This window comes from Profundicola chukchiensis (assembly GCF_029664245.1).
Taxonomy (GTDB): Bacteria; Bacteroidota; Bacteroidia; order Flavobacteriales; family Weeksellaceae; genus Profundicola; species Profundicola chukchiensis.
On sequence record NZ_JANAIE010000007.1, the window covers coordinates 115,344 to 158,408 of the forward strand.

43 protein-coding genes and 1 tRNA gene (1 of these 44 cut by a window edge) are annotated in these 43,065 nt (G+C 32.8%); 33 read left to right on the forward strand and 11 right to left on the reverse strand.

Annotated features, from left to right (window positions below; all coding sequences use genetic code 11):
• From NLM59_RS09940 to NLM59_RS09955, 4 genes are all read left to right on the forward strand, one after another.
• Positions 1-1,061, forward strand: partial view of a sigma-54-dependent transcriptional regulator gene (locus NLM59_RS09940; protein WP_304417630.1) — the 3' portion only. 124 nt of this gene lie to the left of the window's left edge; the window shows 1,061 of its 1,185 coding nt (coding positions 125-1,185); its start codon lies off the left edge, out of view; the stop codon is at positions 1,059-1,061.
• A 186-nt stretch (positions 1,062-1,247) separates the two neighbouring features.
• Entirely contained in the window at positions 1,248-2,645 is a 1,398-nt protein-coding gene (locus NLM59_RS09945) for an MATE family efflux transporter (RefSeq protein WP_304417631.1), read from the forward strand.
• Between the two features lie 170 nt (positions 2,646-2,815).
• Positions 2,816-3,052: a hypothetical protein gene (locus NLM59_RS09950; protein WP_304417632.1), complete on the forward strand. Its 237-nt coding sequence runs from the start codon at positions 2,816-2,818 to the stop codon at positions 3,050-3,052.
• 416 nt (positions 3,053-3,468) lie between these two features.
• The gene (locus tag NLM59_RS09955; RefSeq protein ID WP_304417633.1) at positions 3,469-6,069 is read left to right on the forward strand and encodes an adenosylcobalamin-dependent ribonucleoside-diphosphate reductase; all 2,601 of its coding nucleotides are present in this window, start codon (positions 3,469-3,471) and stop codon (positions 6,067-6,069) included.
• A 112-nt stretch (positions 6,070-6,181) separates the two neighbouring features.
• Here the strand turns inward: NLM59_RS09955 and NLM59_RS09960 are convergent, their stop codons facing one another.
• From NLM59_RS09960 to NLM59_RS09990, 7 genes are all read right to left on the reverse strand, one after another.
• Complete coding sequence (locus tag NLM59_RS09960) at positions 6,182-6,520, reverse strand: hypothetical protein (RefSeq protein ID WP_304417634.1); 339 nt, start codon at positions 6,518-6,520, stop codon at positions 6,182-6,184.
• 30 nt (positions 6,521-6,550) lie between these two features.
• Positions 6,551-7,090: an RNA polymerase sigma factor gene (locus NLM59_RS09965; protein ID WP_304417635.1), complete on the reverse strand. Its 540-nt coding sequence runs from the start codon at positions 7,088-7,090 to the stop codon at positions 6,551-6,553.
• A gap of 147 nt (positions 7,091-7,237) precedes the next feature.
• Complete coding sequence (locus tag NLM59_RS09970; RefSeq protein ID WP_304417636.1) at positions 7,238-8,371, reverse strand: efflux RND transporter periplasmic adaptor subunit; 1,134 nt, start codon at positions 8,369-8,371, stop codon at positions 7,238-7,240.
• 21 nt (positions 8,372-8,392) lie between these two features.
• Positions 8,393-9,637: an ABC transporter permease gene (locus NLM59_RS09975; RefSeq protein WP_304417637.1), complete on the reverse strand. Its 1,245-nt coding sequence runs from the start codon at positions 9,635-9,637 to the stop codon at positions 8,393-8,395.
• Positions 9,638-9,676: 39 nt separating this feature from the next.
• Complete coding sequence (locus tag NLM59_RS09980) at positions 9,677-10,909, reverse strand: ABC transporter permease (RefSeq protein ID WP_304417638.1); 1,233 nt, start codon at positions 10,907-10,909, stop codon at positions 9,677-9,679.
• Positions 10,910-11,599 (reverse strand): ABC transporter ATP-binding protein, encoded by a 690-nt coding sequence (locus NLM59_RS09985; protein ID WP_304417639.1) that lies wholly within the window; start codon positions 11,597-11,599, stop codon positions 10,910-10,912.
• The gene (locus NLM59_RS09990) at positions 11,596-11,781 is read right to left on the reverse strand and encodes a hypothetical protein (protein WP_304417640.1); all 186 of its coding nucleotides are present in this window, start codon (positions 11,779-11,781) and stop codon (positions 11,596-11,598) included. The genes NLM59_RS09985 and NLM59_RS09990 overlap by 4 nt, the downstream gene beginning before the upstream one ends.
• 226 nt (positions 11,782-12,007) lie before the next feature.
• On the opposite strand from NLM59_RS09990, the gene tpx reads away from it, so the two are divergent.
• From tpx to NLM59_RS10005, 3 genes are all read left to right on the forward strand, one after another.
• Positions 12,008-12,508, forward strand: coding sequence for a thiol peroxidase (gene tpx / locus NLM59_RS09995; RefSeq protein ID WP_304417641.1), 501 nt, complete (start codon positions 12,008-12,010; stop codon positions 12,506-12,508).
• Between the two features lie 149 nt (positions 12,509-12,657).
• The gene (locus NLM59_RS10000) at positions 12,658-14,022 is read left to right on the forward strand and encodes an exonuclease domain-containing protein (protein ID WP_304417642.1); all 1,365 of its coding nucleotides are present in this window, start codon (positions 12,658-12,660) and stop codon (positions 14,020-14,022) included.
• A gap of 189 nt (positions 14,023-14,211) precedes the next feature.
• Positions 14,212-14,841 carry an L-threonylcarbamoyladenylate synthase gene (locus tag NLM59_RS10005; protein ID WP_304417643.1) on the forward strand — a complete coding sequence of 210 codons (630 nt, stop codon included), beginning with the start codon at positions 14,212-14,214 and terminating at the stop codon, positions 14,839-14,841.
• A gap of 80 nt (positions 14,842-14,921) precedes the next feature.
• Here the strand turns inward: NLM59_RS10005 and NLM59_RS10010 are convergent, their stop codons facing one another.
• Positions 14,922-17,048: a S9 family peptidase gene (locus tag NLM59_RS10010; protein ID WP_304417644.1), complete on the reverse strand. Its 2,127-nt coding sequence runs from the start codon at positions 17,046-17,048 to the stop codon at positions 14,922-14,924.
• A gap of 69 nt (positions 17,049-17,117) precedes the next feature.
• Here NLM59_RS10010 and arsC point away from each other — a divergent pair, with 69 nt between their 5' ends.
• On the forward strand, positions 17,118-17,459 hold the full coding sequence (arsC, locus tag NLM59_RS10015) for an arsenate reductase (glutaredoxin) (RefSeq protein ID WP_304417645.1): 342 nt from the start codon (positions 17,118-17,120) through the stop codon (positions 17,457-17,459).
• On the opposite strand, the gene NLM59_RS10020 is transcribed toward arsC, so the two are convergent.
• Positions 17,456-17,650 carry a PspC domain-containing protein gene (locus NLM59_RS10020; RefSeq protein WP_304417646.1) on the reverse strand — a complete coding sequence of 65 codons (195 nt, stop codon included), beginning with the start codon at positions 17,648-17,650 and terminating at the stop codon, positions 17,456-17,458. The two genes, arsC and NLM59_RS10020, sit on opposite strands and share 4 nt — an antisense overlap.
• A 108-nt stretch (positions 17,651-17,758) precedes the next feature.
• Positions 17,759-18,463 carry a dipeptidase PepE gene (gene pepE, locus NLM59_RS10025; protein ID WP_304417647.1) on the reverse strand — a complete coding sequence of 235 codons (705 nt, stop codon included), beginning with the start codon at positions 18,461-18,463 and terminating at the stop codon, positions 17,759-17,761.
• Positions 18,464-18,539: 76 nt separating this feature from the next.
• Between pepE and pncB the strand changes: the two genes are divergently transcribed.
• The 4 genes from pncB to NLM59_RS10045 all read left to right on the forward strand — a co-directional run bounded on the left by pncB (position 18,540) and on the right by NLM59_RS10045 (position 20,893).
• Positions 18,540-19,724, forward strand: coding sequence for a nicotinate phosphoribosyltransferase (gene pncB, locus NLM59_RS10030; RefSeq protein WP_304417648.1), 1,185 nt, complete (start codon positions 18,540-18,542; stop codon positions 19,722-19,724).
• 56 nt (positions 19,725-19,780) lie between these two features.
• Positions 19,781-19,854, forward strand: a tRNA-Met gene (locus NLM59_RS10035).
• Positions 19,855-20,138: 284 nt separating this feature from the next.
• Positions 20,139-20,615, forward strand: a complete 477-nt coding sequence (tnpA, locus tag NLM59_RS10040) for an IS200/IS605 family transposase (protein WP_304417649.1) — start codon at positions 20,139-20,141, stop codon at positions 20,613-20,615.
• A 110-nt stretch (positions 20,616-20,725) separates the two neighbouring features.
• Positions 20,726-20,893, forward strand: a complete 168-nt coding sequence (locus NLM59_RS10045; RefSeq protein WP_304417650.1) for a hypothetical protein — start codon at positions 20,726-20,728, stop codon at positions 20,891-20,893.
• A gap of 2,375 nt (positions 20,894-23,268) precedes the next feature.
• Here NLM59_RS10045 and NLM59_RS10050 read toward each other — a convergent pair.
• Positions 23,269-23,670, reverse strand: coding sequence for an HU family DNA-binding protein (locus tag NLM59_RS10050; protein WP_304417651.1), 402 nt, complete (start codon positions 23,668-23,670; stop codon positions 23,269-23,271).
• A gap of 796 nt (positions 23,671-24,466) precedes the next feature.
• Here NLM59_RS10050 and NLM59_RS10055 point away from each other — a divergent pair.
• The 21 genes from NLM59_RS10055 to NLM59_RS10155 all read left to right on the forward strand — a co-directional run bounded on the left by NLM59_RS10055 (position 24,467) and on the right by NLM59_RS10155 (position 43,000).
• On the forward strand, positions 24,467-25,201 hold the full coding sequence (locus NLM59_RS10055; RefSeq protein WP_304417652.1) for a leucine-rich repeat domain-containing protein: 735 nt from the start codon (positions 24,467-24,469) through the stop codon (positions 25,199-25,201).
• Between the two features lie 423 nt (positions 25,202-25,624).
• On the forward strand, positions 25,625-26,248 hold the full coding sequence (locus NLM59_RS10060; protein WP_304417653.1) for a class I SAM-dependent DNA methyltransferase: 624 nt from the start codon (positions 25,625-25,627) through the stop codon (positions 26,246-26,248).
• Between the two features lie 158 nt (positions 26,249-26,406).
• On the forward strand, positions 26,407-27,252 hold the full coding sequence (locus tag NLM59_RS10065; RefSeq protein ID WP_304417654.1) for a TlpA family protein disulfide reductase: 846 nt from the start codon (positions 26,407-26,409) through the stop codon (positions 27,250-27,252).
• A gap of 20 nt (positions 27,253-27,272) precedes the next feature.
• Positions 27,273-27,476, forward strand: coding sequence for an AraC family ligand binding domain-containing protein (locus NLM59_RS10070; protein WP_304417655.1), 204 nt, complete (start codon positions 27,273-27,275; stop codon positions 27,474-27,476).
• Between the two features lie 51 nt (positions 27,477-27,527).
• On the forward strand, positions 27,528-27,956 hold the full coding sequence (locus NLM59_RS10075; protein ID WP_304417656.1) for a DoxX family protein: 429 nt from the start codon (positions 27,528-27,530) through the stop codon (positions 27,954-27,956).
• Between the two features lie 144 nt (positions 27,957-28,100).
• On the forward strand, positions 28,101-28,850 hold the full coding sequence (locus NLM59_RS10080; protein ID WP_304417657.1) for an AAA family ATPase: 750 nt from the start codon (positions 28,101-28,103) through the stop codon (positions 28,848-28,850).
• A 190-nt stretch (positions 28,851-29,040) separates the two neighbouring features.
• On the forward strand, positions 29,041-29,760 hold the full coding sequence (locus tag NLM59_RS10085; RefSeq protein WP_304417658.1) for a glycoside hydrolase family 25 protein: 720 nt from the start codon (positions 29,041-29,043) through the stop codon (positions 29,758-29,760).
• Positions 29,761-29,838: 78 nt separating this feature from the next.
• Positions 29,839-30,288 (forward strand): hypothetical protein, encoded by a 450-nt coding sequence (locus NLM59_RS10090; protein WP_304417659.1) that lies wholly within the window; start codon positions 29,839-29,841, stop codon positions 30,286-30,288.
• Positions 30,289-30,537: 249 nt separating this feature from the next.
• Entirely contained in the window at positions 30,538-31,524 is a 987-nt protein-coding gene (locus NLM59_RS10095; protein ID WP_304417660.1) for a hypothetical protein, read from the forward strand.
• A 287-nt stretch (positions 31,525-31,811) separates the two neighbouring features.
• Positions 31,812-32,057, forward strand: coding sequence for a PLD nuclease N-terminal domain-containing protein (locus NLM59_RS10100; RefSeq protein ID WP_304417661.1), 246 nt, complete (start codon positions 31,812-31,814; stop codon positions 32,055-32,057).
• A gap of 971 nt (positions 32,058-33,028) precedes the next feature.
• Positions 33,029-34,162: a tyrosine-type recombinase/integrase gene (locus tag NLM59_RS10105; RefSeq protein ID WP_304417662.1), complete on the forward strand. Its 1,134-nt coding sequence runs from the start codon at positions 33,029-33,031 to the stop codon at positions 34,160-34,162.
• Between the two features lie 699 nt (positions 34,163-34,861).
• Complete coding sequence (locus NLM59_RS10110; protein WP_304417663.1) at positions 34,862-35,644, forward strand: hypothetical protein; 783 nt, start codon at positions 34,862-34,864, stop codon at positions 35,642-35,644.
• 220 nt (positions 35,645-35,864) lie between these two features.
• Positions 35,865-36,290 carry a hypothetical protein gene (locus NLM59_RS10115; protein WP_304417664.1) on the forward strand — a complete coding sequence of 142 codons (426 nt, stop codon included), beginning with the start codon at positions 35,865-35,867 and terminating at the stop codon, positions 36,288-36,290.
• A gap of 176 nt (positions 36,291-36,466) precedes the next feature.
• The gene (locus NLM59_RS10120) at positions 36,467-36,640 is read left to right on the forward strand and encodes a hypothetical protein (RefSeq protein ID WP_155949966.1); all 174 of its coding nucleotides are present in this window, start codon (positions 36,467-36,469) and stop codon (positions 36,638-36,640) included.
• A gap of 403 nt (positions 36,641-37,043) precedes the next feature.
• Positions 37,044-37,526, forward strand: coding sequence for a PH domain-containing protein (locus NLM59_RS10125; RefSeq protein WP_304417665.1), 483 nt, complete (start codon positions 37,044-37,046; stop codon positions 37,524-37,526).
• 134 nt (positions 37,527-37,660) lie between these two features.
• Positions 37,661-38,191: a hypothetical protein gene (locus tag NLM59_RS10130; RefSeq protein WP_304417666.1), complete on the forward strand. Its 531-nt coding sequence runs from the start codon at positions 37,661-37,663 to the stop codon at positions 38,189-38,191.
• 149 nt (positions 38,192-38,340) lie between these two features.
• A complete protein-coding gene (locus tag NLM59_RS10135; protein ID WP_304417667.1) occupies positions 38,341-38,742 on the forward strand; it encodes a hypothetical protein in 402 nt (133 codons plus the stop codon).
• A 394-nt stretch (positions 38,743-39,136) separates the two neighbouring features.
• Complete coding sequence (locus NLM59_RS10140; RefSeq protein WP_304417668.1) at positions 39,137-40,351, forward strand: porin family protein; 1,215 nt, start codon at positions 39,137-39,139, stop codon at positions 40,349-40,351.
• 199 nt (positions 40,352-40,550) lie between these two features.
• The gene (locus tag NLM59_RS10145) at positions 40,551-41,177 is read left to right on the forward strand and encodes an FEKKY domain-containing protein (protein ID WP_304417669.1); all 627 of its coding nucleotides are present in this window, start codon (positions 40,551-40,553) and stop codon (positions 41,175-41,177) included.
• Positions 41,178-41,810: 633 nt separating this feature from the next.
• A complete protein-coding gene (locus NLM59_RS10150) occupies positions 41,811-42,233 on the forward strand; it encodes a PH domain-containing protein (RefSeq protein ID WP_304417670.1) in 423 nt (140 codons plus the stop codon).
• A 623-nt stretch (positions 42,234-42,856) separates the two neighbouring features.
• A complete protein-coding gene (locus NLM59_RS10155; RefSeq protein WP_304417671.1) occupies positions 42,857-43,000 on the forward strand; it encodes a hypothetical protein in 144 nt (47 codons plus the stop codon).
• Positions 43,001-43,065: the final 65 nt, after the last annotated feature.

Below are 43,065 nucleotides of genomic sequence, written 5' to 3' on the forward strand. Positions count from 1 at the left end.
TAATTAAAAAGAAAGATTACGATTTAGTTATTTGTGATATTAAAATGCCTAAAAAAGATGGTTTAGAAGTATTACAATTAGCATTAAATATAAATCCAGATTTACCTTTTTTAATGATTTCTGGTCATGGTGATATAGAAACAGCAGTGGATTGTATTAAAAAAGGTGCCTACGACTACATTTCTAAGCCACCAGATTTAAATAGACTACTGAATAGTGTAAGAATTGCTTTAGATAGAAAATCTTTAATCAAACAAAATCGCACGCTTAAAGACGAAAACAAAGCCCTTAAGCGAAAAGTAAGCGAGAAATATGAAATGATTGGTAATTCTGATGCGCTTAATGAGATCAGAGAAATGATCAATAAAGTAGCTTCAACAGAAGCACGTGTTTTGATTACAGGACCTAACGGTACTGGTAAAGAGCTAGTGGCACATCATATTCACGAGAAAAGTGATCGCAACAAGATGCCGATGATTGAGGTGAACTGTGCAGCGATTCCATCTGAATTAATTGAAAGTGAGCTGTTTGGACACATGAAAGGTTCATTTACCGGAGCTCACAAAGACAAAGCTGGTAAATTTGAATTAGCTAATAAGGGAACTATTTTCTTAGATGAGATTGGTGATATGAGTCTATCTGCGCAAGCTAAAGTTTTAAGAGCTTTACAAGAGGGTAAAATTACTCGCGTGGGTGGAGATAAAGAAATCAATGTAGATGTTAGGGTATTAGCCGCTACCAATAAAGATTTAGCCAAAGAAATTGAAGAAGGTAACTTTAGAGAAGACCTTTACCACAGATTGGCTGTTATCTTAATCAAGGTTCCGGGATTGGATGAAAGAAAAGAAGACATCGAAAGTCTAGTAGAATATTTTGCTGAAAAGATTGCCATAGGTCATGGTGAGGCGAAGAAAGAATTCAGTAAAGATGCTATCGAAGCGCTTAAGGCTCAGTCTTGGACTGGTAACATTAGAGAACTACGTAACGTGGTAGAGAGGTTAATCATCTTAGGAGAAAATCCTGTTACAAAGAAAGATGTAGCCTCATTCGTTATAAAATAATTTCACATTATGAAATTGCATTCAATGATTTATTGAATGCAATTTTATTTTTTCATTAAATTTATTTCTTATTAAGATTTGATATTCAATGATATAAGCTACGACTCATGATTTAGTCGTAGGAGATATTAAGTTTATCTATTATTGAAATCATCTTAAATTTTTAAAACTAATTAATTTCGCGCCATGACGATAAAGGAACACTTGCGTAAAAATTTCATACTTGCATGGCCCGTAATGCTAACGCAAGCTGGGCAAATTCTTGTGAATGTTGCAGATAATGTGATGGTTGGAGCTTTAGGTGGAAAGCATGATCATATACAAAATCCAGAAATTGGTAAGGTTGCCTTGGGAGCGGTTTCTTTAGGAAACGCTTTGTTTTTTATGATTATGGTTGCGGCCATGGGATTTTCTTTCGCGATGTCTCCTTTGATTGCGCAAGCAGATGCTAAAAATAATTTAAAAAGAGGTTCAGCTATTTTGTCGCATGGATTGGTTTTAAACATGATTATTACCGTTCTTCTTATAACGGTTTTACTGCTGGTTTCGCCTTTAATGTATCAAATGGGGCAACCCACAGATGTTGTAGACGCTGCATTGCCGTATTTAGAAATTGTTGGCTATTCCATGATTCCGTTAATGATATTTCAGTCGTTTAGACAGTTATCCGAAGGTTTATCTTTAACTTTAGTAGTAGCTGTAGCAACGATTATAGCCAATTTATTGAACATTTTCTTTAACTATGGGTTGATTTTCGGAAACTTCGGGATGCCAAGGTTAGAAGTAGAAGGTGCTGCTTATGGAACTTTAATTTCACGAATTTTGATGGTGTTTACCTTGTTATCAGCAATGTGGTTCCACCCGAAATCAAGAACTTACTTAAGCATGATAAAGTTTAAGAATTTCCAAAAGGTGATTTTCAGAAAACTAATTCAATTGGGGATTCCAACCTCGTTACAAATGTTTTTTGAAGTGGGAGCCTTTGCAGGAGCAGCTTTTATAGTAGGAATGGCAGGTAAAGACGATTTGGCAGCTCACCAAATTGCTTTAAACTTGGCTTCTATATCCTTTATGTTATGTACTGGTATTGCGATTGCTGCCACCGTAAGAGTAGGGAATCAGCTAGGTTTAAGAGATTTTCATACGATGAAAAGAGCGGGATGGTCTGCCTTTATGATGGTAGCCGCCTTTATGACTCTTGCTGGTATTATTTTAATCTTATTCCGTCATCAGCTTCCTACCTTATATATAGATAACGCGGATGTGATTGTGATTGCAGCTCAATTATTGATTGTGGCGGCATTATTTCAATTATCTGATGGAATTCAAGTTGTTTTATTAGGGGCGCTAAGAGGTATGCAAGACGTGAATATTCCAACCGTGATTACCATGTTTGCGTATTTTTTGATCGCTATGCCATTAGGTTATTATTTAACCATTGAAAGAGATATGGGCGCTATGGGAATGTGGATTGCTTTAGGGATTGGGCTGACCATTTCGGCAGTCTTGTTAGTCCTGAGATATATTTATAAAACTAACTTCCTGATTAGAGCAAAAGAAGAGAAACTTAAGCTAGATTTATAAATCTGTTTTTAAATTAATCTATGTGTTTAATTATTTGAAATACAATTAATTAATAGGTTTCTTATTTCTTAGTTACTCATTATTAGGCTTAAGTATATTTTAACTAATATTAAGTTGTTAATTTGAACCTAAGGTCTTAAATTTGATTTAAATCACATAAAATATTAAACATGGAATTACCAAGATTCTTATTAGCCGATAATTCTGACGTAGATGATGCATTTGTATTGCACACAGAATTTCCACGCTTCTTGTTAAACGTAAACACCGACGAAGTTGAATGGTTTGACGACGTTGAGGATGAGGAAGATTTAGAAAACACAGTTAAAAACTTAATGGAAGAAGCTTTTGATTTCTTTGAAAAAGAAATTGAAGCTTATGAAGGAGATGATGAATATGGTGTTTAATATTGATTGATTTCATATTAAAAATTAAATAAGTTCGTTCGATTTAAATCAAACGACATCGAATAAAAAGAAAAATATTTTCAGTAATGGAAATATTTTTTCTTTTTTAAAACAAAAATAAAAATGGACTTCTGATTTTTTTATTTTTAAAGAAGGCCGCTCTTGCTTTTTCAATTTGTTAAATATCCAAATCGGATTTCTTAAATACACTTAAAGTAAACATAGCTTTGGCATAATTTAAATCACTGTTAATCAATTAAAAACCTATTGGTAAAAATTGACTTAAATTTTGTTTCTAACAAGTCTATGTTTATAAGTATAAGTCGTTTCTCTTGAATATCATTTTCTATTTAGGTAGTTTTGGAGACGATTAAAAAAAAATAAAAATTTAATTAACTCAAAAAAAATATTTTTCAATGACACCGTCCCTGACCCTCGAAAAAAACAAGACCTATAAGTACGAACAAGTACTTAGAAAAGCATTAAAGTATTTTAATGGTGATGAAATGGCTGCTACAACTTGGATGAAAAAGTATGCCGTTAAAAACGAGGATGGTTTATACGAAGAAACTACACCCGAAGACATGCACCATAGAATGGCGCGTGAATTTGCTGAAATAGAAGATAAGTTTGGTAATGATACTTCACATGAAAACTTATCTGAATATGGTAAAACCAGAAGCAAATTAACAGAGGAGGATATTTTCGGTTTATTTAAAGATTTCAAATATGTAATCCCACAAGGTAGTGTAATGTCTGCTTTGGGACATCCACATATGATTGCATCTTTATCTAACTGTGTTGTGGTACCATCTACATATGATTCATATGGTGGAATTATGCACACAGATCAACAATTGGTACAGTTGTTCAAAAGAAGATGTGGCGTTGGGGTAGATATTTCAGGATTAAGACCAGCAAACGCAAAGGTTTCTAATGCGGCGGGTAGTACTACAGGTGCAGTTTCTTTTATGCACCGTTTCTCTGATACTACAAGAGAAGTTGCACAGAACGGTAGAAGAGGAGCTTTAATGTTAACTATTGACATTGCTCACCCAGATGTAGAAGATTTTGTAACTATTAAACAAGATTTATCTAAAGTTACGGGAGCTAACATATCTGTACGTCTTTCAGATGAGTTTATGAAGGCGGTAGTAGAAGATAAAGAATATACACACCGTTGGCCAATCGATGCTCCAATTGACGAGGCTAAGTACGTTAAAACGATTAAAGCAAAAGATCTTTGGGAAACCATTATTTCTTGTGCACACAAAACTGCCGAGCCAGGTTTAATTTTCTGGGATAGACAACATTGGTATTCAACCTCATCAGTTTATCCAGGATTCGAGAATGCTTCTACCAATCCATGTTCGGAGATTGCAATGCAAGGTGGAGACAGCTGTCGATTAATTGCACTTAACTTATATAGTTTTGTTGACAATCCATTCACGGATAAAGCTACATTCAATAAAAAGAAATTTTACGAGGTTGCTTATGAATCTCAAAGATTGATGGATGACTTGGTTGAGCTAGAATTAGGTCATATCGAGCGCATCATGGATAAAATTAAAAGCGATCCAGAGCCAGACCATATTAAAGCAAGCGAATTAGCTACTTGGGAATTATTATATAATACAGGAAAAATTGGTCGTAGAACTGGATTAGGATTTACTGCATTGGCAGACTGTGTTGCAGCTCTTGGTCATGCAATTGATTCTACAGAAGCATTAAATGCAGTAGATGAGATTATGCGCACGAAATTCGAGGCAGAATTTGATTCTTCTATCGATATGGCGATTCAAAGAGGAGCTTTCGGAAACTTCGATCCTGAAGTAGAAAAAACTTCTGAGTTCGTACAAATGATGGAGAAAGAATTCCCAGCTATCTACAAGAGAATGATGGAAAACGGAAGAAGAAATATCTCTATTTCTACGGTTGCTCCAACAGGAACTTTGAGTATGTTAGCACAAACTTCTTCTGGAATTGAGCCTGTATTTATGCTAGGATACAAGCGTCGTAGAAAGATTAATAGTGCAGCAGATGATGCAAAAGTTACTTTCGTTGATGATATGGGAGATTCTTGGGAAGAATTCGACGTATTCCATCCAAAATTAAACGAATGGATGAAAGTAACAGGTGAAACTGATATTAATTTAAGTCCATACGCAGGTTCAACAGCTCCAGAAATCGATTGGATTAAGAGAGTTGAATTACAAGCTTTGGTTCAAAAATATGTAACTCATAGTATTAGTTCAACTATCAACTTGCCAGAAGATATTGAGGTTGACAAAGTAGCTCAAATCTATATTGAATCTTGGAAGAAAGGATTAAAAGGAATCACTGTTTACCGCGACGGAAGTAGAAGTGGAGTTTTAGTTTCTTCTGATGATAAGAAAGAAAAGACAGAAGCAGAAATGCAAGAAGCTGACGAAAAAGCATTATCTAACTTCTCTAAGAGCTTTGGTGTAACTAGCGCTCCTAAGCGTCCTAAGAAATTACAAGCAGACGTGATTCGTTTCCAAAATGATTACGAGAAATGGATGGCAGTTGTTGGTAAGATAGACGGAAGACCTTATGAAATCTTTACCGGTAGATTAGAGGATTCATTCAATTTACCGCCATTCGTAGAGGAAGGTTGGGTAATTAAGAATAAAATCGAAAACGGAGAGAATAGATATGATTTCCAGTTTATTGACAAAGAAGGATATCGCACTACGATTGAAGGTTTAAGTCGTTCATTTAACAAAGAATTCTGGAACTATGCTAAATTGATTTCAGGAGTATTAAGACACGGAATGCCTATCAACTATATTGTTGACCTTGTATCAGATTTAAGTCTATACGATGATAATATCAATACTTGGAAGAACGGTGTAGCAAGAGCCTTAAAGAGATATATCCCAGACGGAACTGTTGCGGCAGACAAAAAATGTCCAAGCTGTGGTGATCCAAACGGATTGATCTACGAAGAAGGTTGCTTAAATTGCAAAAGCTGTGGACACAGCAAGTGTGGATAATTTAGAACACATTAGGATTTAACTATAAATAAGAAGTCGCATTCATGGATCATGAATGCGACTTTCTATATAAACAAAAAAAAATAATTATTATGACCAATAATAATGTTTATTAGGGATTGCTGAGTCCAACGAACTCAACTAATACGGGTTCTTCTTCTAATATATATGTTTCGTCTAAATCATCTTCAAAGTAAACCTCATAAACCGTTTCTTGTGCATAAATTTGATCTTCTGCACTAACATTAGGAGATTGACTCATAAACCAAAATCCAACAATCAACAACACCGCTGCGGCTGTAGAAACAGCAACTTTAAACCAATTCTTCTGATAGATCGGAATAACTTTAGTAGAATTAGCCTCAATGGTTTCAGCTAAAATCTTATTCTCTAAATCCTCAAAATAATTTTCAGGAGTTTTAAATTTATTATGTGGTAAACTTGGTCTCATACTAATTAGATGCTTTAAATACTAAAAGGTTTAATCGGGTAACAGAAATTCTTCTACTTTTTTAACTGCATGATGATAAGAAGCCTTCAATGATCCTACTGAAGTATTTGTGATTTCTGCAATATCTTGATACTTCATTTCCTCAAAATACTTCATTTGGAAAACCAATCTTTGCTTCTCTGGCAACTGCGCTACTGCTTTTTCTAATTTAAGCATAATTTCATCGCCATCATAATGTACATCAGCTTCTAGGTTTTGGCTCATTTCATAAGCCACATCCTCATATGGAATATTATTCTTTCTAGCTTTTTGTTGTAGGAAATTCAACGCCTCGTTCGTGGCAATTCTATAAATCCAGGTAAATAACTTAGACTCACCTTTGAAGTTAGCGATGTTCTTATAGACTTTAATAAAAACATTTTGAGTTACATCATCGGCGTCGTCGTGGTTATAAAGCATTTGACGGATATGGAAATAAACAGGTTGCTGATATTGTTTCAGTAACAACTTAAAACCCGCGTTTGCATCAGTCTTGATTAATTCTAATATTTCTTGATCCGAAATTTCCATGCAACTTATATCTCCTTTGACATTATAATTCTTATAAGGTTTAACCCAAAATTTAATTAAAAAGTATTTTTAGGCATAAAAAAGGGCAGCTTTAGTTTAAGACTACCCTTATAAATTCTAATTATGTAAACTTGATATTCATCAAAATTATCTTCTTCGTGGTCTAGAACCTTTATCTTCTGATTCCTTTAAATCTGTATTGAATACCTTAATTTCATCAGATTCTGAAACCCCACCTAAAACAGCTATGTTAATTCCGTCACCAGTTCCTAATCTAATATTTTTACGTTCCCATTCTTCACCCTTCTTAACCTCAACATAAGGAGTTCCGTCATCATCGTATTGAATATCACCTTCTTTTAAGGCTAATACGTTTTTCTGATTTTCGGTAACGATTTCTGCGTTTGCGCTATATCCAGCTCTTACAAAAGATTCAGATTCTAAGTTAACGCTAGCTTTAATTTCAAATTGAACGACACCGTTTTCCTCAACACCTGCAGGTGAAATAAAGTCTAGAACCCCTGTGAAAGTTTCATTGGGAAGAGCACCAATCATAATTTCGATTTCCATGCCTTCTTTTAATTTCCCCACATCAGCCTCATCCACTTTTCCTTCAAAAATCATATCATCGATATTCGCTACGGTAGCAATAGTAGTTCCCACACTAAAGTTGTTAATCTCCTGAACGTTATCTCCAATCTCCACCGGAATACTCAAAACCATACCTTTAATGGTAGATCTAATCTGTGTGGTAGCATATTTCTCTAAACCTGGTGCAATTCCAGATTGCGCAACCTTGTAGTCGTTTTGTGCATTTCTCAAGTTTTGTTTCGCAATATTGAAAGTAGCCAAAGCCGACTCATATTCTGCTTTAGATATTACACCTTGATCATACAAGGATTTCTGGCGGTTAAAATTCCTAGTTTCATTTTGAACGGTAATTTGAGCCGAATTAATCATTTGTTTTGCATTGTTCAAGCTCCCTACATTAGGAATCACCTTAATTTGTGCAATCAATTCTCCATTCTCTACGTTAGAACCTTCCTCAACAGCAAGTCTGCTAATTACTCCAGAGATATTAGGTTTGATTTCGATGGTCTCACGTGGTTTAACTTCACCTGTAGCCACGACCGTCTTCTTAATATCAGCTCTAAATAACTTGGTCGTTTCGAAAGTAACATTCTCCTGCGCGCTTTTCTTGTTATTATAGAAAAAAGCCCAAGCACCTAGCAATGCTAAAGCTAGGAGGACAACAATCAGTATTATTTTTTTTGCGTTCATATGCAATGTTTTTCTTTTAATTTATTCTTCTCTAAGGGCATCAATGGGTTTAATAGCAATCGCTCTCATCGCTGGAATGAATCCGGCTAGCAGCGCCATAATCAACACCAATAAAAATGCACCTGATAATATATATATGTCGATTGAACTGTTGACAAGTGGAATATTATTGTCTTCGCTGTTTTCCACAAAATTGTTAACGCTCATTAAAACCAGCGTTCCTAAAATAATTCCTATTAAACCTGAAAAGAAAGTAATCACAGAACTCTCAAGCAAAATCTGACCAATAATTTGATTGGGTTTTGCTCCTAAAGCTCTTCTAATTCCAAACTCTTTAGTACGCTCTTTAACGGTAATTAATAAAATTGAACTTACCGCAATTACACCCGCTAAAAGGGTAAGAAAACCAACCACAACGGTTAGGAATTCTAGGCCTTTCATAAAGTTGAATATTTTCCCAAACATTTCTCCTAGGTTAAAAGAACCAAAGGCTTGGGTATCATCTGGAGATACGTTGTGACGAGTCTTTAGAAAGTTTTTAATGTTTTCTTCAGCCTTTTTAATATCACTTTCGTCATCTATATTAATAGCTACAAAGCCAACATTTTCACCTTCATTAAACAATTTCTGAAAAGTCGTGAAAGGGGAGAAGATCGACCTACTTCCTTCAAAACTTCTTTCTTGACCTTCATAGATTCCAACCACCGTAAAGGCTACGTTGTTCATCTTAACTTGACTGCCAATAACCTGTTCGCCTTTAGTGTATAAATCTTCTACAACGCCATCTCCAATCACCACTACTTTAGACTCATTTCTCATGTCATCTGGAGTAATAAATCGTCCATGAATAATCTTCTTCACAAACATTTTATTCTGCTCCGGGAAATCACCATAAACGCTATAACTCTTGTATTGAGTTCCGTGAACCACGGTTGTATTTCGTCTATTTCTAGGTACAATAATCTTAACTTCAGGAAATTCCTTTTTGATGGCGTCTACATCGCTAACCTTCATATTAAAAGTTCTTCCTCGTCCAAATCCTGCATAGGGAATACTGGTTTGCTGTGTCCAAACAAATAAACTATTGGTAGAAGTCCCTTTTAAATCACGATCAAATCCATTGCGCATTCCGTTTACTAAACCTAACAGAAATACAAACAACAACATTCCCCACGCCACACCGATCATAGTGATAAGTGTACGTGCCTTATTTTTATCTAAAGCATGGTAAATCTCTGACCAAGTATCTCTTTTAAAAATCAGCATAAGGGAAAAGTATCGTTATCGTTAAACATGTAATTCATATTAATTTTCACCTTCGTTTAATGCTTCAATAGGCTTAATTCTCGAGGCTCTACGGGCAGGAATAAAACCAGCTAACATACCCGAGAAAAATAAGACTAAAGTGGCCAAAACAATCCTGCTTGGCTCAACACTTGGTTCATATATTAGATAGTCTACCAAACTATCCTGAATAGATTCTGTTAATAAAACAGCTAAAAGAATTCCAATAAACCCGAATAAGAAAGTCACCATAATGGATTCTTGTAGAATTAAGCCTACAATATTAGATGGTTTTGCTCCTAAAGCCTTTCGAATACCAATTTCCTTAGTTCTCTCCTTTACGCTGAATACCATCATATTACCAATACTAACAATACCGGCAATTAAACTTCCCACACCAATTATGAAAACTAGAATCGTGAATATGAAAAAGAACATATTCGTAGTTTCTAAACTTTCTTTAGGGTCAAAAACATTAATTCCACTGGTATCATCCGGATGCACATCATGCTTAACCTTTAATTGAGCTCTGATTTCATCCGCCATTTTACTTACCTCATCTAGACTCAAATCATTCTTAGGAACCACCGTAATACGACTGATTTCATCGGTTCCATAGATTACGTTCATGGTTTCTAAAGGAATGTAAATAATTCTCTCTTCATCATCTCCATCTTCATCTGAGAATACGCCAATCACCCTAAACATAGTTTCGCCTAATTGAATATGCTGACCAACAGCAGTTCCAGATTTAAATAAATCTTTTTCTACCAAGCGACCAATCACTACATTTTTCTCTAATCGTTCACCATCAACATCGTCTAAATAACGGCCTTTCATCACAACATTCTCACTAAATTGCTTCTGTTGAGAGGTAGTTCCAACCAGGGAATAACTTCCATATTCAGAGAAATTCCTTGCGGTGACTGCTTTGTTTAAATTTGGTAAAATAATATCAGCACGGTCTGAGTAATCTTTTTTCAACAACTCATAATCTTCCATTTTAAGCTGAATCATTCGATCCGACTTTTTACCTTTAAATGGTTTGGTAGTTTTCCAAGTTGAAATAAATAAAGCTTTTACGTTTGGCGGAAAGAACTCTCGCTCAAAGCCGTTTTGTAATCCTTTACTCAAACCGAACAAAGTAATGAAGACAAATAAAGCCAAAGCAATGGTAAGCCCAGACAAGAATGTTCTGAGTTTATTACTTCTAACAGAAGCCCAAATTTCGGCCCAACGGTCTATATCAAACATCTATGCTCTTACTTGGTTAATTTTTGTATCCTCCATAATCACACCATCTTTCAGTCTCACGATTCTCTTGCACATATTGGCAATATCATCCTCGTGGGTTACCATCAAAATGGTTTTACCATCATCATTAATTTCTTGAATCATTTGCATGATTTCTCTCGAGGTAACGCTATCTAATGCTCCCGTAGGCTCATCCGCTAATAATAATTTCGGTTGAGAAGCCATGGCTCTTGCAATAGCGACACGTTGTTTTTGTCCACCCGATAATTCGTTGGGCATATGTTTCGCCCAAGGTAAAAGTCCAACGCGTTCTAGATATTTTAATGCAATTTCATTTCGCTTAGATCTACTAACTTTTTGATAATAGAGTGGTAGAGCAACATTTTCAACCACGTTCTTAAAATTAATTAAGTTATAAGATTGAAAAATAAAACCTAAAAATTTATTTCTATAAACGGCAGCTTTCTTCTCTGTTAAATTATCGATGACAATCCCATCTAAAGCATAAACGCCGGTGTCGTGGGTGTCGAGCATTCCGATTATATTTAGCAAAGTAGATTTTCCCGATCCAGATGATCCCATAATGGCAACAAATTCTCCTTCTTCTACTTCTAGGTTGATTCCCTTCAAAACATGAAGAGAGTTTTTGCCCATTTTATAGGATTTATTTAAGTCCTTAATTGAAATCATTTCTCGAATATAATATATGAATAGATATAGCCCGATTGAGAAGCAAATTCAAAATCAACCTTAAACAACTTCCAACCCATGGCAGCACCCTTATTAATTTCATCTTCGGTTTCTTGGCGTAACTTTTCTGTACTCTTAGGCGAAAACATCACTTTCACCATTTTAACCTCGTATGATTTCATAAATCTGCTTTAATCGTTTAACATATATGTCTATGGAAAATTAAAATCGTTACAAATTTTCAATCTAAATCATAGAATAAAGACAAGGAGTGCTTTTGAGTAAAATTTTCAAAGAAACTTTAAGCAATTGAAACAAAGAATTTCAAGTGTATTTTATAATATCCTTAACGCAAACTCTAGCTTTAATTTTGTAATATTGAATTCAATTAAATACAAATAAATAACCATGTCAGAAATAACATTAAAAGGAAATAAAATTCATACTTCAGGAAGTCTACCTAGCAAAGGAAGTGAAGCTAAAGATTTTGAATTAACTACACCTGAATTAGGAACTAAAAGTCTAGAAGATTTCAAAGGAAAGAAATTAGTTTTAAATATTTTCCCAAGTGTAGATACAGGAGTTTGTGCTCAATCGGTTAGAACTTTTAACGAAAAAGCAGCTCAAATGGATAATACATCTGTATTATGTATCTCTAGAGACTTACCATTTGCTCAAAATCGTTTTTGTGCTGCCGAAGGAATTGAAAATGTAGAAATGTTATCTGATTTTAATACAGGAAAATTCGGTGAAGATTATGGTGTAACTATTACTGATGGCCCAATGAAAGGGTTACACAGTAGAGCCGTAGTTGTTTTAGATGAGAATCACAAAGTGGTTCACGCAGAACAAGTTCCTGAAATTACAGAAGAACCAGATTACGAAGCAGCTATTAATTCTTTTTCATAACTTATTGTTTTTTAAATTTTAATTTTTAACCGGAATGCTGCAAAGTGTTCCGGTTTTTATATTTTTAAGGACTTAATGGTTCTAGACTTTATTCCAACATACTCGGAATAGTATTTGACCATCATCTAACCTTCAAAGCTAATTTTTTAATGCATAAGTACGCCATCGTCGATTTAGAAACCAATGGACGCGCCAATCGGATTACCGAGGTGGCCATAATTGTGTATGAAAATGGCAAAATCATTCACTCTTATGAATCTTTAGTCAATCCTGGCGGAAGTATTCCAAGTTTTATTACTTCCCTCACCGGAATTACTCAAGAAATGCTGGTGGATCAACCTAGCTTTAAAGAAGTAGCTGAGGATGTAAAGGAAGCCTTAGAAGGTTGTGTCTTTGTGGCTCATAATGTTAACTTCGATTATAATATTCTGAAAGCTGAATTTGAAAACATAGGGCATAGTTTCAAATATCCTAAGCTTTGTACAGTTCGCTTGAGTCGAAAATTATTACCTGGGCATCGCTCTTATAGTTTAGGCAATATTTGCAGTGCTTTAGGGATTTCTAATCACAGTCGACACCGAGCATACGGCGATGCCTTGGCCACCGTCGAACTATTTAAGGAATTAGAAAATCAAACAGATTTTGAAAAAACAATTGCTACCTTTTTAAATCAAAGGAGTAAGGAGGCAACTATACCTTCACATTTAGATAAAGATGAATTTGAAGCTTTACCTAGTCATCCAGGAGTTTATAAGTTCTATAATGAACAAAGAGATTTAATCTATGTGGGCAAGGCTAAGAACATTAAGAAAAGAGTTCTAAGTCATTTCTATACAAAGACGACCAAGAAAGTGAGCATGATTCGCGAAATCGCACATGTGGAGTATGAATTATCAGGCACTGAGTTAATCGCTTTGTTAATGGAAGATGCTTTAATTAAACGTAATTTCCCAAAATATAATCGTGCCTCTAAGCAACGTATTAATGGATTGGCTTTAGTCACTTATACCGATCGAAAAGGTATCCAGCACCTAGGTTTACAAAACTTAAAAGATGCTGTAAACCCGATTAAGAACTTCTTTAATCCTGTAGAAGCTCGACATTATATTGAGCAGTTGCTCACAGACTTTAATCTATGCGCCAAATACTGTCATTTAATTGAAAACAATGACACCTGCGAAGATTCTATATTTTATACTTGCCAAGGTATTTGTAAAGGCGAAGAAAACATAGACACCTATAATGAAAGGGTAGAAGAGGCGATTCAAAAGGTTAGGCAGGACTTGCCCGATGGAGTAATCAAACAGAAAGGTCGAAATTCAGAAGAGGATGCATTTATCAGAATTAAACATGGTAAATATTGTGGCTATGGATTCATCGATAAAAATCTGAATGTACACCCGAGCGAGATAGATGATTTTATTATTTCTGAAAAAGATAATTTGAATGTGCAGAAAATTTTGATGCATTCTTTGACTTCTGTTCAGTCAATTTCAGAAAAAGACTTAGCCTAATCTGTTATATCCACTTTTTTGAGCCTAAAAATGTGCTTGATATCCAATAAAAGTCAACTTTAATAATATTTTATACTTCTTAATAGTTGAAATCAATAAAGATTTAATAACTTTAAACTATGAACGCAACCAGTTAGATTTTCATTTCGACAGGATTAAGAATTTAACTGGTTTATTAAATTTATATACATGGCAAAAATTTTGAGAATTCATCCGGATAACCCTCATCAAAGGGCTATCGAGCAGGTGGTAGAAGCATTAAAGAAAGGAGCTGTAATTATTTATCCAACAGACACCGTTTACGGTTTAGGATGTGATATTTTTAATGCTAAAGCAATGAAAAGATTGGCGCAGATTAAAGGAGTTGATTTAGAAAAATCTCAATTCTCTATAGTTTGTAACGATTTGACACACCTTTCAACTTTTACAAGACCTATAGATAATACAACCTTTAGAATGTTAAAAAGAGCCTTACCTGGTCCTTATACATTCGTAATGAATGCGAATAATTCTTTACCGAGTTATTATAAATCACGCGATACGGTGGGTATTAGAGTTCCAGATCATAAAGTTCCTTACGAAATTGTAAAATTATTGGATAGTCCAATTGCTTCAACTTCATTAAAACATGACGAAGAAGACAAGGAATACTTTGTTGATCCAGAGTTAATTGCTCGTAAATATGATAAATTGGTTGATATTATCATCGATAGTGGTCCTGGTGGAATTACACCTTCATCAATCATTGATATTTGCTCTGGAAACGGAGACATCGAAGTATTAAGAGAAGGGAAAGGAGAGGTTGATGCTCTCGCTTAATTTGCTTTACTAATAAAAAGCAAAAACGTCTCAAAGTTTAAAAGCTTTGAGACGTTTTTTTTATGGAGTTAATTTGAATTTTATTTGTTGTGCTCAACAATATAATTCGCCATTTTTTCAATTAAATGAACTCGATCCATACCTCTTACATTATGTTCATGGGTAGGATAAGAGAAGAAATCCACTTGAACTTTGTTGTCCACAGCAGCTTTCAATAAGCTCATGCTATGCTGAGGAACTACCACAGGGTCAACGCTACCTGTGATTAACAACAATTTACCTTTCAAGTTTTGGATGTAATTAGAAACCTTGGATTTCTCGTAACCTTCAGGATTCTCTTGTGGCGTGTCCATATAGCGCTCGCCGTACATTACTTCATAATATTTCCAGTCAATTACAGGTCCACCTGCAACTCCTACTTTAAATACATCTGGGTGACGTAACATCAAGCTTGAAGTCATAAATCCACCAAAGCTCCATCCATTTACCGCCATTCTATCAGCATCTACATAAGGAAGTGATTTCAAGTATTCAACACCTTTTAATTGATCTTCGATTTCTAAATCACCCAATCTTCTGTGAATTCCACTTTCGAAAGCAAACCCTCTATGAGCAGAACCTCTGTTATCTAAAGTAAATACGATATAATCGTTTAAACTAGCAAAAGCAGGTAACCACATAGAAGCTCCTCCTAAATATGAGTTGGTAACCAATTGAGCGTGTGGTCCACCATAAACATAAACCAATACTGGGTATTTCTTGTTCGGATCAAAATTAGCTGGTTTCATGATGATACCGTGTAAGTTAGTTCCATCTGCAGCTTTAATATCAACAAACTCTTGCTTTCCTACATTGTAATTCGCTAAAGGATTTTTAGAGGTTTGAATCGTTTTAAACTTTCCAGTTTTTGTATCAATAATCTGTGTTTCGCCTGGAACATTAATACTGCTATATCTATCGATTAAGTAATATCCATCTGGGCTTAACTGAGATTGGTGTGTTCCTGGCTGACTTGTAAGTTGTGTAGATTTACCGTTTCTTAAATTAACTTTAAAGGTATGCGTTTCTCTAGCATCCTTACCAGTTCCTGAAATAAATACGTGCTTGTTGTTTTTATCGAAACCTAAAACTTCATGAACAACCCATTTGAAGTTGGTCAATTGCTTTTTGAATTTACCAGAAGTATCATATAAGTAAAGGTTCATAAATCCATCTTTCTCGCTAAACCAAATGAATTCGGTATTTGAGTTTGGTAAGAAAACTGCATCATGCTCAGGCTCCACCCAAATTGGATTCGTTTCTGACATAATGGTTCTTACTTTGTTTCCTGTTTTTACATCATATAAATTCAAGTCATAATGAGTTGTAGCACGATTGATTTCAGCTAACATTACATACTTCTCATCTGGCGTCCAAGTTAAATTGGTTAAATAATGATTGTCTGAAGTATCAATATTCAACAGGATGCTTTTGTTCTTTGAAACATCATAGATTCCCACAGCACCATATTCACTTCCTAAACCTGCCATTGGGTATTTAATCGGAATAGCTGTAGCTGGATAAGTAGTTTCATCAACCAAAGGATATTCCTTTACATCTCTCTCGTCTTTCTGATAAAAAGCCAATAAATTTCCTTTTGGTGACCAAAAAGTACCTTTGGTAATACCATATTCTGAACGGTGAATGGCCTGACCTGAAACAATGTTTTTGTTTTCATTCTTAGTCACGGCTACCTCAGCTCCGTTTAATTTATGTACGTATAAATTATTGTCTAGCGTATAAGCAACTGCTTTGGCATCTTTAGAAAAATCAGCATTTTCTGCTTTTTCATTAATACTTAATACCTGTTTTTGTCCGGTGCTTTGATTATAAAACTGATAGTTGTTTCTATCCTGAAAAGTTAAACCATCTTTGTTTAAGTTTTTCATCGGTGGCAAACGTTTCAGCTGTGGATATACTTTTTGTAAGTCAGCTAAACGAATTCGTCTCTGTTCTTTTAGCGAAACAGGATCAAAGAATACAATGGCATCTTCATCATTATACGCATACGAATTGTCGTCTTCAACCCAACGTAGGCCACTTAAATTTTCGGGATAAAGCCCTTTCCAATAGCCAAGTGTAGCATCTTCTAGGGTGAGTGTTTTTTTCTCCTGCGCCATCCCGAATTGTAGACTGACCAGTAGAACGAGTACTGTGAAATATTTCATCTATTTAAATTTATTATTAAGTCCGAATTTTAAGGCTTAAATTTACATAAGTTTTTTAATACAAGAATTATGATTAAAATTTACCATAACCCTAGATGTAGTAAGAGTAGACAAGGAGTAAAATATCTTGAGGATAAAGGCCTTGAGTTTGAAGTGATACAATATCTTAAAGATGAGTTTACGGCAGATGAATTAAAAGAGGTAATTCAAAAACTAAACATAAAACCTATCGAATTGGTGAGAACCAAAGAAGCAATCTGGAAAGAAAACTATAAAGATTTAGAGCTTTCTGATGACCAAATTATTCAAGCGATGGTTGAAAACCCAAGATTGATTGAGCGCCCAATTGTTGTCAATAAAGACAAAGCCGTGGTAGCTCGTCCTACTGAGGATATAGAAAAAGTGCTTTAAGGTCTTTTGGGCATAATAATCCACATGATTATATAAACCAAAGCACCAGGAAAGGCTGCGCTTAGCACAGATATTACAACATATAGTATTCTGAATAAGGCAACATCTATGTTGAAGTATTCTGCTAAGCCAGCACAAACCCCTGCGATAGCTTTATTTTCTGAACGATATAACTTCTTTGTTGTTTCCATGCTTTATATGTAGCAAAAAGCATGTCAATGTTACAACTTAGCTTGCTATTAGCGGTTGCTATTCTTAAAACTAAAGCAAGTTATAAAAGTTAAATCTTTGAAACTGAATTATAGTTTTAATAAATCAGTTCCTGGAGCGATTTCATAAGGTTCCTTATTCGCTTGGAAAATTCTCGTTTCTAATTTTCCTTCTATCGTTAATTGATCTCCTTTTCCTCGAATCCAATTTCCTTCTCTTATACCAATAACCGTAGTATCATTCTGAGTTAAAAACTCTAAAATCCTCGTTTCTCTGGTTTCTCCTTTGTGTTTAGAAGTTGGATCTGGATCTAAAAAATGTGGATTAATATTAAAAGGTATAATACCCATCGCATCAAAACTCGGTGGATAAACAATCGGCATATCGTTGGTCGTTCTGATATTTAATCCTGCGATATTACTTCCGGCTGAAGTTCCTAAATATGGCGTTCCTCCAAGAATTTGATTTCTCAGATCTTCTACTAAATCTAATTCATATAAGGTCTTTAGCAATAAAAAAGTGTTTCCACCTCCAGTGAAAATTCCTTTTGCATTGGTAATAGCCTCTTTGGGATTATCAAAGCTGTGTAGACCTACTGCTTTAATTCCAATGCTATTAAAAAACTTATTTGCAACTTGGGTGTATTCGTCATGTGAAACGCCTGAGGGACGTGCATAGGGAACAAAAACAATTTCATTAACTCCTTGAAATAAGTCTGCAACCTCGTCTTTCAAATAAGCTAAATAGTCGCTGCCATAAACCGTAGATGTACTCGCTAAAATAAAATTCTTCATAGGTCAAAGATAAAGATATCCTAGAATAGCTTTCAAATTTATCCAAAAACAATTAAATTGCTATAAATTAAATTCAATGACCGACAATTACAGAGTATTCAATTCTATATTAGACAACGATTTTTATAAAATAACCATGCAATCTGCGGTGGTTAAATTATTTCCTAATAGAAAAGCTAGATATAAATTCATCAACCGTGGCGAGCATAAGTTTCCTCCTGGATTCGACCAAGTATTGAGAACAGCGGTGGATAAAATGGCTGAACTGCAGCTTACTAAAGATGAGAAACAGTTTTTAACTGTTACTTGTCCGTATTTGCCTCCAACCTATATCGACTTTTTAGAAGGTTATAGATATGACCCAACCGAAGTAAAAATCACCCAAAACGGAACCGACTTAGAAGTAGAGGTGGAAGGATACTGGTATAGAACCATTTTGTGGGAAGTTCCTTTATTGGCTTTAATTTCTGAGTTCTACTATGTGGCTACAGAGCAAGAGCGTTGGACAGACGAGGAAATCGTAGAAAATACCATTCAAAAAGTTGAACATTATAAGAAACTAGGCGTTAAGTTCGCAGAATTTGGAACGCGTAGAAGACATAGTTACAATGTACATCGTTTGATTGTTAAAACATTGATGAAACACAGTGGAGATAACTTTACTGGATCATCTAATGTTCATATGGCGATGCTATACAATACAAAACCTATTGGTACACATGCCCACGAATGGTTTATGTTCCATGCGGCAGAATATGGCTTTAAAATGTCGAATGCTATGGCATTAGAGCATTGGGTAGAGGCTTATCGCGGTGATTTGGGAGTAGCTTTATCTGATACCTATACTACAGAAGTTTTCTTTAAGCAATTCGATACCAAGTTTGCTAAATTATTCGATGGTGTGCGTCATGATAGTGGAGATCCGATTGAATTTGCCAACAAGACGATTGAGCATTATAAAAACCATGGAATAAATGCGCTTTATAAATATATCATCTTCTCAGATGGCTTAAATACCGAGAAAGTGGAGTCAATAACTAAGGCAACTCAGGGTAGAATTGGAATTTCTTTTGGAATTGGAACAAATTTAACAAATGATGTTGGCTTGCGTCCGATGAATATTGTGATGAAGTTGACCGAGGTATTAACTTCTGACAATGAATGGGTTCCTACGATTAAATTATCAGACGAACCAGGAAAGCATACGGGAGATCCTAGGATGATTTCGTTGGCGAAGGAAATTTTGCGAATAAAGGAGTGAAAATTATTTGCTAAATAATTTTTTCGTTTTATATTTGCAATCCTTTTGAGGGAAATGGCGAGGTAGCTCAGATGGTTAGAGCGCAGGATTCATAACCCTGAGGTCACGGGTTCAATTCCCGTCTTCGCTACAAAAACAAACCTAATTGCTTTATGCAGTTAGGTTTTTTTTGTTTTCGATAAATCCTACAACCACTTCATGTTAATAATGCTTTCGTTCGAATTGTAATCACTGTGATTGACATTTATGGACTCAGCTCTTTCCTTTATAAAAACTTCTCAATATGTAATGATTTAATTATTAACTTTATATCATTAAAGCTTCTAATTTTGAATACCTTAGAAATAAAACTTTAGCTTTTATCATATAAATAGGTAGATGCATCGGCTAAGAACTTTATAAAACAACAGCATTATGGGAGTAGGTACATTTTCACAAATTTATATTCAAGTGGTTTTTGCTGTGAAAGGCAGAAATAGCTTAATTAAGAGCGACTGGGAAGAAGAATTATTCAAATACATAACGGGAATCATTCAAAATAAGGGACAAAAAATGTTGGCTATAAATGGAATGCCAGATCACATCCATTTTTTAATAGGTATGAAACCTTCTTGTTGTTTGTCGGATTTAGTGAGAGAAATCAAAAAGAGTTCAAACCTATTTATTAATGATAATGGTTTTTCTAAATATAAGTTTGAGTGGCAAGAGGGATATGGTGCATTTTCTTATTCTCATTCAGCCCTAGATAATGTAATAAAGTATATCAACAATCAGAAAGAACATCATAGAACTAAAACATTTAAAGAGGAATACAAAGATTTCTTAGTGAAGTTTAAAGTAGAGTATAAGGACGAGTATTTATTTAAATGGATCGAAGACAGGTTTGATTAAAGCAATTCAACTTAATTCTGCAAGTTTCAGAGATTCATAAATAAATGGATGAAAGTCAATTACGAATTCTAAATGATTCACAAGTCTAAAGAAAAAGAAGCTATTCTGCTATGAATCCGAAGGATTCAAACGCTTATAGAAAAAACGATTTAAAGAAATTCGACCCCGACGGGGTCGAAAGACCAATTTCGGAATATGAAAATTATAAATATATAATCCCTTCAGGATTAGAGGATGGATTTAAATACATAAACCAAACCTATAATTATCTAAAATAGCTAATCAAGAATTTGAATGATTCGCATTTCTAAAGAAAAAGTATGTAATTTAACCATGAATCCGAAGGATTCAAATGCTTATAGAATCGTGTTATACGGAAAAGTACATACGACCCCATCGGGGTCGTAATCCGACGGTGATGAATAGGTGTTATAAACATTAAATCCCTTCGGGATTAGAGGACGAAATTAAAAACCTAAACCAATCCTATAGCTAATTATGAATTCGAAGTTCAGATATTAAAATAAAAGAAAATGTTTGGCAATAATGAATCCGAAGGATTCAAATGTTTATAGAATGGTGTTATATGGGAAAGTACATACGACCCCGATGGGGTCGTAACCCGTCACGAATAATGTGAATTATAAACATTTAATCCCTTCGGGATTAGGATAGGAAATAAAAAACACAACCGATATCTTTTATATTTCAATTAGCAAGTAATGAATCCGAAGGATTCAAACACTTATAGGAAAAAATAATGCTAGTCAACAATGAATCCGAAGGATTCAAATGTCTATAGCAAAGATATTATTGGGGAAAGTATGTTCGACCCCGATGGGGTCGTAACCCGTCACGAATAATGTGAATTATAAACATTTAATCCCTTCGGGATTAGGATAGGAAATAAAAAACACAACCGATATCTTTTATATTTCAATTAGCAAGTAATGAATCCGAAGGATTCAAACACTTATAGGAAAAAATAATGCTAGTCAACAATGAATCCGAAGGATTCAAATGTCTATAGCAAAGATATTATTGGGGAAAGTATGTTCGACCCCGATGGGGTCGTAACCCGTTACGAATTAAGTAAATTATAATTATTGAATCCCTTCGGGATTAGGGAAGTAAATAAAATACACAATTGACTCCCTATAATTATCTAAGGTAGCTAATTATGAATTCGAAGTTCAAATATTCATATAAAAACATGTTTGGCATTAATGAATCCGAAGGATTCAAATGTCTATAGCTAAATCATTAGGTGAGAAGAATATTCGACCCCGACGGGGTCGAAAAACCAATTTCGGAATATGAAAATTATAAATATATAATCCCTTCAGGATTAGAGGATGGATTAAAATACATAAACGACGCCCTATAATTTTCTAAAATAGTTAATCAAGAATTTGAATGATTCGCATTTCTAAGGAAAAAGTATGTTATTTAACCATGAATCCGAAGGATTCAAATGCTTATAGAATCGTGTTATACGGGAAAGTACATACGACCCCGATGGGGTCGTAACCCGTCACGAATAATGTGAATTATAAACATTTAATCCCTTCGGGATTAGGATAGGAAATAAAAAACACAACCGATATCTTTTATATTTCAATTAGCAAGTAATGAATCCGAAGGATTCAAACACTTATAGGAAAAAATAATGCTAGTCAACAATGAATCCGAAGGATTCAAATGTCTATAGCAAAGATATTATTGGGGAAAGTATGTTCGACCCCGATGGGGTCGTAACCCGTTACGAATTAAGTAAATTATAATTATTGAATCCCTTCGGGATTAGGGAAGTAAATAAAATACACAATTGACTCCCTATAATTATCTAAGGTAGCTAATTATGAATTCGAAGTTCAAATATTCATATAAAAACATGTTTGGCATTAATGAATCCGAAGGATTCAAATGCCTATAGCTATATCATTAGGTGAAAAGTTTATTCGACCCCGATGGGGTCGTAAAACCATGATGATTTATGGAAATTATAAACATTTAATCCCCACGGGATTAGGGAAGTAAATAAAATAGAAAATCGACGCACTATATTTATCTAAAGTAGCTAATCATGAATCCGAAGGATTCAAACATTTATAAAATAATCGACGCTACGTAATACAACTACCGTTGGGTCGAACATATCTCTAATTTAATAGATTTTATAAATAATCCATCCCTAGGGGAAAGGGAACCTAATAAAATCCTCAATGAATTTCGATAATATACCAAACCCAAACCTATAATTTTCTAAAAGATTCCATTAAAGAATAGCTGGCAATAAGCTTAAGAATAACTTTGTAAATAACATAGATATTAAATCATTCCTATAGGGAATTGCAATTGCTTTTAATTGAGGTATTCTATCAAAGGATTTAAAATATTGTTGTGAAAGCTTTAAAAATCTATATCAAAGACTTTTTTAAATAACTCACGGAAGAAAAAATTCTTGTTCAGTGAGTTGTTGTCTAAACTCACGGACAAAAAAAATATTCCTCTGTGAGTTTTTATTCAAACTCACGGAAGAAAAAAAACTCGTCAGTGAGTTTTTTGATGAATTTCAAGCATTAATTAACAAAAAATAAGCCTGATAAATACTTATCAGGCTTTAACTCACAACTATAAATAGCGTAAACAACTAAGTCTGGATACTAAACTCGAGGGTTTTGAGCCACTTCTTAAGCACCATGCTCGGACGATAGTTCAACTTAGTGCGGCGAATATTGCTCTGGTTCACTTCCTCTGGCGTCACACTCCCGGAGGAGCTAACTGCTACTTGGAAAGTTCCTAAATCGCCTAGTTGTACTGCCCGGCCTTGTGCAAGCTCATCCATCATGTTTAACACCAAACCATCCAATACTGCCAGACAATCCGCCTGGCGAACTGTGGACTGTATGGAGATCAAGTAAGCCAACCTTCTTAGGTCAGAATTACCACTTTTTACCGCTTGTAGGTAAAACTTCGCAGGCTCTGTGCGATCCTGCGGATTTTGTCTCTCTTGAATTACAAGAGGAACTTTAAGTTTACTATGTATATTCATAGTCTTTAAATTTTACTTTTATAATTTATCCCAATTAACTACGAGCTGATAATTTGTATATCGGTTACATCGAGCGGGATATAAAACCCGGAAAACCATGGCTCTAGATAACAATTGGGATAAAAATAGAAGGTTTAGCTGAAGGCATTGTGTATAAATTATGCCTTTGTTAAATATTTTTTGGTAGAATCAATTTTTATATATAAGAATACCTCGATAGGGATAGAAATCTTTGACAAAAAGGCTGAAAAATATTGACCTTAGTATCGATAGAAAGGTTTTGAAAAACAAATGTTCATCTACTGCCTATTATATATCCTGCTCAGCCATTAAAACCATGATGAGTATTTTTAGTGGGAGATGATAACTAAATTTTCATGGATAATAATTATTTGATTTCTAATCTCATAAATTAAATGCATAGAGATTTAATTATTTTAGTTTCTTTAATTTATAAACAAATCATTAAAAAATCTTGTGTGCCCAGTGTTTAATTTTTAGTTTTAATGATTCGTAAAGGATTCTGTCTTTTGACAAGACTTTGTCTGTATGTTGAGAAACATTAAAAACATTAATGAAAAACTATTTTCTAACTTCTTTATGGACTTATCCTTCTGGGAGTTGCGATTGGGTCGACTTCAATAATTCAAAACAATTTAAAATTTCTGATTGTAGTCCTTTTCAGTTTGAAGTATATCTAAATCTACTGCCATTAAAGAATTATATGGTTTAAAATGAAAAGTAGAGGCTTTTGTCTAAAACATAAATATTTAAAATAAATTAAAATCAACTTAAAATGAAAAAACACTTCTTAATTCTATTGGCACTAGCGCTATTTTCGTGTAACGAAGATGACGATTTTAATATTTCTTCTGACGTATTTGAAGGTGACTATGAAATTCGTTCTCAAGAGGATTTAGATTCATTCGCAGAAAATGGCTATAAAGAAATCGATGGCACTTTGGTCGTCAATTATGCTTATGGGGTTGAAAATTTATCTGGTTTATCCAGTTTAGAAAAGGTTGATGCCATCATCATTAAGTACAATGCCGATTTAATCTCTTTAGAAGGTCTTGAAAACATCTCAGAAGTTGAGTTTTTAAACATTTCTAATAATGTTGATTTAATTTCTCTTAACGGGCTCAACCGCTTATCAAAAGTAGAGAATAGCTTACGCATCGAACATAATTATGATTTGAATTCATTAGAAGCGCTAAATCAACTTTCAGAAGTAGGAACTCAGTTTTTTATTGCAAATAATGACGCCTTAACGAGTTTTAATGGACTAGAGAACTTGACGAGTGTTTACAATTTATTCGTTCTAGAAAATGTCAACCTAACGGATATAAGTGCGATTGATAATATAAATACTTCTACAGGAATGGACTTTTCTTCGAACGACTCATTGTATGATTTTTGTGCTTTATCTGATTTTATTGAACAAAATCCAGAACCACATATTTTCGCTGCTAGGTTTAATGCTTATAATCCTACGGTGGAAGATATCTTGAATGGAGATTGCACCGAATAAAACCTTACTTTCAATAAGATGAATAGTGAATATAGGGTATTTTGATTTTGCGGTAATTGGGATATTGATTCTTTTTAATATTATATATTGGAAAAAGGAATTGTTAGGAAAGTTAGGATGCTTAATTATTTTACTTTTATTTGGATTTATTTTACCCTTAATATCCATGTCCATTGAAATTGACCGGGTTGAGAGTAGTATCGGAATTGTAGATAACTTTGAAGTTCTATATACTTTTCTAAGATTTCCCATTTTGGAGCATAGGTTTTTTACAGTTTTTAATTCTTGTCATCAAGTGGGGATTAAAGGGTTCTGATGAATGAATTTGACCAGTTAGGGTAGGAGTATTGAAGTAATGAAATATAAATTCAATAGTTTATTTATTGAAAATGAGTAAAATAGCTAGGCATAATATAAGTTAAAATGAGTGTTGAAGAAGCATATAACGAATGGGCTCAGCAGTATGATTTAAATGAAAATCGCACCAGAGATTTAGATAAAATCGCGACCCAAGAAACCTTGCAGAAATTTGATTTTGAGAAAGTTTTGGAATTAGGCTGTGGTACAGCTATGAACACAAGTTTTTTATTAGAAAAAGCTAATCAAATCATTGGGTTAGATTTTTCTCTAGAAATGCTAAAAATAGCACGAGAAAAAATAAGTCATGAGGCTGTGACTTTCAAAAAAGCTGATTTAACCAAAAATTGGAATATCGAAAACAATTTTGCGGATTTAATTACATGTAGTTTGACCCTAGAACATATACAAGACCTTGATCATATTTTTAATCAAGCTTATCAAAAGCTAAAAGACAATGGATTGTTTTTCATTAGTGAATTACATCCTTTTAAACAATACACAGGAAGCAAGGCGCGCTATGAAACAGAGCATGGAAGCAAGGAATTAGAAGTTTATACGCACCACCTAAGCGAATATTTACATGAAGCTAAAAAGAATGGTTTTCAGTTATTAGAAATGGAGGAGTGGTTTGATGATCGTTCTAAAAGCGGTATTCCACGTTTAATTTCCTTTGTTTTCCAGAAGTAGAATAATCATTGGCTTAACAAATTATTAATTCCTGGCTTTATTTTTTAATGAAATCAAGTTTAATGAAGTAATTAAATGCTATTACTAGTAATTAATACCTAAATTAGTTACTTAATCGCGCAACTTGGTATTAGTTAGTTGTGTTAAAACTATTAGCTATGGGAATTATCAAAATAATTTCAATTTCAATCTTTTCCGTTCTTCTTTTATCTTGCAAAGTAGAAGGAGAAATCCAGGAAAATACCGAGCCAGTCGCAAGTATAGAGCCCAATCTGGCTTTTGATGATGTAGTATCTGACTTTAATAAGTGGTGGACCTATCATAATGAATACATCTTACTGTCTTCTAACTTTACGGGACTCAACGAAGAATCGGATACGATTGAGCAAAAGCAATTTCTAGAGCAATTAACTACAGGGAATTATATTCCGCTAAAAATTGATTCAAATGACAATTCAAATACCTACAAGCTATTTGAACTTGATTCTACTACCAATAAAAATATTGTATCAACTATAAAGAGTGAATCTCAAAAAAACTTGAAATATTATAATATGTTGGGTAGTCAATTTCCTGAATTTGAATTTACTGATTTAGAAGGCGTTACTTATAGTAACGAAAATACCAAGGGCAAAACCATCGTATTAAAAACTTGGTTTATAAACTGTAAGGCTTGTATATTAGAATTTCCAGAACTTAATGACTTGGTCGATAAATACCAGGAAAAAGACAATATTGTTTTCTTAAGTATAGCTTTGGATGAAAAAGTAGCCTTAGAAAAATTCATGAAAACAAAAGAATTTAAGTATAAAGTAATTCCCAATCAAAGTGAGTTCATAACTGAAACCTTAGGTTTATATGTTTATCCAACGCATATCATTATCGATCAAAATGGAATTATAAGAAAAGTAGTGAATAATGCTTCATTGATGATTGATTTTTTAGAAAATGAAATAGACTTAACAGAGCAAGTGCAGCTTACTACACCACCTCCAATGCAGTAAAAGACGTATGCTAAGTATAAATGAAAACAGAATTCGAAATTAAAGATAAAACCCGACAGACCGAAGAAATTAAAATAGCTCCATTCAGAAAGCATATACGAAAGACTTCTCCACATAAGCACAACAGCTATTTTGAAATCATCTATCGGACTAAAGGACAAGGGTCGCATACTATTGACACAAAAGAATACGAGATAAAGCCGCCCGTAGTATTCACTATTTGAATTTACAGTAAAGAAACCACTCTATAGACAATCATCATATCATAAATAATAATGTTTCAAAAAATAATCCATTCAGACAACTCTAAAACCACCATCATCATTCGCTTAATGGTCGGTGTGGTCTTCCTTTCAGAAGGCATTCAAAAACTATTATTTCCAGCCATTCGAGGTGCAGGTCGATTTGAAAAAATCGGACTTCCATCACCAGAATTTCTCGGTTCATTTGTCGGTACAGTCGAAATTGTATGTGGCATATTCATTTTACTTGGCTTGCTGACACGGTTGGCAAGTATTCCAACACTCATAATTATGATGGTTGCTCTGACTACTACAAAATTAGAAGTTTTAGCTAATGAAGGATTTTGGGCAATGATGCATGGCAGCCGAACCGATTGGGCCATGTTGCTAGGTAGTTTGTTCCTTATCATAAAAGGGGGCGGAAAATGGTCGTTAGATAATAAATTAACAAGAAAATCTTAAAATCGCTAGGCTATTCTTTAAGTTAGGAGGTATTACATTTGCTATATTGGTTTATGGAATAACTATTGAATTGAAACTCTTTTTAACAAAACCTAAACTACATTAAAACGAAGTTAAGCCAAACCATCTTGCCACATTAAAAAAATGAAAGACTTACCCTATATCATAGATCTAAGCTTAAAACGTCATAAAATTGAAAATAAGGAAAGCTATCCGTTTTCAATTCCAGCCATACGTGAATTGGAAACCATAAAACTAGGTAAAGAAGTCACTTTTTTTGTGGGAGAAAATGGTAGTGGAAAGTCAACTTTGCTAGAAGCAATAGCTATTTCATTAGGTTTTAATGCAGAAGGTGGTTCAAAGAATTTTAACTTCAATACACGTAATTCCCATTCAAATCTGCATGAATATTTACAGATTGCTAAATCATATAAAAAACCAAAAGATGGTTACTTTTTAAGAGCAGAAAGTTACTTTAACGTTGCTACAAATATTGAAGAATTAGACAAAGAACCTCGTGGAGGAGCTAGAATTATAGACTCTTATGGCTCATTATCTCTTCATGAACAGTCTCATGGCGAATCATTTTTATCGCTAATTCTTCATAGGTTTGGCGGAAAAGGGATTTATTTACTTGATGAGCCTGAAGCAGCTCTTTCTCCAACTCGTCAACTTGCATTATTAAGAAGAATGAATCATCTAATTTCAGATTCTTCTCAATTCATCATAGCAACTCATTCGCCAATTTTATTAGCCTATCCTGAAGCCGTTATATATGAATTTAATGATAAAGAAATTTCAAGAGTTAAATATGAGGATACGGATCATTATCAAATAACCAAAGCATTTCTGGATAATCCTAAAAAAATGCTCAACGAGTTATTTAAGGAATAGTGAAACTAAAAACTACAGTTAACAGCTTTTTAAATTAATGACTTGTAATTTTCTGCTTACAAATCTAGATAGATATTGAGTTGCAGGTTTTGATCTAAACAGTTGACCTCGCTCATGTCTATTTGAGTTTATTTACTAAATTAGTTACTTAAACCCGCAACTAAGCATACACATAAACTTTAACTTATATATGAAAAAGAAGGGCTGTTTGATATTGGGTATATCTGTTACCTCATTGATTATCATTGGGGTTATTGTACTTTATAGAATGTTTTTTATTCCACATGGAATAAACATTGACAAGGACAAGTATCCTGTTACAGGAATTGATATTTCTGCACATACGGGTAAAGTTGATTTTGAAGAAATCCAAAAGCAGAATATTGATTTTGTGTATTTAAAAGCAACTGAAGGAGAGAATTTTGTCGATCCCAAGTTTGAAGAGAATTATAAAAATGTTATTAAAAATAAATTCCCGGTTGGGTTTTATCATTTTTTTAGATTCAATAAAGATGGAGTAGTGCAAGCCCATAATTTTCTACAAAATATAAAAGATAAAGAAACCCATCTTCCATTAGTTATTGACGTTGAAGAGTGGGGGAATCTATCATCCAAGTCCCAAGAAGAAGTCGTATCAGAAATTTCAAAGTTTATTAATACAGTTGAAAATTCAACACAGAGTAAAATCATGATTTATTCGAATGAGAGCAGTTATAAAAAATATATTGAAGGGAACTTTGATAATAAAGAAGTCTGGATTTGTTCATTTAGCAAAAAACCAAATATTGAAAAAGAATGGGTCTTTTGGCAGCACTCACACAAAGGTAAATTAGATGGGGCAGATGGTTGGGTTGATATCAATACCTTTAACGGGACCTACGATGAATGGAATAAATACCTGAAGAAATAAACAGTGTATTTTAAATGGCAATGGCTATATATCTTAGAGCATCTATGCCATCAGATCTAAAAGCTTAAATAATTAATTATGAAAAATATTTTACTTCTATTAACCATATTTCTCTTATCAATCGTTGATGGGCAAGAATCAATTGACACATTAACCTACGCAAAGACAGAGATTAAAGTTCCAGAAAACTGTATCGCTAAATCTCAATACGAAATCTTAGATTGTAATGGGTTTTCAGCTCAATGGCTTTATTTAAATCAAGAAATGATTGATCTGGGGTTTCACAAACAATTATTTTCTCAACTTGAAGGGCAGATAAATTATTCCAAAAAAGCTGAGATACGATTTAAATCACAAAGTCAAGATTTTAATGGATTTCGATACGGGTTAAAAGATGGATTCACCCGAATTTATGGGATCGGTAAAGTAGATGGTCAGTGGTTAATTCTTAATTTGGGTTTCGAAAATTCGGCGGATAAAAACAGCGATTTATCGGCTTTTGAGAGGAATTTCATTGAGCTAGAATGATATGAAAAGCTTGACTACTTAATCAGCTCTTTATATTTTACATAAAACGGAATTTGCTAACCACCAACAGCATAATTTCTTTGTTTAAACTAAAAAACTGTTAGCTAAAATATAGAGGAAGTTTTCATCTTTTTGTATTTTTAAAGTCAAAGGAGTATTATCATTTTTACACTTCCAGAAGGCTGATTGGGAGGTCATGATAGATCTGGAATATCAATTTATTGAAATACTTTACTCAAACTACAGATTATGAAAACAAAAGAAGAGTTAAGAAAATCTAAGCATATATACGACTTATTGCGTGTTTTGAAAGATTCTGACAAGCCCGAAGATATTAAAGCCATGCAAGAAATATGGGAGGATTGTGGGTTTTGGGCAAATTCAAAAGAAGAGGAGAATAAGTTTGTAGCTCCCTTTCAAGAGCATAGACGAAGTTTCGTTTTAACCGCTCCAGCCACATGGGAAAAAGGGAAGTTTCCTCCGCCTGGTGATTATTCCTTTGCATTAGTCACCAAACAAGGTACAGGCATCAGAGAATCTTTTATTGAAACCACGGTATTTTATTTTTACAAGGAAAACTACTTCTCCTTATCAAAACGTCATAGAGGTTATTTATTCACTTTTTTAGATGAGAAAAAGAAGCTGTGTTTGTATGATTATTCAGTTATTAAGGACAAGGAATCTCCTTATTATGAAAAGTCATTGCGGATGCAAAAAAGAGAACAAGAAGTAAAGCAAGAATGTGTGAAATTTATTCCTGAATTAGCACATTATCTATGGCCGGACGAGCTAAATATTTCCGGTAGTTGGAAGGAGGAAGAACTTTCACATCCTAACTTCTTTAAGAAAACATTCGAAATGCTAAGCAGTGGATATTATTCCTATGTAGGTGCTTGGACGTTCCCATTTACACCGCTTGTGTGGGAGAATAATGAGGCTCAAATCCCAAAGGAGATCACTTACACAGCCGTCGATTATAATCATCAATATATTTATGGCATTATTAAAAAAGGAGAGTTTAGGGAAGATATTGGTATATGGTTAAAGCAAGAAGAAAACCATATTAGTTTCAATGTCAAATTCAGGGACGGGGAGACTTCATTCGCTAATTTTAAGGGAAAACTTTATCCTGATTACATCGAGTTTTCTATTCCGTTTTATAATAAATCCCCAAAAGAAAAAGCTTATTTAATAGAGCATTTTGAACAATATGGACTTCGTATTTCAAACTTATAACATCTAAAAAAGTATACTCAACTTACGATACAACTGTTTCTTTTTATCTCGCTGAGATTTATTGCTTATGAAATAACTTAATTAGTAGAATAACATATAGAAAAGAATATCAGCCATTTAAGATTTCAAAAGAAAATTAAAATAAATATTAGAGATTAGGATTTTATTGTTAAATTTATAAAAACATAATAGAAATTAACACCTTAGAGAGTTATTTCTAGTTGTTCTACGCAATTTGAAACAAAAATTGCGCTGAAGAGGAAAATTAAGTATTAAAAAATAAAATTATGGAATTAACATTGATTATCGGATTTGTGATTTTAACCATGGTATTATGGTTTTGGGCAATTATTGACATAACAAGCTCGAGATTTAAAAAACCGCATATGAATACAATTTGGTTTTTAGCTGTTCTGTTTTTCCCAGTTTTAGGCTCAATCATGTATTTTCAATTGAGAAAAAATTATGTAACGAAAGAACCTAGAAAATTCCAACCGAATTTTAATAGAAGGGAGTTAAAAATAACTGAATAAAATATTCTAGCCCGGAACAGAAAGCTGAATTTACTCTTGCGGGGGTTTTACACAACAGAATTTATAAATGTTGCGTTATGTCTTTGCGATTTTCAAAAAAACAAATAGTAAAATTTAAAAATTTGGCTCGAGCTTAATCCGAAAGTTAATTTCTTATTTACAACTCTAATTCTTTTATTCTAAACCCTTGTGCGTTATAAAAGCCAATATCTTTGGAAAAGTTTAAGTTATTTTAATAGGGATTTATAAAATGAAATATTTTAGGTATAAAAGAAATTCTACATTCCTAATATATTGATATTTTCATTTATCTTAATCAGTTATAATTTTGAATTTAATCAGGATGATTTAATGCCGTATAATGCCTATGCAGAAAATGAATTGATGAAATTTAAATCAAGTAAAAATAAGATTGACAATTTTAAAGACTGATTGAAATGCATGATGGAAGTTGTGCGAGAAAAAATAAATGAAAGCATTTACTTGTTACGCACAATTAAAATTTCATCATCGGAAAATTCCATCCAAGCCAAATCATACACATAATGAAACATTTTGTTTTTTGAATTTATGTGGAAATGTGTGTGATACTTAAATCGAAACTTCTTCTTTTCCAACGTGTTTCTATACACTTTTATCTGCGTTTTATTTTTACCTAATAACTCCCAAAGTATAGCATAATTCCGTTTCAGAAAACCATTAATTTCAATTGCTGCAGTTTTGGTTGCAAAACGTACATTTTTATGATAATGGTTTTTACAGTCTACAGAGCAGAAGATCTTATCTACTCTTCCTCGGAGCGTTTTTTCGCAAATTTTACATTTTCGTTCCATTACACATCAGGTTTTTAAACAAATATACATTATTCGTTCTTAACGGTTATATACGCTTATTCCCGTTTATTATCGCTTAACAATCCAATTTTGTGTGTATTTCAAGTTAATTTAGAGCAAGGAATATTTCAAAATATTATGGAAACACGAGACAAAAATCAACCTATTATGTATCTACCACTTCCTAATGCTGGTCGGGTAAAGTTTTATATTCCATATCCGTTAAAGGATAAACGCGAGGCTTTTAAGAAGTTGAATACTTCATACTATCATCCGCATCAAAAACTGTGGAGTATTGTAAACACTGAGTCTAATATTGCATTGGCTAAAGAATTGTTTGGAGACCAATTGCGAATTGAGCAATTAAAGCCAACTCCAAAAATGCCAAAGGTTGTTCTTACAGAAAAAATACAAATTGAATTAGACCGAAATCACCAGAAGATGGTTTTAAAAGGTTTCAGCCAGTCTACCATTCGGAACTATCAACACGGATTAAGTGAGTTTTTAAGTTATTTTGAAAGTGAAGACTATAGATCAATTAGTAAGGAACAAATTGAGGGCTTTATTTTTTATTTAATTAGCAAATACAGTATCAGTGAGCAGAAACAGAACCTACTAATAAACGCGATTAAGTGTTATTATGAACACACCTTGGAAATGCCTAGGGAATATTACACCATAACGCGGCCAAAGAAAAGCAAGAATCTTCCTAATGTGTTAAGTGAAGCCGAAGTACGTCTAATATTAAACCAACCTAAAAACATAAAACACAAGGCTATACTTCATATTATATACGCTGCTGGTCTTCGAGTTGGTGAAGTTATCCGTCTACGAGTAACGGACATTCGAAGCGACGATGGTTATATTTTTATAAAAGATAGCAAGGGCAAAAAAGACCGACATACAGTGCTTAGTCCCTATCTGTTAGAGCTTTTACGAGAATATTATAAAAAGTATCGACCCAGTTATTGGTTATTTGAAGGGCAAGATGGTGGGCAATATTCTGCTAAGAGTATTCAAAATATTTACAGAAAGGCCGTTAAGGAAACCAATAGCAACCCTTGGAGCACCCCACATACGCTGCGACATAGCTTCGCAACGCACTTAATGCAGCAGGGTGTAAACATTCGATATATACAGAGCGCATTAGGACATGCTAGCAGCAAAACAACCGAAGTTTATACTAGAGTATTAGGTATTAGCAACAAAACCTTAAAAAGTCCATTGGATAGTTTATTTGAAAATACTATATTTGATGAATCGAAGAAATAGTGGTTTTGTCGTACAAGGTGAATATAACAGCCATAATTCCATTAAAACTTCGTTTATAACTATGTTGTAAAACATTTTGAAAAAAACACTATACTTATTGATTTTAATAAGTTTCGGATTTAAATGCGCTGATAATAATTGCGAATTAAAAGACGGAAAATATAAAGTCATTTATGACGAACAGTTTTCGGAATATCCAAAATTTGAGTTTGAAATAAATGGACAAAACTTAACGGAAATAAACTCTGTTAAAAATCGGAATTACATTATTGAAAATCTTGGTGAAAACTCATTCCGACTTAAATCGCTGGAAAGACAAACTGACTCGTTAACTGAATTTCAAAAGACATTAATGTCGCACGGAAAACCATATTATGAAATAACGAATTGTACAAATGACACTATCGAATTTACAATGCGAGTGAATTTGCACGTGATTTCACATTCTGGAAAATTTGTAAGAACCGAATGAATAAAAAACGTTTTACAACAATGTATAACCGCAATTACGGCGGATTCGACTACGTCCGAATCCACTCGGAATTGCTAACATCTGTACTAAACCGAAAATTAACGCATATTAACCCGTAACTGACGCTTATACTTGACCGTTGTGCGTAATTTGAACAACTCATCGCTAAATAACAACAATTCGGAAAATCAAATTTGATATTTTAATGTTTTAACCTGAATTTTGAAATGTCAAAACCGATAAAAAAAAAGATGAATATCAAAAATAAAGCGTTAGCTATAAACTCTACATTGATTGTCGTTTCAACAACCATTATTGGAACTATTTTGCACGAACTCGCTCATTTTTTAATGGCTAAATATTTTGAACTGAATCCCGAATTACATCACAATTATGTTAATTATCTTACTGAAAATGCTACTGAATTTCAAAAAGCAATAATTGCTGGAATTGGGCCAGTTTTCAGCCTAATATTTGGAATTATTATTCTTTTAATATCTGTTAAGATTTTAAAACCATCCCTTCTTAAACTTTTTATGCTTTGGTTAGGAATGAATGGAATTCTTATGTTTTTAGGCTACATTTTAATCGCACCAATAGTAAAAAATGGAGATACAGGTCAAGTTTTCGATTTTTTAAACATTCCAACTTTTATTTCAGTTGTTATTGCTGTCATATCATTTGTTATAATTATCAAGTTGTTTTCAAGCCTTTCAAAAGAATTCCGATTTTATAAAAATGAAGATTTATTCGTGCAGAAAGAAAATGAGAAACAACTCTTCTTTTATCCAATTTGGTTTTCAATAATATTTATAACGATATTGAGTTTACCAGTTGTTACTTGGATTAGCTTATTGCCGACTATTTTTATGCCAATGACCTATTTCAGCACAATGAAAAAATATAGAAAACAGAATTTAGAAAATGCTGAATTGGAAATAAATTTTATATCAAAACCACTTTTAATATTGACAATTGGCACAATAATAATATTTAGAATACTAATATAAAAACTACGCACAACAACGTATATAGCTCATAGCTAGGCAGTTGTTTAATCGGAAGTTTAGGCATATTTGCGAAGTCCGCCAAATTTTTTAATTTGGCTTATTTAAAAGAAAAGGTAATAAGAAAATTAAAAAATTTGGCTCGTGCTCAACCGAATAGTTATCGCTAATTTACACGCTACGAGCCATATACAAAACCGTTGCCTACAATTTAAAAAACATAATGTCAAGCTTAAATAGAAATAAAGAAATTAAAATTGGAATTTCAAAATTTTCAATTGGTTTTGATTTTATTATAGTCATAGTAATTCTCGGAATAGCATTCTATTCATACTTTGGAAATTACAATATAAAAGTTTCAATTTTTCTGATTATAATAGGTTCTCTAAACTTGATATACTACCTACGGAAATTTTTTGACACTGAAACTAAAATAATGATTAATTCAAGGGGAATAAACCTTGAAGGCAAATTTATTAGTTGGGATGAAGTGGAAGAAGTAAATGTGGAAAGATTAAGTTCTGATTTAATCCACTCTGAATATTTGAATATTGTAACTAAAAATAATGATTTTTTTGATTTTGAAATTACAGACTTAAAAATTACTGCAAACAAACTATTGAAAACCATTGAATTTTATCGAAAATAAAAAAACTGTAGGCAACAAGGCGTATATTTTATTGCTGGCTGAATTTTCGTACCGAAAATTCGTGCCAATCAATAAAGTTTTCGAACAAGTTCGAAAGTTTTCGCTAACTTAATCCGCAACAAAACATACACCAAGACGTTACCTGCAATTGCGGAACTCACTCAAACCTTAATTAAATGAAAATAAAAAAAAGAACATTTGACTTAATTTTTATTATTGTTTCAACTGCAATATTAATAGCATTATCAGAATATGGACTTTTAGAAAAGTATATGGCTTTTGCTTTAATTCCAATTTTAATTGCATATCAATTAGGACAATATTCTGAAAGAAAATTTAAGAACGAATAGCTGAATTCTGAATGAAATTCACGTCGGATTTTTTAGCTCGTATACGGAATCGCAATCTGAATTGAAAACCAAAATCGAACTGTGAGTAGAAATTAGCAAGTTGCGGAATTAACACTCAAACGGAATTGAGCAAGTTTGTGGAATTGAAAAACTAAACTGTAAAAATAAGCGGAGTTTTTCGCTGGTTTGGTTTTTGCATTTTTTTTGAATTTTAAGAAAGTAAAAACGAAAAACAACAGCAGGTAACACCGTGTAAAAAACATTGCTTATTTTAGTTCAATCGTTTGGTCGTTGCTCTTTTGCTAGCTTCTGATTTTCCTGCGGAAAATCCTCGCATACAAAATCGCAACGTTCCTTACACAAAACCGTTGTAAAACATTTGAAAAAAAAAAACGAATGAAATATGAAAAACTATAAAAGTAAAAGCTCATTTAGTGTTAAACTAATTACAATTGGAACTGTGGTTGTGATGGGAATTGTTGTTTTATCAATCTTAACTCTAAACGAAAAATACGGAATAATAGGCGGAATAATTATTTCCTTAATAATTTTAAGTACTCTGATTTATTTTTACGCAAACTCACTTAAAAAAATATTAATAGAAGAAAAACATCTAACTCTTGAAAAAAATATAGGAAAAATAGAAATACCTTTTTCTGATATTATCAAAATTGAAAAACTGGACTTTTCAAATTTATCAATGACTTACGGAAGTAAAGGTGTCTTTGGATATATTGGAAATACGATGGACGACTCAATAAGTATGGTAAATGACAGAAAAAATATGGTTCGAATTATAACCAATGATAAGAAATATACGATTAGCTCTGAAAGACCACAAGATTTGATAAAGGATATAAAAAACGTTTTACAACACCGTGTATAAGTTATGGCTGGGTTTATGCCTACTTGGAAAATCCTGCGGATTTTCCACTGGCAAGTACCTGCTTGCAATTGTCTGTGACAAACCACGCCACTGCTCATACACGAAACGTTAGGCAATATTTAAAACGAACATTTATGAAACCAATTACAAAATTGTATTTAAAGACCTTTTTGCTAACAGGAATACCTTACGGATTGATAATGCTAGGTTTTGATTTGGCTGATGGCGATGGATTTAGATTATGGAAATACTTATTTATGACTTTCTTTTTTGGAATCACTATGTCATTAATATTAGTGTCATTTCATAGATACAGACTGAAGAAAAACGGGATTCAGGAAATCACTAATAATAATGTTGGAGTAAATCAATCGAGAAATCTGAAAACAGGATTGAATAAAACTGACCTTGTAAATAAATTAAAAACTGATCCGATAATTGGAAAAATGAAAATGACGGAAATTGAAAATGGAATTTTGCTAAAATCAGGTATGACTTGGAAATCTTGGGGCGAGGAAATAAAAATAATATTGAAAAGCGAAAATGAAACAGATTTTGAATATCAGATTTCAAGCAGTCCAAAATTGAAAACAACGTTAGTCGACTATGGGAAAAATCTTGAAAACATAAACCGAATAGAAAGTGCAATAAAAAACATTGCCTAACACCGTATAAAAATAATTGCGGTTTAGTGCTTAATCAAAGGTCGTTGCAAGTTTGTAACGTCTGTATTTCCTTCTGAAATTCCTCGCATACAAACCCGCAACTATTCTTATACATAAACGTTGTGCAACATTTATCAAAAACATCGAAAATGAAAATAAAATATAATGAAATAGATAAATCAATCGAAATTAAAGATGAATTGAGAAGTCATTATTTATTATTAAAAATTGTAATGATTTTAAATTTGATAAGTGCAGTTTTTCAATTACTTGACATAAATGAAACTGGAATCGGATTCATAGAAATTATATTATTTATAGTCGGAATTATCTCATTAATAATTTTGTGCATTTTTATATTTAAAAAATCTACTTCCGATAAAATACCGATTGAAAAAATTGAGCGATTAACTAAAAAATCTATATTCGGAAAGAAACAATTCTCTCTGAAATTAAAAAACGGAAAGAAACGTGACTTAACAGAATTAAAATCTGAAACGGAATTTGCTGAATTGAAAAAACTATTTTCTGAAATCGGAATTACAAACTGAAAGAAAAAACGTTGCACAACACCGTGTATAATTAATGGCTGGTTCTCGCCTACTTACGAATCCCGATAGCTATCGGGATAGGTGTTTTTAGTTTTCTTTTGTGAATTTAATCGCTTAACTAACTCAATATATCCAAACTGTATATTGGAAAATCTTAAATATAAAATTGATTATCTCACTTCAAAAGATCAATTTTAATAAGACGAGCGGAACTCTAGGATTAATATATTTAGCTAATACAATTTCTTTAACAAATCTTAAAGATATGCTTGTATGCAATAAATTTAATTTTTAGATTTATATACTTATAAGCGATGTTAGTTTTGGAACAGATATTTATCCGACTATTATGAAGCTCTAAATTAAGACAGACAAATAATTACAAACTCAAATAATGAAACAACTTTTACTTCTTTTAACAGCAATTTTAAGTTATAATTGCTATTCACAAATCTCTTTTGAAAAGGGATATTTCATTGATATTAATGATCAAAAAACAGAGGTTCTAATTAAGAATCTGGATTGGAGAAAGAATCCTACTCAATTTGAGTATAAAGAAGAAGAGAACTCACAGCCTAAATTTGCCACAGCAAAAACTGTCAAAGAATTCGGAATTTATAATACCTCAAAATACGTTGGGACGAATATTAATATGGATAGGTCTAGTAATAATATCACTAATTTAAGTCATGACAAGAATCCTATATTTCAAGAAGAAGAACTTTTTTTGAAAGTATTAGTTGAAGGTAATTCAAATTTATATGAGTATGTAGATAATAATGTAACAAGATACTTTTACAATATAGAAAATTCAGATATTGAGCAGCTCATCTATAAAAAATATAAATTTTCAGAAAATAATATAGGTGAAAACAATAGATTTAGACAACAGCTTTGGAAAGATGTCAAATGTTCGAATTCCAAAATGGATGTAATTGAAAAATTAAATTATACAAAAAAAGACTTGCTAAAATATTTTGTAGATGTTAATAAATGTGATCAACAAGAATATGTGAACTTTGAAGAGAAACAAGAAAGAGATGTATTTAATTTTACGATTAGACCTCGTGTAAATAGCTCATCTCTAGCGATTGTAAACTCTTATTTCAAAAAAAATGATTTCGAAAATAAGATAAACTTTGGTTTAGGAGTAGAAGCTGAGTTTATTTTACCTTTCAACAAAAATAAATGGGCTATTGCTATTGAGCCAACCTATCAAAGTTATAATGCCGAAGCTAGAACTAATGTGAGCGATGTAGCAGGAGGAGAGGTAATAGCCACTGTTGATTATAGTTCTATTGAAATACCAGTAGGCTTAAGACATTATTTATTTCTAAATGACAATTCAAAAATGTTTATAAATGCATCTTATATTTTTGATTTTAGTTCAAATTCCTATATTGAATTAGTTAGAAATGATGGCTCTTATATTAACTCGTTAGAAATTAAAACAAATAATAACTTCGCCATGGGGGTTGGTTTTAAACAAAATGATAGGTATAGTTTAGAGTTAAGATATCATGCAGGAAGAGAAGTCTTAGGAAACTACTTATATTGGAATTCAGATTTTAAAAGCATTTCTTTAATTTTCGGATATTCACTTTTCTGATTTTAAAGCGATAAAATATCTAAGAAGTAATGTTTTTTATAAACTAAGGTCAAACCTACTTGCGAATCCCGATAGCTATCAAAACACAGATTTATTTCGGTTTTTATTTGCTAAATTTGATGTATTAGGTTGTTAATAAGTCATTTATAAATTGAATTACGCAACTTTATAAAATAACAACCGTCTTCAAATAAATATTATGAAAAATATACTCTTTTCTCTGTTTTTAGTTTTAGCTGTTTCTGTTGTCAGCGCAACTGAAAAAGAAATTATAGCCGAAGTGGTTTTCGAAAACTTAACGGACAAAGAATTTACTTCAGGTGAATTTAGAATCATAGATTTAAATCAGAAAATCGAAATTACTAAGGCGGAAAACTTCAAGATTACCTTGCCTCATAAAGGAAAATATCAATTCAGTTTTGTAGCTGATGATTTTACGGCTTATACATTTTATCCAGTTCGAATTAATAAAAGAAAAAACTCCATCACTATTCAGCTTGTGGAAAAATATGATTCCAAAAGTGTTGGAAATTATTCTTTCCCAATGAATCTAGAAACAGATTTAAGTGATGATCAAATTGAAGAAAGAATATCGGACGAACAGATAAATTTTATCATGCACGGGATTGATGCTACAATACCAGAGGAATATATAGCGTTTAAAGAAAAATATGGCATTGGACTTATAAAAGAAAATTGTCTGGTTGATCCATTGTCATTCAAAAAAGCCACTGAAAATAATCAGATGATTTTTGACTTTTTAAACAAAAAATACGGATCTAATTGGATAAATGAATTGAAAGCAAAGCCCTTCGGTCTTAAATAAGGACTGTTTATCAAATCTACTTTTTAAAGCTTTTTCATTCAATTCTTCTTATTCAAACTAAAGCCTTGAATTATAGGGTTTTAACAAGTAAAACTTCTTAATGACGAATCAGATGTTATGCATGTTGCCCATCGTTATCAAGATAAAGGGGATTATTCATCATACGTTTTGAAAAAAAAGTTCAAAAGCTTTTATAAAAAAGCTCAAAAGGTTTTTAGAAAAAGCACAAGAGCTTTTTTGAAAAAGTACAAGAGCTTTTTTCTTGAAGATGCGCATAAACTCAACACAAGATGCGCATAAATTTGTTTAAAGATGCGGATGATTTAGATTGATCATGCATATGCTTAATAAGCAACTCAAAGTGGTTTAATATATTTAATAGGCGAGAGGTGGTTTCGATAGAAATTAGCTATTGAAAATCATTAGACAAAGTATATAAGTTCGCTTGTTAGTGAAATTTTTAATGAGAGAACTACTGCTAGCAATGCATATAAAAATATGTGAAATAGAAATAAAATCATTTCTTTTGTCCAGTCTCAAATTTTGATCTCAACGGAAAGTTTAGTGCTTTTAAATCGCCTACTTTTCAAATATTAGACGTTGTTGGCAGTAATTAGAGAAAACGCAAACTGAATGAAAGTTTATAAAGCAAATAGAAAAGGATTTATCAATTATTTAGTAATTGGATCTGTGTTATTACCCATTGCTATTTTCTTTCTTGACAAGAATACTTTTACTGAAAAGCCTTTTATACTCTTACCCTTATTGAGTCCATTAGTTTTAATATTTTGGATCTATTTCGACACCTTTTATAAAATAGAAAATAAGGAATTGATGTATCGCTCTGGGTTTATAAGAGGAAAAATAGAGATTTCGAATATCAATGAGATTGTTAAAGGAAAAACAAAGTGGAGTGGAATTAAACCAGCATTGGCGAGAAAAGGACTTATTATAAAGTTCAATAAATATGATGAAGTTTATATTGCACCGAAAAACAATGAGGAGCTGATTTCGGACTTAATGAAATTGAATCCTGAAATAAAAATAACGGAATAAATGCCCTGATAAATATAACTGCTGCAGCATTCTATACTAGAAAGAGAAATGGCCTATTGGCTTGAAATGGGGAAGGTCTACTAAATTTCCAGATGTATTAAATTAAGGAATTTCTTATATAATAGGAGAAAAGAATGTACGACCCCATCGGGGTCGTAACCCGTCACGAATTATGTGAATTATAAGCATTTAATCCCTACGGGATTTTACATCGGATTTTATAAGAGTGAAATTCTAGATGTTGTTATCAATCTGTGGAGTAAAGAAACCACATTGAATATGTTCTTACGTAGATTCAAGATATTTTTATAATTATGAATCTGAAGGATTCAAATGTCTATAGCTAGGTGATATGCGAAAGTTTATTCGACCCCGATGGGGTCGAAAAACCATTACGAATTATGGAATTATAAACATTTAATCCTTTCAAGAATAGCAAAGTAAATAATATTGAAAATCGACGCTCAATTTTATCTAAAGTAGTTAATCATGATTCCGAAGGGTTCAAAAAATTATAAAAAACAATGATAAACAATTTATGAATCTGAAGGATTCAAATGTCTATAGCAATGATAATATGTGAAAAGTATATTCGACCCCGATGGGGTCGTAAACCAGTCATAATGAGTAGTTATTATAAGCATTTAATCCCTACGGGATTTTACATCGGATTTAATAAGAGTGAAATTCTAACTGTTGTTATCAATCCGTGGAGTAAAGAAACGGCATTGAATATGTTCTTACGTAGAATCAAGATATGGTTATAATTATGAATCCGAAGGATTCAAATGTCTATAGCAATGATAATATGTGAAAAGTATATTCGACCCCG

What these genes read in the sequence shown, in the direction of transcription:
- NLM59_RS09975 (WP_304417637.1), bottom strand. Translation starts at nt 9,637, where the DNA reads ATGCTGATTTTTAAAAGAGATACTTGGTCAGAGATTTACCATGCTTTA.
- NLM59_RS10070 (WP_304417655.1), top strand. Translation starts at nt 27,273, where the DNA reads ATGAAAACAGAATTCGAAATTAAAGATAAAACCCGACAGACCGAAGAA.
- NLM59_RS10100 (WP_304417661.1), top strand. Translation starts at nt 31,812, where the DNA reads ATGGAATTAACATTGATTATCGGATTTGTGATTTTAACCATGGTATTA.
- NLM59_RS10005 (WP_304417643.1), top strand. Translation starts at nt 14,212, where the DNA reads ATGGCAAAAATTTTGAGAATTCATCCGGATAACCCTCATCAAAGGGCT.
- NLM59_RS10010 (WP_304417644.1), bottom strand. Translation starts at nt 17,048, where the DNA reads ATGAAATATTTCACAGTACTCGTTCTACTGGTCAGTCTACAATTCGGG.
- tpx (WP_304417641.1), top strand. Translation starts at nt 12,008, where the DNA reads ATGTCAGAAATAACATTAAAAGGAAATAAAATTCATACTTCAGGAAGT.
- NLM59_RS10050 (WP_304417651.1), bottom strand. Translation starts at nt 23,670, where the DNA reads ATGAATATACATAGTAAACTTAAAGTTCCTCTTGTAATTCAAGAGAGA.
- NLM59_RS09990 (WP_304417640.1), bottom strand. Translation starts at nt 11,781, where the DNA reads ATGAAATCATACGAGGTTAAAATGGTGAAAGTGATGTTTTCGCCTAAG.
- NLM59_RS10105 (WP_304417662.1), top strand. Translation starts at nt 33,029, where the DNA reads ATGGAAACACGAGACAAAAATCAACCTATTATGTATCTACCACTTCCT.
- NLM59_RS10145 (WP_304417669.1), top strand. Translation starts at nt 40,551, where the DNA reads ATGAAAAATATACTCTTTTCTCTGTTTTTAGTTTTAGCTGTTTCTGTT.
- NLM59_RS10085 (WP_304417658.1), top strand. Translation starts at nt 29,041, where the DNA reads ATGAAAAAGAAGGGCTGTTTGATATTGGGTATATCTGTTACCTCATTG.
- NLM59_RS09980 (WP_304417638.1), bottom strand. Translation starts at nt 10,909, where the DNA reads ATGTTTGATATAGACCGTTGGGCCGAAATTTGGGCTTCTGTTAGAAGT.
- NLM59_RS09945 (WP_304417631.1), top strand. Translation starts at nt 1,248, where the DNA reads ATGACGATAAAGGAACACTTGCGTAAAAATTTCATACTTGCATGGCCC.
- pepE (WP_304417647.1), bottom strand. Translation starts at nt 18,463, where the DNA reads ATGAAGAATTTTATTTTAGCGAGTACATCTACGGTTTATGGCAGCGAC.
- NLM59_RS09960 (WP_304417634.1), bottom strand. Translation starts at nt 6,520, where the DNA reads ATGAGACCAAGTTTACCACATAATAAATTTAAAACTCCTGAAAATTAT.
- NLM59_RS10130 (WP_304417666.1), top strand. Translation starts at nt 37,661, where the DNA reads ATGAAACCAATTACAAAATTGTATTTAAAGACCTTTTTGCTAACAGGA.
- NLM59_RS10090 (WP_304417659.1), top strand. Translation starts at nt 29,839, where the DNA reads ATGAAAAATATTTTACTTCTATTAACCATATTTCTCTTATCAATCGTT.
- pncB (WP_304417648.1), top strand. Translation starts at nt 18,540, where the DNA reads ATGACCGACAATTACAGAGTATTCAATTCTATATTAGACAACGATTTT.
- NLM59_RS10115 (WP_304417664.1), top strand. Translation starts at nt 35,865, where the DNA reads ATGTCAAGCTTAAATAGAAATAAAGAAATTAAAATTGGAATTTCAAAA.
- NLM59_RS10125 (WP_304417665.1), top strand. Translation starts at nt 37,044, where the DNA reads ATGAAAAACTATAAAAGTAAAAGCTCATTTAGTGTTAAACTAATTACA.
- NLM59_RS10095 (WP_304417660.1), top strand. Translation starts at nt 30,538, where the DNA reads ATGAAAACAAAAGAAGAGTTAAGAAAATCTAAGCATATATACGACTTA.
- arsC (WP_304417645.1), top strand. Translation starts at nt 17,118, where the DNA reads ATGATTAAAATTTACCATAACCCTAGATGTAGTAAGAGTAGACAAGGA.
- NLM59_RS10055 (WP_304417652.1), top strand. Translation starts at nt 24,467, where the DNA reads ATGAAAAAACACTTCTTAATTCTATTGGCACTAGCGCTATTTTCGTGT.
- NLM59_RS10150 (WP_304417670.1), top strand. Translation starts at nt 41,811, where the DNA reads ATGAAAGTTTATAAAGCAAATAGAAAAGGATTTATCAATTATTTAGTA.
- NLM59_RS10120 (WP_155949966.1), top strand. Translation starts at nt 36,467, where the DNA reads ATGAAAATAAAAAAAAGAACATTTGACTTAATTTTTATTATTGTTTCA.
- NLM59_RS10000 (WP_304417642.1), top strand. Translation starts at nt 12,658, where the DNA reads ATGCATAAGTACGCCATCGTCGATTTAGAAACCAATGGACGCGCCAAT.
- NLM59_RS09970 (WP_304417636.1), bottom strand. Translation starts at nt 8,371, where the DNA reads ATGAACGCAAAAAAAATAATACTGATTGTTGTCCTCCTAGCTTTAGCA.
- NLM59_RS10140 (WP_304417668.1), top strand. Translation starts at nt 39,137, where the DNA reads ATGAAACAACTTTTACTTCTTTTAACAGCAATTTTAAGTTATAATTGC.
- NLM59_RS09955 (WP_304417633.1), top strand. Translation starts at nt 3,469, where the DNA reads ATGACACCGTCCCTGACCCTCGAAAAAAACAAGACCTATAAGTACGAA.
- NLM59_RS10020 (WP_304417646.1), bottom strand. Translation starts at nt 17,650, where the DNA reads ATGGAAACAACAAAGAAGTTATATCGTTCAGAAAATAAAGCTATCGCA.
- NLM59_RS10080 (WP_304417657.1), top strand. Translation starts at nt 28,101, where the DNA reads ATGAAAGACTTACCCTATATCATAGATCTAAGCTTAAAACGTCATAAA.
- NLM59_RS10135 (WP_304417667.1), top strand. Translation starts at nt 38,341, where the DNA reads ATGAAAATAAAATATAATGAAATAGATAAATCAATCGAAATTAAAGAT.
- NLM59_RS10045 (WP_304417650.1), top strand. Translation starts at nt 20,726, where the DNA reads ATGAATCCGAAGGATTCAAACGCTTATAGAAAAAACGATTTAAAGAAA.
- NLM59_RS09965 (WP_304417635.1), bottom strand. Translation starts at nt 7,090, where the DNA reads ATGGAAATTTCGGATCAAGAAATATTAGAATTAATCAAGACTGATGCA.
- NLM59_RS10065 (WP_304417654.1), top strand. Translation starts at nt 26,407, where the DNA reads ATGGGAATTATCAAAATAATTTCAATTTCAATCTTTTCCGTTCTTCTT.
- NLM59_RS09985 (WP_304417639.1), bottom strand. Translation starts at nt 11,599, where the DNA reads ATGATTTCAATTAAGGACTTAAATAAATCCTATAAAATGGGCAAAAAC.
- NLM59_RS10110 (WP_304417663.1), top strand. Translation starts at nt 34,862, where the DNA reads ATGTCAAAACCGATAAAAAAAAAGATGAATATCAAAAATAAAGCGTTA.
- NLM59_RS10155 (WP_304417671.1), top strand. Translation starts at nt 42,857, where the DNA reads ATGAGTAGTTATTATAAGCATTTAATCCCTACGGGATTTTACATCGGA.
- NLM59_RS09950 (WP_304417632.1), top strand. Translation starts at nt 2,816, where the DNA reads ATGGAATTACCAAGATTCTTATTAGCCGATAATTCTGACGTAGATGAT.
- NLM59_RS10075 (WP_304417656.1), top strand. Translation starts at nt 27,528, where the DNA reads ATGTTTCAAAAAATAATCCATTCAGACAACTCTAAAACCACCATCATC.
- tnpA (WP_304417649.1), top strand. Translation starts at nt 20,139, where the DNA reads ATGGGAGTAGGTACATTTTCACAAATTTATATTCAAGTGGTTTTTGCT.
- NLM59_RS10060 (WP_304417653.1), top strand. Translation starts at nt 25,625, where the DNA reads ATGAGTGTTGAAGAAGCATATAACGAATGGGCTCAGCAGTATGATTTA.